General features: G+C 62.8%; 36 protein-coding genes and 1 pseudogene. 21 read left to right on the top strand and 16 right to left on the bottom strand.

The annotated features are described in order from the left end of the window. Positions 1-307 precede the first annotated feature (307 nt). Positions 308-823: pseudogene (locus BT116_RS25605) on the top strand (protein kinase); the annotation flags it as partial. Here BT116_RS25605 and BT116_RS25610 read toward each other — a convergent pair. From BT116_RS25610 to tssI, 5 genes are all read right to left on the bottom strand, one after another. Next, positions 820-1443, bottom strand: a complete 624-nt coding sequence (locus BT116_RS25610) for a hypothetical protein (protein ID WP_072348158.1) — start codon at positions 1441-1443, stop codon at positions 820-822. The pseudogene BT116_RS25605 and the gene BT116_RS25610 overlap by 4 nt on opposite strands. A gap of 5 nt (positions 1444-1448) precedes the next feature. After that, the gene (locus BT116_RS25615; RefSeq protein WP_072348160.1) at positions 1449-5843 is read right to left on the bottom strand and encodes an RHS repeat-associated core domain-containing protein; all 4395 of its coding nucleotides are present in this window, start codon (positions 5841-5843) and stop codon (positions 1449-1451) included. Between the two features lie 84 nt (positions 5844-5927). Next, positions 5928-6275: a hypothetical protein gene (locus BT116_RS25620; protein ID WP_256572617.1), complete on the bottom strand. Its 348-nt coding sequence runs from the start codon at positions 6273-6275 to the stop codon at positions 5928-5930. A gap of 52 nt (positions 6276-6327) precedes the next feature. Then, on the bottom strand, positions 6328-6762 hold the full coding sequence (locus BT116_RS25625) for a DcrB-related protein (RefSeq protein WP_072348162.1): 435 nt from the start codon (positions 6760-6762) through the stop codon (positions 6328-6330). 18 nt (positions 6763-6780) lie between these two features. Beyond that, the gene (gene tssI / locus BT116_RS25630) at positions 6781-8712 is read right to left on the bottom strand and encodes a type VI secretion system Vgr family protein (RefSeq protein ID WP_072348164.1); all 1932 of its coding nucleotides are present in this window, start codon (positions 8710-8712) and stop codon (positions 6781-6783) included. A gap of 248 nt (positions 8713-8960) precedes the next feature. On the opposite strand from tssI, the gene BT116_RS25635 reads away from it, so the two are divergent. The 7 genes from BT116_RS25635 (at position 8961) to BT116_RS25665 (ending at position 13325) form a co-directional block, all read left to right on the top strand. Next, on the top strand, positions 8961-9395 hold the full coding sequence (locus tag BT116_RS25635; RefSeq protein ID WP_072348165.1) for a DcrB-related protein: 435 nt from the start codon (positions 8961-8963) through the stop codon (positions 9393-9395). Positions 9396-9430: 35 nt separating this feature from the next. After that, on the top strand, positions 9431-10696 hold the full coding sequence (locus tag BT116_RS25640) for a PAAR domain-containing protein (protein ID WP_072348167.1): 1266 nt from the start codon (positions 9431-9433) through the stop codon (positions 10694-10696). Between the two features lie 19 nt (positions 10697-10715). Continuing rightward, a complete protein-coding gene (locus BT116_RS25645) occupies positions 10716-10979 on the top strand; it encodes a hypothetical protein (RefSeq protein ID WP_072348168.1) in 264 nt (87 codons plus the stop codon). Positions 10980-11013: 34 nt separating this feature from the next. Continuing rightward, complete coding sequence (locus BT116_RS25650; RefSeq protein WP_256572620.1) at positions 11014-11232, top strand: hypothetical protein; 219 nt, start codon at positions 11014-11016, stop codon at positions 11230-11232. Further along, positions 11229-11651: a GTP pyrophosphokinase gene (locus tag BT116_RS25655; protein ID WP_072348172.1), complete on the top strand. Its 423-nt coding sequence runs from the start codon at positions 11229-11231 to the stop codon at positions 11649-11651. The genes BT116_RS25650 and BT116_RS25655 overlap by 4 nt, the downstream gene beginning before the upstream one ends. 137 nt (positions 11652-11788) lie before the next feature. Next, positions 11789-13000 carry a PAAR domain-containing protein gene (locus BT116_RS31600; protein WP_083569192.1) on the top strand — a complete coding sequence of 404 codons (1212 nt, stop codon included), beginning with the start codon at positions 11789-11791 and terminating at the stop codon, positions 12998-13000. Continuing rightward, positions 12993-13325, top strand: a complete 333-nt coding sequence (locus BT116_RS25665; protein ID WP_072348174.1) for a hypothetical protein — start codon at positions 12993-12995, stop codon at positions 13323-13325. The genes BT116_RS31600 and BT116_RS25665 overlap by 8 nt, the downstream gene beginning before the upstream one ends. 171 nt (positions 13326-13496) lie before the next feature. Here BT116_RS25665 and BT116_RS25670 read toward each other — a convergent pair whose 3' ends face one another. The 11 genes from BT116_RS25670 to tssA form a co-directional block, all read right to left on the bottom strand. Further along, positions 13497-15437, bottom strand: coding sequence for a type VI secretion system Vgr family protein (locus BT116_RS25670; RefSeq protein WP_072348176.1), 1941 nt, complete (start codon positions 15435-15437; stop codon positions 13497-13499). 158 nt (positions 15438-15595) lie between these two features. Further along, entirely contained in the window at positions 15596-18274 is a 2679-nt protein-coding gene (gene tssH, locus BT116_RS25675; protein ID WP_072348178.1) for a type VI secretion system ATPase TssH, read from the bottom strand. Further along, positions 18267-19319, bottom strand: coding sequence for a type VI secretion system baseplate subunit TssG (gene tssG / locus BT116_RS25680; protein ID WP_072348180.1), 1053 nt, complete (start codon positions 19317-19319; stop codon positions 18267-18269). The genes tssH and tssG overlap by 8 nt, the downstream gene beginning before the upstream one ends. Further along, complete coding sequence (tssF, locus tag BT116_RS25685; RefSeq protein WP_063323770.1) at positions 19283-21142, bottom strand: type VI secretion system baseplate subunit TssF; 1860 nt, start codon at positions 21140-21142, stop codon at positions 19283-19285. The genes tssG and tssF overlap by 37 nt, the downstream gene beginning before the upstream one ends. Then, a complete protein-coding gene (gene tssE / locus BT116_RS25690; protein ID WP_003206934.1) occupies positions 21139-21651 on the bottom strand; it encodes a type VI secretion system baseplate subunit TssE in 513 nt (170 codons plus the stop codon). Before tssE ends, tssF begins: the two co-directional genes overlap by 4 nt. Further along, on the bottom strand, positions 21645-22094 hold the full coding sequence (locus BT116_RS25695; protein WP_072348182.1) for a hypothetical protein: 450 nt from the start codon (positions 22092-22094) through the stop codon (positions 21645-21647). Before BT116_RS25695 ends, tssE begins: the two co-directional genes overlap by 7 nt. Further along, a complete protein-coding gene (locus BT116_RS25700) occupies positions 22091-22546 on the bottom strand; it encodes a T6SS effector amidase Tae4 family protein (RefSeq protein WP_063323772.1) in 456 nt (151 codons plus the stop codon). The genes BT116_RS25695 and BT116_RS25700 overlap by 4 nt, the downstream gene beginning before the upstream one ends. Before the next feature lie 79 nt (positions 22547-22625). Further along, positions 22626-23114, bottom strand: coding sequence for an Hcp family type VI secretion system effector (locus BT116_RS25705; RefSeq protein WP_003206927.1), 489 nt, complete (start codon positions 23112-23114; stop codon positions 22626-22628). A gap of 159 nt (positions 23115-23273) precedes the next feature. Next, positions 23274-24770 (bottom strand): type VI secretion system contractile sheath large subunit, encoded by a 1497-nt coding sequence (gene tssC / locus BT116_RS25710; protein ID WP_063323773.1) that lies wholly within the window; start codon positions 24768-24770, stop codon positions 23274-23276. A gap of 2 nt (positions 24771-24772) precedes the next feature. Then, complete coding sequence (gene tssB, locus BT116_RS25715; RefSeq protein ID WP_003206923.1) at positions 24773-25279, bottom strand: type VI secretion system contractile sheath small subunit; 507 nt, start codon at positions 25277-25279, stop codon at positions 24773-24775. Positions 25280-25360: 81 nt separating this feature from the next. Further along, positions 25361-26404 (bottom strand): type VI secretion system protein TssA, encoded by a 1044-nt coding sequence (gene tssA / locus BT116_RS25720; protein WP_072348185.1) that lies wholly within the window; start codon positions 26402-26404, stop codon positions 25361-25363. Positions 26405-26819: 415 nt separating this feature from the next. Between tssA and tagH the strand changes: the two genes are divergently transcribed. From tagH to BT116_RS25785, 13 genes are all read left to right on the top strand, one after another. Beyond that, positions 26820-28328: a type VI secretion system-associated FHA domain protein TagH gene (tagH, locus tag BT116_RS25725; protein ID WP_072348187.1), complete on the top strand. Its 1509-nt coding sequence runs from the start codon at positions 26820-26822 to the stop codon at positions 28326-28328. 68 nt (positions 28329-28396) lie between these two features. Then, positions 28397-28903, top strand: coding sequence for a type VI secretion system lipoprotein TssJ (gene tssJ, locus BT116_RS25730; protein WP_072348189.1), 507 nt, complete (start codon positions 28397-28399; stop codon positions 28901-28903). A 15-nt stretch (positions 28904-28918) separates the two neighbouring features. Continuing rightward, complete coding sequence (tssK, locus tag BT116_RS25735; RefSeq protein WP_072348191.1) at positions 28919-30253, top strand: type VI secretion system baseplate subunit TssK; 1335 nt, start codon at positions 28919-28921, stop codon at positions 30251-30253. A gap of 6 nt (positions 30254-30259) precedes the next feature. Continuing rightward, positions 30260-31573, top strand: a complete 1314-nt coding sequence (locus tag BT116_RS25740; RefSeq protein WP_072348193.1) for a DotU family type VI secretion system protein — start codon at positions 30260-30262, stop codon at positions 31571-31573. Then, positions 31570-35070, top strand: a complete 3501-nt coding sequence (tssM, locus tag BT116_RS25745) for a type VI secretion system membrane subunit TssM (RefSeq protein WP_072348195.1) — start codon at positions 31570-31572, stop codon at positions 35068-35070. Before BT116_RS25740 ends, tssM begins: the two co-directional genes overlap by 4 nt. Then, a complete protein-coding gene (tagF, locus tag BT116_RS25750) occupies positions 35067-35720 on the top strand; it encodes a type VI secretion system-associated protein TagF (protein ID WP_072348197.1) in 654 nt (217 codons plus the stop codon). The genes tssM and tagF overlap by 4 nt, the downstream gene beginning before the upstream one ends. Next, the gene (locus BT116_RS25755; RefSeq protein WP_072348199.1) at positions 35721-36452 is read left to right on the top strand and encodes a PP2C family protein-serine/threonine phosphatase; all 732 of its coding nucleotides are present in this window, start codon (positions 35721-35723) and stop codon (positions 36450-36452) included. After that, entirely contained in the window at positions 36449-39547 is a 3099-nt protein-coding gene (locus BT116_RS25760; protein ID WP_072348200.1) for a serine/threonine-protein kinase, read from the top strand. Before BT116_RS25755 ends, BT116_RS25760 begins: the two co-directional genes overlap by 4 nt. Continuing rightward, positions 39547-40263, top strand: coding sequence for an ABC transporter ATP-binding protein (locus BT116_RS25765; protein WP_072348202.1), 717 nt, complete (start codon positions 39547-39549; stop codon positions 40261-40263). Before BT116_RS25760 ends, BT116_RS25765 begins: the two co-directional genes overlap by 1 nt. Continuing rightward, complete coding sequence (locus BT116_RS25770) at positions 40263-41459, top strand: ABC transporter permease (protein ID WP_072348204.1); 1197 nt, start codon at positions 40263-40265, stop codon at positions 41457-41459. The genes BT116_RS25765 and BT116_RS25770 overlap by 1 nt, the downstream gene beginning before the upstream one ends. Then, positions 41452-43179, top strand: a complete 1728-nt coding sequence (locus BT116_RS25775) for a formylglycine-generating enzyme family protein (RefSeq protein WP_072348206.1) — start codon at positions 41452-41454, stop codon at positions 43177-43179. The genes BT116_RS25770 and BT116_RS25775 overlap by 8 nt, the downstream gene beginning before the upstream one ends. Positions 43180-43264: 85 nt before the next feature. Beyond that, positions 43265-44203: a type VI secretion system-associated lipoprotein TagQ gene (gene tagQ, locus BT116_RS25780; protein WP_072348208.1), complete on the top strand. Its 939-nt coding sequence runs from the start codon at positions 43265-43267 to the stop codon at positions 44201-44203. A 266-nt stretch (positions 44204-44469) separates the two neighbouring features. Beyond that, on the top strand, positions 44470-44711 hold a 242-nt coding region (locus BT116_RS25785; protein ID WP_139271909.1), incomplete at its 3' end, for a helix-turn-helix domain-containing protein.

Consider the following 44711-nt stretch of genomic DNA (forward strand, 5'->3'; position numbering starts at 1 on the left):
GAAATTATTGGTGGCTTGCCTGATCGAGCGGTTGATCGCAGAAGGCGAGCATTTTTCCCCTGAGCCAAAGGAAGAGCTCACAAAAAAACGAACGGGAGCAGGTGGATCTGCGGCGCTCTCGCTGGCGTGAGATGGCGTTTGTCCTTTGGCTGCTTTGTGGCGCAATCGGTCCATGTTTGTCGCTATTCGATTGCCTTGAGCAATGGGATTACTTTAGCAATGCTTTACGTGAGTCCCCGCGAAACACGCGGGGATACCAGCGAGACGGGCTACGGGGCGAGGGGTTTGGTTAGCGCCTATGGGATAAATCCCCTCGCCACAGGTTGATGGTGCGGCGTACGCCCACGGCCGGGGCGTACTGCATGGCGTCATGAAGCCGAGCAACGTCATGTTGAGCGAGGAGGGCCTGCGTCTGTTCGATTTTGGCTTGGGCCTGGCCGAGGGAGGGCCCTCGCAGCATCTGCCGAACCTGAACCGTGAGCGCCTCAACGCCTGGACGCCAGGTTACGCGGCGCCTGAACTGCTTGAAGGTGCGCCCCTGTCAGCGGGTGCCGATGTCTATGGTGTGGCTTGCGTATTGTATGACTGGCGAGCGGCCAACACCCGTTCCGACAGTTACCCGCCACCGAGGCTCGCGATGCCCGGTTGGAGCGCGGGCTCAAGGCACCGCGCAACCTACCCAGGCGTTGCTGGCCAGGCGTTGGCGCTTGATCCGGGGCAATGGCGTATTAGTGCGGCTCAGTTGCGTGATGCATTGGGAGGGGGGCGTCCTGGTGGTGACAGTCTCCTGTGGGAGCGAGTTGTTCACAGGCATTGCGTTTAACCTGCGCCTAGTAATTTGTTCGCAAGCGTCAGGTCGAACTGCTTGTTCCCAAATATTGATTTAGTCGCCAGAGCTTTCTTGAGCACATCCGAATCCAGGCTCAGATTATTTTTATGCGCTACAAAGACAATCGTTAGGAATGGAAACGCATAGTTATCCGGCTCGGCTAACACGTCATCGATTAATGCGGGCGAGCCAAGAACGCTGTGCTCTGCCTTGGGCAGGTAAAACTTCTCAAGCCGTTCGCTTATTTTTTTGACGGTTGCGCCAATGGCTTGAGGGGCGGGAGTTCTGATGATGCCGCCCAACTCGTCACCAAATTGTTTTGCTTCCTCCGACAAGGAGCTCTTGGACAAAAACGATGCGTTCAACAGCCGGCTCTCGTAGGGCGGGGATTGCTCTTTGCAGAAGCTGAAAGCCTCGCAGGTATAGATCTCCATTCCCGCGTAATAGCCATCGGCTTTGGTCAGGTGTTGAACGTAGATTTCCCCAAGCTTTTCCTTGGCAGCGAGCAGGCCAAGTTTGTTTTTGCTGGCCTTCAGGTCCAAGTGGGGTGATGTTGTTTGCTTCAGCAACGCCAGTAGTTCCACTTCCACGCTTTTGCGAATTTCTTGGCTCATGGTAGTCACTTATAAATTAAAAGATTGAAGGTGGCGTTATGCTGGGCGCCTTTGCCGCCTAGCGGTACGCCAGGCTTGCCTTTGGTATCAACCTTGAACGATCCCTTCGTGCCGGCGGAGGGTTTGATCGTGCCTCCGCCCAGATGTTGCGTGGTGTTGGCCGGCTTCGTCATGTCGAAGACTTTGGAGTCGGTCTGGTTGGGAGTGAGTTTCCCTGTGCCATGCTTGACTTCAAAGACGTGCAGTTTTCCGCGTTGGTCTCTGGCGACGAAGTCGGCGCGAATGCGTTTCCCATTGACCTTCATGGTGACTTCCTCCGCGACGATCTTGAATTTGTTGCGCTTGAGATCGTTAAGCGCCTTGGTTCGGCCTTTATTGCCACTGACTGCGCTTTTGCAGGCCCATCCCCATGGATCAATCCAGGTCAGGGGGTTCGGTGCATATTGGTAAAGGTTTAATCCGCCCAGCAACCCAATCGGATCCGGCGTAGTAAACCGCCCCACATCCGGATCATAAAACCTGAACGTATTGAAATGCAGCCCGGTTTCCCGGTCCAGGTATTGCCCCTGGAATCGCAGGTTCTGCTCTTCGATGTAATACGGTTCACGCACTTCTTCCAGCGTGTTGCCCCACACCCGATACGTGGCCTGCCACACGTTGTGGCCGTCGGCCTCGGTGAGTTGTTCCGGCAGGCCGTTGAGGTCGTTGTGGTAGTAGCGGATCCTTTGCAGCGGGCCGCTTCCATCGACGCGGGCCAGGGGTTCGTAGCCGTCGTCTTCGTAGAGGTAGAGGCTGGTTTGCTGGTGGCGGTGTTCCTGCAACAGGCGCAGGCCGTCCCAGGTGAAACGGGTTTCCCCCAGCGGGTAGCCGTGGTTGTCGTGCTCGGTTTTTGCGATGCGCCGGCCCAGCGGGTCGTAGGCCATGTTGACCACGCTGCCGTCGTCGTTGCGCACCTCGATCAAGCGGCTTTCGGCGTCATAGGCGAAGTGTTGCATGCCGCGTTTGGCGCTGCGTTTTTCGATCAGCCGGCCGAAGGCGTCGTAGCGGTAGCGCTTGTCCTGGTAGGTCAGCAATTTGTTGTGCACCACCAGCCCGGCGCCGGGAGCCGGGCCGTCCAGCAGGTTGGCGGCGGCGTCGTAAGTGAAGGTCTCGCGTTGGCCGTGCAGGCTGTCCTGGCTGGCGATGATGCGGCCGGTGGCGTCGTAGTGCAGTAGCTGGCGCTGTTGTGCGGCGGGTTGCTGGTCGAGTTTGCCGATGAGATTGTCGGCGGGGTCGTACTCGAAGTGTTTTTGCACCGCCGCCGGCAGCAGCGAGGGTTGGCCGCTGTGGCGGCGTTGACGCGTGCGCAGGCGGCCGCTGCGGTCGTATTCGCTGCGGGTGCTGATCTGCCCTTGGGTGCGCAGCACTTCGCGGTGCAGGCGGTCGCGTTCGAAGTCGCTGATGACCTGGCCGTCGAGGTTGATCTGGTGCAGGTGGCCGCTGCCGTAGTACAGGCGGTTGACCCCGCGGCCATCGGGCAGTTGGGTCTGGATCAGGTTGCCGAGTTCGTCGTAGTGGTGCTGCAGGCTGCCGGCGGCGCTGTTTTCGGCGAGCAACTGGCCGAGGGCGTCGTAGGCGAAGCTCAGGGTCTGGGCGTTGCCCTGCCGGTCGGTGAAGGTGACGGCGGTGAGTTGGTCCAGCGGGTCGTAGCTGTATTCGGTGCGGCCATCGTCGGTGACCTTGGTGATCAGCCGCCCGACGGCGTCGCGTTCCAGGCGATGGACGATGGGTGCCGGCGGTGTTTCGGGAATGAGCGCCAGGCCTGTGCCGTAGGGCGCGGGCATCGCCGTCACTGCCGCGACGTTGTCGAGGCGGTCGTAGTCGTAGTGCTTGGCGCTGCCGTCCAGGTCTTGTTGTTCGGCCAACCGATCCCCTGCATCCCAGGCAAACCGGTAGCTTTCACCATTCTCGTTGGTCAGCGCTTGCAGCCGGCCGAAGCTGTCGTAGGTGAACTGCACTTGCCGGCCCTGGGCGTCGGTGCGTTGGCGGACCTGGCCGCGGCGGTTGTGTTGGTAGAGCGTGGTGTGCCCGGCCGGGTCGGTGTAGCCAGTGAGCAAGCCTGCGGTGTCGCGCTGGTAGTGTTCGGTGCGGCCGTCCGGTAATTGGCTGCCGAGCAGGCGCCCTTGGGCGTCGTAGCTGAATTGGGTGCGCTCACCGAGGGCGTCGGTGATGGTGTGTAGGTAACCGCGGGCGTCGTAGCTGAAGCGCGTCGGGTAACCCGAGCAATCGACGTGTTCCACCAATTGGCCGAACGGGTTCCAGCGCAGCTTTTTGTTTTTGCCGGTGGCGTCGATGATCTCCACGACCTGGCCGTGGGCGTCGTAGCGGTAGCGGGTGACGTGGCCCAGCGGGTCGATTTCCGTCGTGCAGTTGCCGCGTTGATCGTAACGGTACTTCCAGCTGTGGCCGGCGGCGTTGGTGTCCACCAGCGGCAGGGCCCAGTGTTCGAGCCAGAGGGTGGATTCGCTGCGGCCCAATGGGTCGGTTTCGCCGATCAGGTTACCCGCGTCGTCGTAGTTGAATTGGTACTGGCCGCCCTGTGGATCGGTGGCGCTGAGCAACTGGCGTTCGTCGTTCCATTCGAACAGCCAGGTCTGGCCGAGGTTGTCGGTGTAGTGGGTGATCTGGTGCTGGCTGTTCCACTGCCGGGTGCTGACGCGTTGCAGGCTGTCGCTGATGCGGGTGATGCCGGCCTTGAGGTCATAGTCGAACTGGTAGGCGTCGCCTTCGTCGGTCCAGTGCCGGACCACGCGCCATTCCTGATCGTCTATCAGGGCCCATTCGTAGAAGCAATGCAGGCCGCTGGGCGACTGGTGCTCGACCATCCGTTGCCCGGCGTCGTAGCGGAAGCGCCGTTGCACCTGGCCGCTGGCGTCGCGCACTTCGGCGAGGGTGTTGGCCGCGTCGTAGGCGTAGCTGACCAGCACTTCCCGCGATTGGTCGGGGTAGAGGCGCTCGATGTGGGTGACGCGTTCGCCTGCGCGGATCAGCGCGACGTGCACCAGGTCGAAGGTGTCGCGCAGCCGCACCAGGCGTCCGGCGTCGTCGTAGTCGAGGTGGATGCGGTTGTCGTTGCGGTCGCCCAGTTGGCTCAGGCGCAAGTGTGAGGGGTTGGCTGGCGAAGGTTCGAACAAGCGGTACAGGCCGTCTTCGCTTTCGATCAGCAATTGCCCGTTCACATGGCGGCGCACGGCCAGGCCTTCGCCAGCGCTGAACACCGCGCCGCCCAAGGGGATGGAACCCATGTCGATGGGCCGGCCCTGTTCGTCGGTGTAGATCAGGGTTTCGCCGCCCTCGGGGTGGGGCTGGATTTCCACCTGCACTTCGTAGGCGACGCTCCAGCCAGCGCCGAACAAACTGTCGCGGCGTTCGTCGCGGCTGTTGTAGACGCGCTGCCAGTCAATCGGCAGGATGCCGGGCAAGACGAAATCCAGGTCCTCGTCAGCGCCCAGCACCTTGGCTCCGGTGGCGGCATGCACCGGGTTCGACGAGCCCATGGCCGCATTGGCGGCCGCATTCGCCGCGCTGCTGGCGGCCATGGACACCGCGCCGCCCACCAACATGCACGGCAGCTTGCTGAAAAACTTGCCCTTGCCACCCTTGAGCATCAGCAGTGCGGTGACCGCCAAGCCCACGCCCGGGGTCTTGCCGCTGCGGATCTCGCGCACCACCACCGAGCCGCCGCCAATGGTCACGTTGGGCGAGATCAATCCAGCCGACACCACCGTCGCATCGCAGGTGCTGCGGTCGCCGCTGCGCACGGCGGGCTGGCCGTTGATGGTGACCTTGTCCGAGCCTTCGGCCATGAACTGCGGTGGCATGGGTGGGTGCTTGGTGCAGATCACCAGGTCCTCGGGCTTGGGCACGGCGCCGGGGGCTGGCGTGGCGACGGTCGGGCGCCACATCTGCGAGAAGAAGCTCTCGGCCATGTCCAGGTAGCTGGGTTCGGGCGCTTCGAGTTCGGTGCCGGCCGGGGCGACATGGGACTCGATCGCCCCAGCGGCACGGGCCGAGGGGATGTTGTTGGTGAAGGTGTCCTTGGAACCGGTGAGGATGTTGGCCTGCACCGTAGGCGGAAAGAGGGCGTTGCCGATGCCCTCGCATAAATTGCTCAGGCCTTTGTCGGCCCCGGTCTTGCTCATGGCCAGGCCGACGACGGTGCCCACCACCAGGCCCAGGACGAAGCAGCCCAGGCCGCCAGTGGCGACGGTGATGCCCGTGGCCGCGACCACGGCGGCGGTCGCCAGGGCGGTGATCGCGATGTTGGCCGCCACCTCCAATACACCGCCGAGGATGTCGGCCATCATCGAGGTGTGGTTGAGTGCATCGCCCAGGCGGGCGGCCCAGAGCGCGTCAGACATGCACGTTGCTCAGGCGGGTAGGGGGGCTGATGATCGTGGGTTCAAGCAATTTGGTGCCTTCCATTGCGCCGGTGTCCTTGTGGGTTACGGCATGCCCATTAATGCCATTTTCAGGCGCTTGATCAGCTTTGGTTTCTTGAGACAATCGGTGGGGCGTAGATCACCTAGCGCGGGCACTTTTTGCTCCATCCACCACAACCCTTCTTCGAGCCCTCTTTTACCATAAAGCACGACGGCCAAATCAAGGTGCTCATCCATGGCCTTGGCCAACGTACGCGCGTTGTCATCGAGATAATCCTCTTCATACAAGCGTACAAAACTTCGCCAACCGTCATCGCCCACGTATTCGTCTTCCAGTCCCATGTTGAAACCTGCCAAAGGAATCAGTGTGTTGCCGGTAAGGTTGTACGTCGACAGCTGCCGGGGCTGCATCACCGTTATCCGGCATCCATGCAAGCTGACCCACCGCTATCGCGAGCAAGGGTCAGGGTTGGGTGTCGAACACCAGCGAGCTCTTGATCGTCGCCCAATGCGCCGCCTCGGCATCACCCAGCTTCTCGGCTTTCACGTAGCTCAAGGCAAGCATCTTGCGAGTGCCGGGCAGTACCAGTGCGAGCTGATATTGGAAGACCTTTTCGTTGCCCTTGTTGAACTGGCTGCGCAATTCAATGGCTTCAACTTCCTGGTTGGCGCCCACGCGCACGGTGGCGCCTGGTTGGCAGCGCAGTTGCTGGACCTGTTTTTCCAGGCGCTTGAGCTGGTCGTCGAGGTTGCTTTGCAGGGTCTCGCCGTCGGCCAGCAGGCTGCGACTGACGATCAAGGAGGTGCCCAGTTCGGGGAACTTGAGGATGTTGATCGTCGCGTCCAGCAACTCGCTGGGCGGCAGCTGGAGCTGGAATTCATTGAGGCGGTAAGTCATGGCGCATAAATCTCGAAGTTAGCCCTTGGGGAACGCGGCGCTGATATTGGCGTCGATGCTGCCCTTGACGCCCTGGCCGTCCGGCGTGGCACCGGGGCCGCCGCCGTTGTTCAGGTGCAGCACGCCGCCAGTGTTGAACTCGGCATCGCCGCTGGCGTAGAAGCTGATTTGCACGCCGCTCAGGTTGATCTGGCCGCTGGCGTTGAGCTCCAGGATGCTTTCACCGCACACCAGGCGCAGGTTCTCGCCCACTTCGATGACGTAGCTCTGGCTGATGCTGTCGGTCTTGCGCTGGCCCACCGAGAGGATGTCCTCCTGCTTGACGATGCGCAGGCGGTTGTTGCCGATGGTCACTGTTTCGTTGTGGCCGATGCTCTTGTTGCGGTCATGGCCCACCGAGTGGCTTTCGTCCACCTCGACCACGATGTCCTGGTTGCGCTCGGCATGGATGTACAGCTGCTCGGCGCCTTTCTTGTCTTCCATGCGGATTTCGTTGAAATTCGCTGGCGTGCCACCCTTGCTCGAACGGCTTTTAATGCCGCTCTGAGTCGCATTGGCAGGCAACGCATAGGGCACGGTCTGTTCCGCGTTGTAAACGCGACCGGTGATGATCGGCCGATCCGGGTCGCCCTCGAGAAAGCTCACGATCACTTCCTGGCCGATGCGCGGGATCTGCATCGAGCCCCAGTTTTTCCCGGCCCAGGATTGCGACACCCGAATCCAGCATGAGCTGTTTTCGTTGGATTGGTCGTGCCGGTCCCAGTAGAAATGCACCTTCACCCGGCCAAACTGATCGGTCCAGATTTCCTCGCCCTTGGGGCCCACGACCAACGCAGTCTGCGGGCCTTTGACGATGGGTCGATGGGTGATCGGTAGTGGACGGTAACTTTGCTGGGCGTCGATGCAGGTCAGGCTGCTTTCGAACTGGGCCGACGGCGCGCCACCGCCGGTCTCGCCGCTTTCCTGGGAAATGTAATAGCGGGCACCGACGATCAGGTATTCGCGGTTCTGGTCCTGGCGGCTGAAGCCGGTGAGGCTGAACAGATGCCCCGAGCCCAGGCCCCGGGCGTTGCCGGCCAGTTCCACCTGTTCGTGCAGGCTCTGCAAGGCTTCGATGCGGGTGCGGGCGTAGTGTTCGCCGTCGGTGCTTTGCACGTAAGTGCCGGGGTAGTCGTACAGCGGATAGTCGCCGGCCGTGTGTGGGCGCGGCATGGCCGAGCGCACGTCAATACGTGCGCTGGGGCGTTGGAAGTCGTAATCGTTGAGCTCAAGCGAACCGGGCTGGACTTCCTGGGCCAGGTGCCAGTCGTGGATGTGGTCGCGCTCGCGCTGCTGCTCGTTCTTCGGGTAGTACGGCACCGAACCGTAGCCGGGGGCCGTGGTGTGGGCGCCATAGGCGTCGGCCAGCACCAGCACATGGCGACCCTGCTCGTGGCGGAAGAAGTAGTAGATGCCTTCCTGTTCCATCAAGCGGCTGACAAAGTCGAAACTGGTCTCGCGATACTGCACGCAGTATTCCCACTCGCGATACGTCTGGCTCAAGGCGTCTTCGAAATCGGAAAAGCCCAAATCGCGGAACACCTGCTTGATGATCTGCGGGATGGTCAGATTCTGGAAAATCCGGCAATCGGAGGTGCGGGTCAGCAGCCACAACCACGGTCGCAACGTCGCCTGGTAACTGGCGAACTGGCCTTGGTCGACGTTCTGGCTGCAACGGGCGACGATGCCATGGAAGTAGCGCTCACCACCGCCATCGAGCTGCAGGCTCACGCACATGGGCTTGCCGAGCAGTTGATTCAAGTCGATGGCGTTGTCCAGCGAGTGCAACTGCAACTCGTAGTTGAACAGCCGCCCCAATTCTTCGCCACCGCCCATATCTTTGAGCAACAGCACCTCAGGTCCCAGGGGGCTGGTGACCTTGGCCAGGCGTGAGGCTTGGTTGAATAGCATCGGTTGTCCTTATCGCTGCCGCAGTCCATTTGACGCTGCGCAAGATTGCCGGCTTTTGACGTTGAAGATCAAGCGATCGCGCCCTTTGATAGCTCGTGCACAGGCATGAAATCGCCAGAGTAGTGACGCTGATCGCATAATGTAGTTCGTTGCTTGAGGCAGAGGAACCCGGTTCTTGATTGTTACCAGGCATTACTTGAATATCTGCTCCTTCGCGCGTCACCTCACGTCCATGGAAAGCGATTACTGTGACCTCTTACCGCATTCAAGAAGCCGATCTCGAAATCCCCGATACCTGGCAGGACCAGAGCATCAATATTTTCAAGCTGCCGGCAGTCGGTCCTGCTAAAGAAGCCAGTTTCGTCATCAGCCGCGATACCACTCAGGGCGACGCTCCTTTTGCCGAGTACGTGGACCGCCAACTCAAAAGCGCGGAGCAGCAACTACCGGGCTTCAAGCTGGTGCAGCGCTGGGACACCGTGCTGCATGGGCACACCGCTACATTGCTGGACTACACCTGGCAGCGCGAGGGGCGCGACCTGATGCTGCGCCAGGTGTTCATCGAGCGTAAACCATCCGTGGTGATCACCACTTTGACCACCACACCGAACGATTTCGCCTATCACGAGCCGGCCTGGAAGGTGGCGATGCATTCGTTCAAGCCACAGCCTCCGATCGCCTGAGCATCGATACGTCCCACTGAGTACTCATACACATCATGGATGCGCAGGCTGCAGCACGTCTGGGTGACGAAATAGCCCACGGGTTCGGGTTGGCCGCGATGGTCGCCGGTGCCGTGGCCGGTGCCTTGATCGGCGCTGCGGTCGTTGCCGCGACGGTTGCCACGGGCGGCGTTGCCCTGGCGATCATGGCCGGCTCGATTGCGGCTGGCGGCTTGTCGATGTTCCAGATCGTCAAGGGCCTCTCCACGATCTTCAACCTGCCCGAGCCCACCACGGGGGCGTTGATAATGGGCAGCTTCAACGTCTACATCAACAGCCGCAATGCCATGCGGGCGGGTGAAGACACTTCATCTTCCTGCACCGGGCTGCCGATGAACCATCCGATCTGGCCCTTCCCGGTGCTGATCGCCGAAGGCAGCGCCACGGTGTTCATCAACGGCAAACCCGCCGCACGCTTGCACAGCAAAATGGTGTGCGGCGCGCACATCAAGACCGGCAGCCCCAATACGTTCATCGGTGGGCCGACGGTGTCGGTGGCGTTTGTCCTGGATCTTGAAGGGTGGATGCACACCGGGCTGGAAGTGTTGGGGTTGTTGGCGGCAGGTGCTGCGCTGGTCATGGCCGCCATGGCGGGTATCGCCGTGCTCGTCGAGTTCGTGGTGGTGGGCGGGCTGATCGTAGGGGGGATGGAGCTTCTCGGTGATTTAGGTGACCGCCTGGGGCCTGGCTATCGGGACCTGCTGCAAGGGGTCGCCGGCATGGCCATGCTGGGGCTGAGTCCGAAGATGGCGAAGGCGGCCAAGCCTGCCGAACTGCCGCCGCCCAAGTACAAGCCTGGCGTGACCGAGGCCGATATCCTGGCCATGCCGAAGGGGTCGCGACCTGACGCCGACACGTACCTGTCACCGCAGTATGTGAAAGAACACTTGGCCCAGTTCGAGAACGGTGCCTCGCGCTTCACCACCAAGGCCAACCTGGACAAGTACGGCATCGCCCAGCGCGACGGCACGACGTTCCTGATGCCCAAGGCTGAAGCCGATCAATTGATTGCCAATGCCAAGGGCGACAAGCGCGCATTGGAGAAGGCGCTAGGGCTGCCAGAAAATACCCTGGAAAGTAGTACCCTGGTGCGGGTCGATATCCCCGCGCCTAAAGACATGAACCTGCGGATTCCTTCAGGTAACGAGGCTGGCGCCAACGAATTCTGGATCCCAGGCGGCAAACTGCCGACCGGCGCCAGCGAGGCGGTCATCGATGCCGGGGGCATTTTGCCCAAAGACTTCAGTTGGACGCCATTATGACGGTAGAGGTAGGCAAGTCATGAAATTTCAAGATGTTCTGGTCAGTCGCGAACACATGTTCTGCGTGGGTATCGAACAGGATTCGGGTCGATTCTATGTCTCCATACCGGTGAGCAACGGCATGGTCGACTACGAGGAATATTATGAAATCAATCAGGCGACCTTCGAGCTGTTCAAGCGTGACCCGGATGCGGCGCTGCCTTTTGTGGCGCGTTGCAGGAAGCGTGAGCTGGACGAGCTATTGATTGTCCAACCGGGAACGAACCGCGGCACCGCCATCTGATCGTCGAAGGGCAGGGGGAACGGTGGGAATTGAATTGAGTGCCTTCGCCAGTCGGGATGTGTTCCTGGACTACGACTGCGAAGCGGTCACCTTCCGTTGGCACCCTCGCACCGGGAGCGTATTCAGGAAGTTTTACGGTGCTGCCGAAAGCGAACAATCGGTTCCCGCAGACAATAGGCTGTACAACGACGCCGTCTTGTATGGTCGCGAGATTTCCAAAGAACAATACGAGAAGGGCTTTGATCGCCAATGAGCATTCTGGACGCTGCAATCGCCCTGGCTTCAAGGGTCCACGCGGGCCAGGTGGATAAGGCCGGCAAGTCCTACATCCTCCACCCGTTGCGCCTGATGATGAAGTTCGACGGGCTTGAAGAGCAACTGGTCAGCCTGTTGCATGATGTGGTCGAAGACGGCGATGTCACGCTGGATGAGCTGCGCGGGCTTGGCATTCCCGAGGTTGTGGTGACGGCTATCGACTGCCTGACCAAGCGCAAGGGCGAGTCCTATGAACAATTCATCGCCCGGATTCGTCCCAATCCACTGGCGACCAAAGTGAAAATAGCGGACATCCACGACAATCTTGACCTCACTCGGCTGCCCGTCGTGCGAGACAAGGATCTGGAACGCGCCGCGAAATATCATCGGGCATTGCGTTACCTGCAAGAGCAATGAATCATGTCGCCGCCGTCTGCTCGTTGAAAGACAACGCGGCAAGACCGGCGCTGCGTTCGCTCTGACCGTGCCCAGCGATCTCTGGTCATCGATAACTCTCCTGTGCAGTCATACAACCAGTAAGTTGGATTTTCGCAATGGATGCACAGGCTGCAGCACGTCTGGGGGATGAAATAGCCCACGGGTTCGGGTTGGCCGCGATGGTCGCCGGGGCCGTGGCCGGTGCCTTGATCGGCGCCGCGGTCGTTGCGGCGACGGTTGCCACGGGCGGCGTGGCCCTGGCGATCATGGCCGGCTCGATTGCCGCTGGCGGCTTGTCGATGTTCCAGATCGTCAAGGGCCTCTCGACCATATTCAACCTGCCCGAGCCCACTACGGGGGCGTTGATAATGGGCAGCTTCAACGTCTACATCAACAGCCGCAATGCCATGCGGGCGGGTGAAGACACTTCATCTTCCTGCACCGGGCTGCCGATGAACCATCCGATCTGGCCCTTCCCGGTGCTGATCGCCGAAGGCAGCGCCACGGTCTTCATCAACGGCAAACCGGCGGCGCGCTTGCACAGCAAAATGGTCTGCGGCGCGCACATCAAGAGCGGGAGCCCGAATACATTCATCGGTGGGCCGACGGTGTCGGTGGCGTTTGTCCTGGATCTTGAAGGGTGGATGCACACCGGATTGGAGGCCTTGGGGTTGTTGGCGGCGGGCGGAGCCTTGTTGCTTGCGGCTTTTGCTGGAGCCGCCGCTTTCTTCGGCGCTCTGGCCGTCGGTGGTGCGCTGTATGCCGGCATGGAACTGCTGGGGGATTTGGGCGATCGTCTCGGCCCCGGATATCGGGACTTGTTTCAAGGCGTGGCAGGGATGGCCCTGCTCGGTGCCGGGCCGAAGCTGGCACGCAGGCCCATGACTGCGGCCGAGCGTACGATCTTGGCGCGCCAGCGACAGGAACAGATGCTCAAGGACAATCGAGGGTTCAACATTAGCCCCACGGCATGGGACGCCTACCCGACGATTGGCCGGGCCGGTACTTTTGTTTCCGATAAGAAAGGCATCACCGATGTCATCGGAAATTTCTCGGGGCGTTCCAAGGTGACCATCAGTGGTAAAAAGGCTGCGGAACTGGAACGTGCCTTTGGTTTGGAAAAAGATGCGCTTAAAGGCGGATTCAAGATCAGGCAGGTCGATGATCTCGTGGGGCGGATGCCGAGAAGCCCGATGGAAGGAAACCAGTATTTCCTAGGTCCAGGTAAACACTTGCCGGGTGGCGCCCCGGAGATGGTCGTCGAGTCGATTCCGACAAAGGATGCGAACGGCATTAAAACTTTAACCGAGGTATTTGTCAGTGATTAATGATGTGCTGAAGGCCTACGTGGAAAAAGCGGACGGCGATGTGATTCGTGTCCAGGTCATCGATAGCGCGTTGGATTCGTCCCTGCGTGCTATCGGGTTTTCGAATGCTGCAGAGAAAGATATCTACGTTTTGCAGGTCGCGGACAACACGCAGAAGGCTAAGGTATTCGATGCACTCCGTTCATTGGGCGTGGCCTTTTCGGCGGGCAAGGAGTGGTGTCCCTCCGAAGTTTTTGAATATCTTCGTGACGAGCAATTGCTGAGCGGCAAGTACTTGCGAGTCGCGTGGACGCAGCCCGGTCAATACCGGCTTACGAACGAGTGAAATTTCAAGATGCCTGGGTCCACCGGGCACACAGGTTCTGCCTGGGTGGTAACGATGAACCCGTGGCGAGGGAGCTTGCTCCCGCTTGAGTACGAAGCGCTCACAAAAAGGGGCTGCTACGCAGCCCAGCGGGAGCAAGCTCCCTCGCCACGGTTGTTCCGGCCATGAACCTCAGTGCTTGGCCTTTGCCGGGAACAACGCTTTCACCGCCGCGTCGATCACACCCTTGATGCCCTTGCCCTTGGCATCCACTTCGCCGGCGCCTCCAGAGTTGAGGTCCAAACGGCCGCCGGTGTCGATGTTGCCATTGCCACTGGCGTAGATATTGAACGCGGTGCCCGAGATATTGATCTCGCCACTGGCATTGAACTCCAGCACGCTTTTGCCACAGACCAGTCGAATCTGCGAACCCGCCTCCACGAGGTATTGGGTGCTGATGCTGTCGCTCTTGGCTCCACCGACAAGCAATGCGTCGTTGCGCTGCACGGCCCGCAGTCGGTCTTGGCCAATCCGTACGGTTTCGTTGTGGCCGATGCTTTTGTTGCGGTCGTGGCCCACCGAATGGCTCTCGTCCACCTCGACCACGATGTCCTGGTTGCGCTCGGCATGGATGTACAGCTGCTCGGCGCCTTTCTTGTCTTCCATGCGGATTTCGTTGAAATTCGCCGGCGTGCCACCCTTGCTCGAACGGCTTTTAATGCCGCTCTGAGTCGCATTGGCAGGCAACGCATAGGGCACGGTCTGTTCAGCGTTATAAACGCGACCGGTGACGATCGGCCGATCCGGGTCGCCCTCCAGAAAGCTCACGATCACTTCCTGGCCGATGCGCGGGATCTGCACCGAGCCCCAATTCTTGCCGGCCCAGGCCTGCGACACACGAATCCAGCACGAGCTGTTTTCGTTGGACTGGTCGTGTCGGTCCCAGTAGAAATGCACCTTCACCCGGCCAAACTGATCGGTCCAGATTTCCTCACCCTTGGGGCCCACGACCAACGCGGTCTGCGGGCCTTTGACGATGGGGCGGTGGGTAGTCGCCAGTGGGCGATAACTCTGCTGGGCGTCGATGCAGGTCAAGCTGCTTTCGAACTGCGCGGTCGGCGCGCTGCCGCCGGTCTCACCGCTCTCCTGGGAAATGTAATAGCGGGCACCGACGATCAGGTATTCGCGGTTCTGGTCCTGGCGGCTGAAGCCGGTGAGGCTGAACAGATGCCCCGAGCCCAGGCCACGAGCGTTACCCGATAACTCGACCTGTTCGTGCTGGGTCTGCAAGGCTTCGATGCGGGTACGGGCGTAGTGCTCGCCGTCCTGGCTCTGCACATAGGTGCCGGGGTAGTCGTACAGCGGATAGTCGCCGGCCGCGTGGGGGCGAGGCATGGCCGCACGCACGTCGATGCGTGCACTGGGGCGTTGAAAGTCGTAATCGTTGAGCTCAAGCGAACCGGGCTGGACTTCCTGGGCCAGGTGCCAGTCGTGGATGTGGTCGCGCTCGCGCTGCTGCTCGTTCTTCGGGTAGTAGGGCACCGAGCCGTAGCCGGGCGCCTTGGTGTGGGCACCGTAGGCATCGGCCAGCACCAGCACATGGCGGCCCTGCTCGTGGCGGAAGAAGTAGTAGATGCCTTCTTGCTCCATCAGCCGGCTGACGAAGTCGAAACTGGTCTCGCGATACTGCACGCAGTATTCCCACTCGCGATACGTCTGGCTCAGGGCGTCTTCGAAATCGGAAAAGCCCAAATCACGGAACACCTGCTTGATGATCTGCGGGATGGTCAGGTTCTGGAAAATCCGGCAATCGGAGGTGCGGGTCAGTAGCCACAACCACGGCCGCAACGTCGCCTGGTAACTGGCGAACTGGCCCTGGTCGACGTTCTGGCTGCACCGGGCGACGATGCCATGGAAGTAGCGCTCGCCACCGCCGTCCAGTTGCAGGCTCACGCACATGGGTTTGCCGAGTAGCTGATTCAAGTCGATGGCGTTGTCCAGCGAGTGCAGCTGCAACTCGTAGTTGAACAGCCGCCCCAACTCTTCACCGCCGCCCATGTCCTTGAGCAACAGCACCTCGGGTCCCAGGGGGCTGGTGACTTTGGCCAGGCGTGAGGCTTGGTTGAATAACATCGGTTATCTCATCGTGATAATGGCTGCGCCGCTGATTGGAACAACTGTGGGAGCGAGCTTGCTCGCGATGGCGGTATGTCAGTCAACATGGATGTTGAATGTGACTGCGCTATCGCGAGCAAGCTCGCTCCCACAGGGTTTTGCGGTGTTCCTTACCGTCAGGCCGCGTCGCTGAAATCGTACTGCAATTCGTTATCCACGGCGCTGATCCGCACGCCGGCCAAGGCCTTGCCTTCGAGCATGCGGGTCAGGAACTCGCGGCTCATGTCCGGCAGCAGGCTGTTGGTCAGGATGGTGTCGATCATGCGCCCGCCGCTTTCGGTTTCGGTGCAACGCGAGACGATCAAATCGATCACCGCGTCGTCGTAGTCGAAGGCGACTTTGTGGGTGCTCTCCACGCGCTTCTTGATGCGGTTGAGTTGCAGGCGGGTGATGGCCTTGAGCATCTCGTCGCTGAGCGGATAGTACGGGATCGTCACCAGGCGACCGAGCAGGGCCGGCGGGAAAATCTCCAGCAGCGGTTGGCGCAGGGCCTTGGCGATTTCTTCCGGCTCCGGTACGTTCTGCGGGTCTTTGCAGACGTCGGCAATCAACTCGGTGCCGGCGTTGGTGGTCAGCAGGATCAAGGTGTTCTTGAAGTCGATCACCCGGCCTTCGCCGTCCTCCATCACGCCTTTGTCGAACACTTGGAAGAAGATTTCATGCACGTCCGGATGAGCTTTTTCCACCTCGTCCAGCAGCACCACACTGTACGGTTTGCGCCGCACGGCCTCGGTCAGCACGCCGCCTTCGCCATAACCGATGTAGCCCGGTGGCGCACCCTTGAGGGTGGACACGGTGTGGGCTTCCTGGAACTCGCTCATGTTGATGGTGATGACGTTCTGCTCGCCGCCGTACATGGCTTCGGCCAGGGCCAGGGCGGTTTCGGTCTTGCCCACGCCGGAGGTGCCGGCGAGCATGAACACGCCAATCGGCTTGCTCGGGTTGTCGAGGCCGGCGCGGGAGGTCTGGATGCGCTTGGCGATCATCTGCAAGGCGTGGTCCTGGCCGATGATGCGTTTTTTCAGGTGCTGGTCGAGGTTGAGCACGGTTTCCAGTTCGTTGCGGGCCATGCGGCCCACCGGGATACCGGTCCAATCGGCGACCACCGAGGCTACGGCCTGGTAATCCACCGTCGGCAGGATCAGCGGGGTTTCGCCTTGCAGGGCGGTCAGGCGCTGTTGCAGGTCCACCAGTTTCTCGCGCAAATCGTGGCTGGCTTCGCTACCGTCCTCGCTGTCTACCACGCCGACGCGCTCACGCAAGGTGGCGCGGGTGGCGAGCAGTTCGTCCACCAGGGTTTTCTCTTCGGCCCAGCGGCTTTCCAGCTCGGCCAGGCGTTCGCGCTCGGCGCTCAGCAGGCTTTCGGTCTGGGTCTGGCGAGTGCCGATGACCACGCCGATGGCGTGTTCACGGGCGATGATTTGCAGCTCGGTTTCCAGCGCTTCGATGCGCCGACGGCTGTCGTCCACTTCGGCCGGCACGGCGTGCAGGCTGATGGCGACGCGGGCGCAAGCGGTGTCCAGCAGGCTCACGGATTTGTCCGGCAGCTGGCGCGCGGGAATGTAGCGGTGAGACAGCTTGACCGAGGCTTCCAGGGCTTCGTCGAGGATCTGCACCTGGTGGTGTTTTTCCATGGTCGAAGCCACGCCGCGCATCATCAGCAGGGCCTTGTCTTCCGACGGCTCGGCCACTTGCACCACTTGGAAACGGCGGGTCAGGGCCGGGTCTTTCTCGATGTGCTTCTTGTACTCGGCCCAGGTCGTGGCCGCCACGGTACGCAAGGTGCCACGGGCCAACGCTGGCTTGAGCAGGTTGGCTGCGTCGCCCGTGCCGGCGGCGCCACCGGCACCCACCAGGGTGTGGGCTTCGTCGATGAACAGGATGATCGGCTTGGGCGAGGCCTGGACGTCTTCGATGACCTGGCGCAGGCGCTGTTCGAACTCGCCTTTCATGCTCGCGCCGGCCTGCAACAGGCCCACGTCGAGGCTGCGCAGTTCCACGTCCTTGAGGGCCGGCGGTACGTCGCCGGCGACGATGCGCAGGGCAAAGCCTTCGACCACGGCGGTCTTGCCCACGCCGGCTTCACCGGTAAGGATCGGGTTGTTCTGCCGGCGGCGCATGAGGATGTCCACCAGTTGGCGGATCTCTTCGTCACGGCCGACGATCGGGTCGAGCTTGCCGCTGCGGGCCTGCTCGGTGAGGTCGACGGTGAAGCGCTTGAGGGCTTCCTGTTTGCCCATGGCGCTAGGGGCCATGGCGCCGCTGGCTTCGCCCGGTACGGCACCGGCATTGAAACCGTCGCTGGCGGTCAGGGCGTTTTCCGGCGAGTCGCCGACGTATTCGTCAAAGCGTTCGCTCAGCGCCTCGACCTTGACCTTGTCGAACTCCGACGACAGCCCCAACAGCGCGTGGCGCAGGCTCGGGGTCTTGAGAATGCCCAGTACCAGGTAACCGGTGCGCACCTGGCTTTCGCCGAACATCAGGCTGCCGTAGACCCAGCCGCGTTCCACGGCTTCTTCCACGTGGGACGACAGGTCGGTGATGGACGTCGAACCCCGTGGCAGGCGGTCCAGGGCTTCGGTGAGGTCACGGGCCAGGCGCGCCGGCTCGATGTTGAACTGGCGGATGATGCGGTGCAGGTCCGAGTCCTGCAGTTGCAGCAACTGGTGAAACCAGTGGGCCAGTTCCACATAAGGGTTACCGCGCAACTTGCAGAACACGGTGGCGGCTTCGATGGCTTTGTAGGCCACGCTGTTGAGTTTGCCGAACAACGCGGCGCGACTGATTTCACCCATGCTCATGGCTCCTTGAGGTCTGTGAGGTGTTGGCCTGTTCGGCGTAATGCCGGGCCAGTATTAGATCGTTGGCATCGGTTTCGGGGCGCCCCAGCCAGGTGTTGAAACCCAGGCGGAAGCGACCATTGAGTTGCAGTGCCGGGACTTCGGGTTGTGCCAGGACCAGGTTCAGGTCCCAGTCCAATTCATGGCCCAGGTATTCGGCGACCCAGGCCACCAGCTCGTTGAACGGTTGGCTGCCGGGCAGCATGCCCATGTAGTCGTCGAGCTTGAGTGGCCCCAGGCGAATGCGGAATTTGTGTTGGCGATCCCACACGAAGCGGCCCAGGCAGAAGTCCACGCCCAATTGATGAGCGCTGACCCCGACGCGGCTGCGTTCGGGCAATTCCAGCCATTGGCCGACGTATTCTTCGATCTCCACCGGCAGGCCGAAGTACTCGCTGAGGATGGCCTTCAAGCCGTCCGGGTAGCGGGTTTGCGCCGACAGGTGGCCGCTGTAGTGCAGCTTCGCCGTGTCGGGGATCAGCCCTTGTTTGAGCAGGCTCGGCATGCCCCGACCGCTGAGTGCGGCCAGGCGCGCCGACCAATAGTCATCGTCCGGGCGATCGTGGCTGACCGTCGGCCGCGCTTCGGCCCAGGCCCGATAAAACAGGCTGAGCAGGCGATGGTGGAACACATCGAGAAAGCGCTTGCTGGTGCTGTCGGCGTTGTTGCGCTGGCGTTCGCGCACGTACTCGGTGATGTGCAGCGGCATCGGGCCGTTGGGGCCGCCGAGGCCGAAGAAGAACTGCTCCAGGCGCGCCGGCGTACCGTCGCTGCCCGGTTGCACCGAGGCCAAGGTGGCCGGGGCGAAGGTGCACTCGGCCCGTTGCCCGAGGCGCAGCGGGTCGTCGGCCAGGCGCAGGGAATGACCCAGGCGCGGCAGCTCGGGGAATTCGCACTCGATGCGCCGTAACGCCTGGAAGAAGTCGTATTCCCAGGGTTCCTGGTGCATCGCGTCCAGGGTACTCACAGGGTCGGACGACGTCCGGGCTTGGCTTTCCATCGCATGATCTCGCCGCGTTCGGTGGTACGGATCACCGTCTCGGTAAAACTGTTGATCGACACGTAGCGTGCCAGGAAGCGTTCAAACACGGCGCCGAGCAGGAACACCCCGGTGCCGCGAAACGCGTTTTCATCGAATTCCAGGGTGATCTCCAGGCCCCGACCGAACACGATCGGGCCGGGCATCGGCAAGCGTCGGGTGCAGGCCTTGCTGCTGACTTCGCGCAGGCCTTCGATCTGCAATTGCAGCGCCGCGTCGTTGCTGTCGCCGTACAGGCGCAGCAGTTCGCGCAGGGCGGCCGCGCCTTGGCCTTGTTCGCTCAACGACAAGTAGTTCAGCGAGAGTTGGCTGATCAGCCGCCAGGCCTTGGCATCGTGGGCATGGCTGGCCCGTGGGCGACTGGGACCTGCCACGCAACGCACGGCGCCAACCGGCGCACTGTCGGCCAGGGTGAAGTCGGTCTTGCCGTTGCCCACGCTCATGAACAACGGCAGGTCGCGGTTGGTGCACAGCGCGGTCACGCCCAGCTGGCGCAGGTCGTGGCGATAAGGCGCCTGCTGGCTGTCCACCAGGCTGACGAAGGTTTCGCTGCCGATGTAGGTCGAGCGCGGGCCGTTGCGCCGTTGGTCGCTGGACAGCACGCGCGGTTCGCGCCGCACCGTGTAATAGGCTTGGTCGCGGCCATAACGGGACGGATCGCGCACGGCGTAGAACGGCAGGAACGGCTGCTCCGGCCCGGTGCCGTGGCCGGTGAGGCCGCTGAGCGAATGCACTTCGAAATCCATCGGCCGGGTGCGGTCGGCGATCACGTGGTGTTCGTTGACCCGATCCGACAAGTGAATACGATCCAGGCGCTTGGGGAACAGGTTGATGGCCGGGGTGCAGAACGGCAGGAACTGCGAAGCGCCGACGCTGCCTTCCAGGCTCGGATCGTGCCGGTCGAACAGCACGATCAGTTCCAGTTCCTGACCGTCGCAACGCTTGACCGCGCGGCTCAACTGGGTGAAGTCGACAAACAGGAAACGGTGGGGCAGGGCGAAGTATTCCTGCAACAGGCGATAGCCCTGGAAGGCGCGCGGCACCACCGGCAGCGCGGCGTCGGCATCGTCGAAGCCGCGCGAGCGCAACGCATCCTGTGGCAGCCGCTCCACCCAGTCGCCGCCGGGCTTGCGGGCGAACACCGCGCAGGCATTGCCCAGCAGTTGTTCGTAGAGGCGGAAGGGCTGTTCGTCGGCACCGCTCAAGTACAGCGGCAGGTTGTCCAGGGCCAGGCTGTTGAACGGCAGTTCGGCGCCGGTGCGCAGGGTCAGGCGCAAGCCGGCCTTGGCTTTCGGCTCGCTGGCGGCCAGGCGCCCGAGCACGGCGGAGGGGTTGCCGAAGTACTCGGCCTGGCTGACCTGCAACGGCCACAACGTCACCGCGTGGGCGGTGCGGTACTCGCAGCAGGTCTGGGTTTCACGCCCCAGGGCGGCACGCAGGACGGTATCGCGCGGCAGCGGGAAGCCACTGCTCAGCGAGCCTTCGTCCGGGTCGGCCTGCAATTGCACCACGGTCATCGACGGTGTCGGCGCCAGGTAGTGCGGGTAGGCGATTTCCAGCAGGTTGTGGGTGAAGGTCGGGTACTCGGCGTCGAGCTTGAGCTGCACCCGCGCCGTCAGGTAGGCGAAGCCTTCCAGCAGGCGCTCGACATACGGGTCGGCGCAGTCCATGCCGGACAAGGTCAGCCGACTGGCGATCTTCGGGTATTCCTTGGCGAACTCCGCGGCGCTTTCGCGCACGTGGTGCAGTTCCTGGTTGTACAGCTCCAGCAGGCGCGGGTTCATGAGCGTCTCCGCTGGTCGGCGTTGACCACGCGCACATGACCGGTTTCCAGGTCCAGGTCGGTTTGCAGCATCAGGCGCAGCGGCACCGGCTGGGCCCAGAGATCGCCTTCGATCTCGAAACTCAAGGCGTTGTGGTTCATCTCGGCCGTCGCCCGGGCGCGCACGCGCAGGGTGTGGCGCAGGATGCGCGGCTCGAACGTGGCAATGGCCTGGTGGATCAGCGTTTCCAGGGCCGAGACATCGACGTTCGACGCGCTGTTACCGGCCAGTGCCGGCAGGCCGAAATTCACCACCGACGTGCCCGCCGGGGTGTGCAACGTGGCATCGGCGCTGAGCAATGAGGTGGTGTTGAGCAGCCACGCCAGGTCACGCAGCACCGAGGCTTTCAATTGGGTCAGGGACAGCACGCGTTTGTCGGCGCTTTCCTTGGGATTGGTCGGATCGTCGTCGGTCAACCGGTCCAATAGGGAGGGCTGGAGGCGATCGCGGGTGGCGATTTCGGTTACCAAGTGAAAAGGCCTGTGTAATTCTTCTGGTCACCTGTGCCACCCATGCAGCTGGCGCGGCGAGCGATTATCGAGGGTTCGAGTTGCCCATTGACCAGGCGTATGGCGCGGTACTCGGAGTGACATTGCGGACTGTTCTGAGCCGCGGTCGAGAAATGAAGAACAATGACAATAGGCACCTTGCCAAAGGTCTCGACATGCGATTTGCCTTGTCTGTCTACCGTGAACTGGCAGGGCCATGGCATGTCGAGTGGCATTAGCGTCTGGTCTGGTTTGCGTAGCGCGCAGCGTTGTTGGTCATCGACCAGCGTCAACTGTTGCCCGCCCATCACGACGACTTGATTCACCGCTGCGGTTGAAGTCGCCGATGAGGCTTGCTGTCCGGCACAGGCTGTCAGGCTCGAAAACAGGCAGCCAATCAATACAGCGCAACGAGCCTTGTTCATAAAAGCTCCCAGAACCAGATCGCCCTGGATCGATAGGCCGGATCGTCATACCCGAGGGTCAGGCCACGGTTCCAGAGGTCGATATGGTCGCCGGTGCGACCGTCCGAAGACTCTCCCAATTGCTGGAAGCAATCCTTGAAGAAAATCAGGCCGGTCTTGTCTTGCAGTTTGCGTCGGTCCGCGGCAGTTCCGCCGAGGATCAACGGGCGGCCCAGGTGATGTTTCCACAACCAGTTCGCCAGCGATTCGGCCCCCCTGGCGTGCTCATGTGCACACTTGGGTTCGGTGTAGGTGGACTTGTTGACCTTGATGGTCAGCTCTGTATTGAGCGTGATGCTCATGCGGATAGCGCACTGGTTTGCCCACGGACCATCACAGGGTTTCGCGTCGGGGTAGGTCACCAGCAGATCGGAATAGGCTTTCCACAGATTGATAAACGAAGGCTTGGCCATGACTCACACCGCGCTGTAAAGGATTGGATTCGAGCAAGCACCAAACACCCCCGGCGCGTGGCACCGGGGGCGTGTTCGATTACACCTTGACGTTCTGACGGATGTTCCAGCCGAACTTGACCGGACCGCCTTCCTTGGTGCCGTCGGCTTTCTGTGGCTGGTAATCCACCAGCACCTTGGCGAAGTTCAGGGTGACGTTTTCGGTCAGGCGATCATCGCCGCCCGAGCCGCCGGTGCTCAGGGACGTAACCAGCACTTCTTCCAGGTTGATGATCATGTACTCGACCTGGCTTTCACCGCCGGCCTTGCGCACGGTCAGCTTGACCTTGTCGATGTGCTTGCCGCTGGCGCAGTGCATCATCAGGTTCGGCGACGCCTTGTCGACGTACTTGGTCAGCGACAGGTCCTGGACGTTGACCTTGCCCGCACCACCGCCGCTGCCCACGTGCATGTTGCCGGACTGGGACATGCCCCAGCTCCAGTTCAGGACATCGATCTCGTCCTTGTGGGCCTTGTCCATGGACTCGCCCTTGATGTCGCCGATCTTGATGAAAATATCAACAGCCATGTTTTCTCCCTGTGTGGTTTCTAACCACATTGTGTTTTGTTGATCGTTCCCACGCTCTGCGTGGTAACGCATCGGGTGACGCTCCGCGTCACGGGGACGCAGAGCGTCCCGGGCGGCATTCCCACGCAGAGCGTGGGAGCGATCACATCAAGGTCGGTGTTATGCGCCCTTGGCCGACGGCAGTTTCGATACCAGGCGCAGCGACACGGTCAGCCCTTCGAGCTGGTAATGCGGACGCAGGTAGAACTTGGAGTTGTAGTACCCCGGGTTACCTTCGACTTCTTCGACGATCACTTCGGCGGCAGCCAACGGGTGCTGGGCCTTGGTGGTCTCGGTGGAGTGCGCCGGGTCACCGTCGACGTAGTTGAGGATCCAGTCCTGCAACCAGCGCTGCATCTCGTCCTTCTCTTTGAAGGAACCGATCTTGTCGCGCACGATGCACTTGAGGTAATGGGCGAAACGGCAAGTGGCGAACAGGTACGGCAGGCGCGCGGCCAGGTTGGCGTTGGCGGTGGCGTCCGGGTCGTCGTATTCGGCCGGTTTCTGCAACGACTGGGCGCCGATGAACGCGGCGAAGTCGGTGTTTTTCTTGTGCAGCAGCGGCATGAAGCCGTTCTTCGCCAGTTCCGCTTCACGGCGGTCCGAAATGGCGATTTCGGTCGGGCACTTCATGTCCACGCCACCGTCATCGGTCGGGAACGTGTGGGCCGGCAGGTTTTCCACTTCACCGCCGGACTCCACGCCACGGATGCGCGAGCACCAGCCGAAGTGTTTGAACGAACGGTTGATGTTCACCGCCATCGCGTAAGCGGCGTTGGCCCAGGTGTACTTGGAGCTGTCGGCACCGTCGGTGTTTTCTTCGAAGGCGAAGGCTTCCACCGGGTCGGTCTTGGCGCCGTACGGCAGGCGCGCCAGGAAGCGTGGCATGGTCAGGCCGATGTAGCGCGAGTCTTCCGATTCACGCAGCGAGCGCCAGCCGGCGTATTCCGGGGTGGTGAAGATCTTGGTCAGGTCGCGCGGGTTCGACAGTTCCTGCCACGAGCCCATGCCCATCACGGTCGGCGATGCCGCCGCGATGAACGGGGAGTGCATGGCCGCGCAGACTTTCGACAGTTCGCCCAGCAGCTCGACATCCGGTGGCGACTGGTCGAAGTAGTAGTCGCCGACCAGGCAGCCGTAAGGTTCGCCGCCGAACTGGCCGTATTCTTCTTCGTACATCTTCTTGAAGATCGGGCTCTGGTCCCACGCGGTGCCCTTGAATTTCTTCAGGGTCTTGTGCAGGTCGGTCTTGGAGATGTTGAGTACGCGGATCTTGAGCTGCTCATCGGTCTCGGTGTTGTTGACCAGGTAGTGCAGGCCACGCCAGGCGCTTTCCAGTTGCTGGAAGTCGGGGTGGTGGATGACCTGGTTGACCTGGGCGGTGAGCTTGGCGTCGATGGCGGCGATGATCGATTCGATCGACTTGATGGCGTCGTTGGATACCAGGTCGGTCTGCGCCAGGGCCTGTTCGGCCAGGGTACGCACAGCGGTCTCGACGGCTTCGCGGGCGCGCTCGGTCTTGGGTTTGAATTCTTGCAGCAGCAGGGACGCGAACTCGCTGGTTTCTTCTGTCGCGCCGAGGTTCTGCACGCCTTCGCGGGCTGTATTGTCAGTCATGATCATTGGTCCTGTGCTGGCTTCGGCGCGCTCGCCAGGGCCTGCAACAGCGCTGGGTCCTTGATCGCCTTCATGATGATTTCTTCGGCGCCGGTCTTGCCGTCCATGTAGGTCAGCAGGTTGGCCAACTGGGTGCGCGCTTCGAGCAGCTTGTTCAGCGAGTCGACCTTGCGGGCCACGGCCGCCGGGCTGAAGTCGTCCATGCTTTCGAAGGTCAGGTCCAGGCTCAGGTTGCCTTCGCCGGTCAGTTCGTTGGGCACATGGAACGCCACGCGCGGCTGCATGGCCTTGAGGCGCGAGTCGAAGTTGTCGACGTCGATCTCGAGGAACTTGCGATCAGCCACCGCTGCCAGAGGCTCGGCGGGCTTGCCGGCGAGGTCGGCCATTACCCCCATGACGAAGGGCAACTGGACCTTTTTCTCGGCGCCGTAGAGCTCGACGTCGTACTCGATCTGCACTCGAGGCGCGCGGTTGCGCGCGATGAATTTCTGAGAACTTTGCTTCGCCACGTTGCTGCTCCTGGTCGCTTGAGCGACGGTGTTGGCGTCATCGGGGGTACCGGTGACGTGACTGCGTGATCCGTTCGCTTTTTATTCGCTGTCTGGGCCGCGCAGGTTTTCAAATTGACTCATGCCGTCGGGAATCAGGTTGCGCACGATGGCCGCGAAGTCGGCGTGCACCAGATTCTTGGCCCGGTTCAACAGCACCGGCAGCGGGCTGGAGGGCTCATGACGGGTGTAGTAAGCGAGAATCCGGTCCAGGCTGCGCAGCACGTCGTCGCGGTTGTTGATGTCGCCGCTGACGGTGCTGGTGCTGTTATTGGTGTTGCGCGGTGAGCTTGTGACATTTGCATGCTCGATGGGCGCTGCGCTGTTGTCGCTGACGGAATCGGCCTGGGCGCTGTCGCCACTCTGCGGGGCGAACTGGCCGAGAATCTGCAGGGCCATCTTCAACGGTTGCTTCAACGGGCCGAGGTCCACGCCTTGGGCGGAACCGACCTGGTCGCTGACCTGCTGTTCGATGGTTTCGGCGGCGCTGCGGGCTTCCTGCAGGGCGGCACGGATGATTTCCAACTGTTCGGGATCGCTGTCGAGCAAGGCCCCGGCGAGCTGTTCGGCACCGAGGTTCTCATCCGGGAAACTTTGCAGGCCGCTGGCGTTGGCGGCGGCGCGCAGGCTGACGGCGCCGAAGGTCCGCGAGCGGACCAGGATGCTTTCGCGCAGCAAGCGAATGGTGACGTCGGACGTCAGGCCGGCGAGGGCATTGATGCGCACAGTGGGGTCGTTGTCGTCATCGGCGTCCAGGCGCGGATGCAACTCGGCCCAGTATTGCTTGAGCAGTTCGCTGATCAGCGTCAGCACACGGGCCATGCCCGGCAGGCCTTCGAGGGCCAGGGAGCTTTGCAACAGGAAATGGGTGATACGCAGGTCTTTGCTGCGTTGCAGCAAGTCCAGGCTCTGCTGCTGGATGCTGCGCCATTCAGGAGGCTCGGCAGGCAAGATCGAATCGCCCATGCTGCGCTCGGGCTGGCCCCGGGAGTCGCGTTCCAGGCGCAAGAAATCCGCGTCATATTCCAGATCTTCACCGCACGGCGAAGTCGCGGAAACGGCGGCGAGCAACAAAGGCACATCCACTTGGATCGATCTCCCTATCACCCGCTGAAGAAGTCGGGCAGTTCACACGCAAGTTTCGGATGAAACTCGCATGTTCCTTGACGGTAATGGCCTTTTAAATCCTAAGTGATTTTAAAGTGCCATCATCTATATTCAAGAAGTTGTGCATTTTTGGTGTAGTACTTATCGCTTGTCAAGGTAAGCTATTTCACCAGTGTAGCCCCTCTGTAACAGTTGTGATGCGCTTAACAGCCTGCTCGACCCATCGGTCGAAGCGGCAACTGACGTGGGGTTTTTGTCATGCAAGCCGGTTATGATCAGCAATCATGCTGGCAAAAAGCCGTTTCGCGGTGGTTGGCAAGGTTGTTGGTGGGTAGTCGGGGCTTCAATCCTCACTTCACCCGCCCGCGCGCGAAGTATTCAGCAAGGAGGCAAGATGCCGCTGTGTTTGACTATCACTAGTTATCACAAGATTACCCCGGGCCAGTGTTCTGAAAAGTCTATGGATCAGGGGGTGATGGCAATTGGCCGTAATTCCGATAATGACTGGGTATTGCCGGACCCTGAGCGTCTGGTTTCCGGCAAACATTGCGTTATCCAATACAAAGATGGGCGTTATTACTTAACCGATAACAGCACTAATGGTGTGGAATTGGTCAAGGCCGGTGTTCGCCTGCGCAAGGGCAACAGCGAACCCCTGCAAGACGGCGAAGTGATCCGCATCGGTGATTATGAAATCCAGGCGCGCGTCGATTTCAGCCTGCCAGTCACCGACAGCAATCCGTTCGCCGAATCGCCCAGCACTTTCGAGGCCTTGATGGGGCGCCAGGGCGCCGCGGTGCATGCGCCATCGCCGATTCCAGTGGCTGCGCCTGCGCATTTCCAGGGCGGGTCGGCCATGGACACCCTGCCGGACCTGTTCGATTTCTTGAGCCCGAGCAGTGTCCCGCCGGCCACCCAGCCTGACCATGTGCCGGCCGAGCAGCACAACTTCCGCCCGCCGACGCCGATTCCCCAGCCGAGCCCGCCGCCCGTGGTGGCGCCGGTGATACCGCCGTCTGCCTCGATGATTCCGGACGACTGGGACCCCTTTAGCGACAAGCCGGTGGCGGTGGCCCCCCAGCCCGTGACCCCGCCGCCTGTGCCGCTGCCGCCAGTGGTTGAGCCGGTCGCGACGCCTGCCCCGCAGGCTCCGCTCGCCGACATCTTTGCTGAAATCAGTGCACTGCCGCCGGCCCCCGTGCCTGAAGCACCGGTGACCCGCGTCGAGCCCCCGGTCGCACCTCCGGTTGCTCCGGTTGCTCCGGTTGCTCCGGTTGCTCCGGCTGTCCCGGCTGTCCCGGCCGAGGCCGCCCAACCCGACTTGCTGCAAGCCTTCCTGCGCGGTGCCGGGCTGGACCAGTTGCGCCTGGACAAGGCCAACGCCGAAGCACAGATGGAAAGCATCGGGCGCAGTTATCGGTTGATGGTCGAAGGCCTGATCGATGTCTTGCGCGCCCGCAGCAGCCTCAAGGGTGAGTTCCGCATCCAGCAGACGATGATCCAGCCGGTGGAAAACAACCCGCTGAAATTCGCCCCCAACGTCGATGAGGCCCTGTTGTTGCTGTTGCGCCACGGCAATCAGGCGTTCATGGCCCCGGACGCGGCGGTGCGTGACAGTTTCGATGATTTGCGGGCCCACCAACTGGCGGTGATGGCCGGTGTCGAAGCGGCCATCAAGCATTTGCTGGGGCGCTTCGAGCCGGCGCAACTGGAAGAACGCATGGCCAAGCCCGGTGGGCTCTCGGGTATTTTCAGCGGCTCGCGGCAGGCCCAGTACTGGCAGCAATTCACCGAGCTCTACAGCAACATTTCCCGGGAAGCCCAGGAGGATTTCCAGGACCTGTTCGGTCGCGAGTTCAGTCGCGCCTACGAAGAACACAGCACACGACAGCGACGCCGTTGAGCGGCGCCGTCCTATAACAATATTGATCAGCCAACAACGGATAGCTCAAACGTCATTGAGGACGCAGGATGATTCCCAGGTTTTTACTCGCAGTCGCCACCGCGCTTCTGCTGACGGCGTGCGCCAAGGATGCGGCCAATCCCCAGCCCGAAGAAGCTGAGGCCGACACCGCCGCCATCGAGTTGCATTTCCATGCCATTGCCGGCCTCAACCCCGGTGCCACCGGCCAGCCGGCCCCGGTCCGGGTGCGCATTTTCGAACTGAAAAATGCCGCGACCTTCGGTCGTGCCGATTATTTCGCCTTGGCCGAACGGGCCCAGGCAACGCTGGGCGCCGACCTGCTCGACCAGGACGAGGTGCTGGTCCAGCCCGGCCAGCAATTGAGCCTGCAACGCGACCTCGATCCGGCCACGCGGCATATCGGAATACTGGTGGGCTATCGCGAACTGGACCAGTCGCTGTGGCGCACGGTGATGAATGTCCCGGCGCGCGAATACACCGAATACCAGATCAGCCTCGATGTGCGCGCCGTGCGCAGCGCCGTCGTCGTCCCCCCATCCAGCCCTGCCCAATAAGCAATCGGAGCCCCCATGTCCTGGAACAATCGCGTGGTCTGGTCGGAAGGCATGTTCATTGGAACGCAGCACTTCCAACAGCATGACCGTTACCTGGAAAACCTCATCGACGCACGCAGCCGCCCGTTGTCGGCCGGCGCCTGGGGTTTTTCCGAATTGCTGATCGACCAGGGCCTGCTGGCCCAGGGCAAGCTGGCGATCATCTCGGCGCGCGGCCTGTTGCCGGACGGTACGCCCTTCAACATTCCCCAGGATGACCTGGCGCCCACCCCGCTGAACGTCGATGACAACCTGCGCGATGGCCTGGTGTACCTGGCCCTGCCGCTCAAACGCGCCGGCGCCCGGGACACCGTGGACGAAGGCGAAGACCTCGGCGCTGCGCGTTATGTAAGCCAGGTGTGCGAAGTGCGTGACGACAACGCACCGTTCGAAAACCGCGCACCGGTGGCCCTCGGCTCGCGGGCGCTGCGGTTGCTGACCGAACAGGATGGCATCGGCGACTACGCCGCCATCGGCGTGGTGCGCATCAAGGAAAAACGCGCCGACCGTGCGTTGGTGCTCGACGACGCCTACATCCCGCCGCTCCTGGATGTCATCGCCTCCAAGCCGCTGGCGGCGTTTCGCAGCGAACTGCTGGGCCTGCTGCATCAACGCGGCGAAGCCTTGGCCGGGCGGGTGGTGGCGTCCGGTGCCGGTGGCGCCTCAGAAATTGCCGATTTCATGCTGTTGCAACTGGTCAACCGCGCCCAACCGCTGATCCAGCACCTGAGCCAGTTGAGCCCACTGCATCCCGAGCGCTTCTACAGCGAACTGGTGAGCCTGGCCGGGGAGTTCTCCACGTTCACCGCGTCCGGGCGACGACCGCAGCCATACCCGCCTTACCAGCACGATGACCTGGCGCTCAGCTACGCGCCGGTGATGCAGGCCCTGCGCGAAGCCCTGTCGATGCTGATCGACAGCAAGGCGACGCCGATTCCGATTGTCGAGAAAGCCTACGGCATCCACGTGGCGATGCTGGCCGACAAGACCCTGCTCGATAGTGCCAGCTTCATCCTGGTGGTGCGCGCCGACGTGCCGGCCGAGACCCTGCGCGGCCGCTTCGGCCAGCAGAGCAAGGTCGGTTCGGTGGAGCACATCCGCGATCTGGTCAACCTGCAACTACCGGGCATCGGCCTGCTGCCGTTGCCGGTGGCGCCACGGCAGTTGCCGTACCACGCCGGCTCCACTTACTACGAGCTCGACCGGGGCAGCGATCACTGGCAGCAGCTGAGCAACTCTGGCGGCTTTGCGTTTCACATCGCCGGCCAGTTCCCAGGGCTGAACCTGGCCTTCTGGGCGATCCGAGGATAAACCGCGATGAGCAACGACGATCGTACCCAGTTCATGCCGACGCCCGGTGGCCGTGGCGCCGATCCATTCCGCCCGGACCCCGGCCGTCCGGATCCGGGTCGTCCACAGCCTGCGCCACTGTCGATGCCGGCCGCGCCGGTCCTGACCGGCAAGGCCGAGGGACTCAACCCGTTGGAAAGCGCCGCCGGCCCGCTGTTGGCCCTGCTGACGCGCCTGCGCAACACCATCGCCCACCCGGCGCCGGCCAGTTTGCGCGCACAACTGCTGGCTTACCTGCGCCAGTTCGAAGAGCGCGCCGAGGCCGCCGGTGTGGTGCGCAACGATGTGTTGCTGGCCCGCTACGCCTTGTGCACCGCGCTGGACGAAGCGGTGTTGAGCACGCCGTGGGGCGGCACCAGCGATTGGGGCAAGCAAAGCCTGTTGATCACCGTGCACAACGAAGCCTGGGGCGGCGAGAAGGTGTTCCAGTTGCTGGAGCATTGCCTGCAAAGCCCCCGCGAGCGCCTGTATCTGCTGGAGCTTTTGTACCTGTGCATGTGCCTGGGTTTCGAAGGGCGCTACCGGGTGATGAACGACGGCCGCAGTCAACTGGAAGCGTTGCGTGAGCGCACCGCCGCCGTCATCCGCAGTGCCCGTGGCGATTACGAGCGCGAGCTGTCGCCGCACTGGCGCGGTGTCACCGTGGCCCGGGATCGACTGGCGCAATTCATGCCACCGTGGATCGCCGTGGCCATCGGCGCGGCCTTGCTGCTGGCGCTGCTGTTCGGCCTGCGCATGAAACTGGCCTCCGATGCCGAGCCAGTGTTCAAGAACATTCACTTCCTCGGTGAAATCCCGGTACAGACCATCGACCGCCCCGTGGTGCAGCCGAAAGTGGTCGAGCGCCCACGCCTGGCCGGCTTCCTCGCCGATGAGATCCGCGCCAACCGGATTGCCGTGGAAGACGCCGTCGACCGCTCGGTGGTGACCATCCGCGGCGACGAACTGTTCGCCTCGGGCAGCGCCAGCATCAAGGACGATTTCCAGCCGCTGATGCTGCGCATCGCCGATGCGGTGCGCAAGGTCAAGGGCCAGGTCCTGGTCACCGGCCACAGCGACAATCGGCCGATCGCCACCCTGCGGTTCCCGTCCAACTGGGCGTTGTCCGAAGCGCGGGCCCAATCGGTGCTGCAAATTCTTTCGGCCAAGACCGGCCAGCCCGAGCGCTTCAGCGCCGAAGGCCGCAGCGACACCGAGCCGTTGGCGTCCAACGCCACCCCAGAGGGGCGTGCGCGCAACCGTCGGGTTGAAATCACAGTATTGGCGGAGGGAGTCGAGTGAAGGCGTTTTTCAGTTTTATGACCCGCTGGGTCATCCCATTGCTGGGGCTGATCGCCCTGAGCCTGATCATCTGGTTCGTCGGCCCGCTGCTCGATTGGCTGGTGCCTGAAGGCCGCCGCTGGGCCTTGATCATCCTGGTGTTCGCGGTGTGGATCGCCTACCGGGTGTTTCGCATCATCCAGGCGCGCCGTCAGGCCGCCGAAGTGATGCGCAGCCTGGCCGCGCAAACCCCACCGGACCCGACCAGCATCGCCACTGCCGAAGAGCTCGAAACCCTGCGCCAGCGCATGGACGAAGCCTTGGCCCTGCTCAAGAAAGCCAAGCTGGGCGGTGACGAGCGTCGTAATCTTTACGAGCTACCGTGGTACGTGATCATCGGCCCGCCGGGTTCGGGCAAGACCACCGCGCTGGTCAACTCCGGGCTGCATTTCCCCCTGGCCGCGCAACTGGGCGCCGGTGCCGTGCGCGGTGTCGGCGGTACGCGCAATTGCGATTGGTGGTTCACCGACCAGGCGGTCCTGCTCGACACCGCCGGCCGCTACACCACCCAGGACAGCGACGCGACCATCGACAAGGCCGCCTGGCTGGGCTTCCTGGGCCTGTTGAAAAAACAACGGGCCCGGCGCCCGATTGACGGGGCGTTCATCGCCATCAGCCTGTCCGACCTGCTGTTGGGCAGCGACGCCGAGCGTGCCGCCCATGCCGCCGCGATTCGCTTGCGGATCCAGGAGCTGTACACCCAATTGGGCGTGCGCTTCCCGATCTACCTGATGCTGACCAAGCTCGACCTCGTGCCCGGGTTCATGGAGTATTTCGACACCCTGAGCAAGGAAGAACGCGCCCAGGTCTGGGGCATGACCTTCGCCCTGGACGATGGCAAGAGCAGCGACAGCCCACTGGCGCACCTGCAAAGCGAATTCACCGGCCTTGAGCAGCGCCTCAATGACCGCTTGGTGGAACGCCTGCAACAAGAGCGCGACCCGGCGCGGCGCGATCTGATCTACGGCTTCCCGCAGCAGTTCGGCGCGCTGAAAGATTGCCTGCAGAGCTTCCTCGAAGGCGTGTTCAAACCCAACGCCTTCGAAGAGCGCGTGTTGCTGCGCGGTGTGTATTTCACCAGCGGCACCCAGGAAGGCAGCCCGATCGATCGCCTGATCGGCTCCATGGCCCAGAGCATGAACCTGGACCGTCAGCACCTGGCGCGCCAGACCGGCACCGGGCGCAGCTACTTCATCGAAAAACTCTTCACCGCCGTGGCCTTCGCCGAGCGCGGGCTGGTGGGCGTCGATCCGAAAGTCGAGCGGCGGCGCAAGTGGATCGCCCGCGGCGTCCTGGCCTCCACCGTGGTGTTGGTGCTGGTGGTCAGCACCTTGTGGTGGGTCAGCTACCGCGCCAACCAGGCCTACATTGCCCAGGTCGATCAGAAGGTCGCGCCGTTGGGCCAAACCGTGCAGAACCTCAGCCCGGCGCAACGCGACGTCCTCGCCGTGTTGCCATTGCTCAACGCCGTGAAACACCTGGCCGACGACGCTCCGAGCTGGGCCGAAGGCCTGGGCCTGTACCAGGGCGACATGCTCGAAGCCGAGTCCGGCAGCGTCTACCGCAAGCTGCTGATCGCGGTGTTCGCGCCACGCCTGCTGACGCGCATCGAAGAGCAGCTGCACAGCGGCGGCAACTCGGATTTCCTCTACGAAGGCTTGAAGGCCTACCTGATGCTCGCCGACACCGAGCATTACGATGCCGACTTCATCAAGGCCTGGATCGCCCTCGATTCGGACCGCAGCCTGCCGCGAGACTTGCCAGCCGAGCAGCGCCAGGCCCTGACCGCGCATTTGCAGGCACTGTTCGAACGCCGTCCGCCCCTCGCGCGCCTGGACCAGCGTCTGGTCGAAGACCTGCGTCGCCAGTTGCAGCAATTGCCGGTGGCCCAGCGGGTCTATGACCGGATCAAGCGCCAGAAACTGCCCGACGGCATCCCGGACTTCCGCATCAACGAAGCCGCCGGCCGTGACGCGGCGCTGGTGTTCAGCCGCAAGAGCGGCAAGCCGTTGGGCGAGCCGCTGAGCGGGTTCTTCACCGTCAAGGGCTACCGCCAGGGCTTCTTGCTCACCAGCCTGAGCCAGACCGGCACCCTGGCCGAAGAGCAGTGGGTGCTGGGCTTCGAGCAGGCCGATCAGCAGAACGTCGCCAGCCTGGCCGCCGATGTTCGCCGCCTGTACTTCCAGGACTACCTGCGCCAATGGGACGCCTTACTGGCCGACATCGACTTCGTGCCGATCACCAGCGTGGCCCAGGCCGCCGATGTGCTGCGGGTGATTTCCGGTCCGACCTCGCCGTTGAAAAAACTGTTGGTGGCGGTGGCGAAGGAAACCGACCTGCAACAGGATGAACGCCTGCTGGCTGCCCAGGGTGCGCCGGTAGAAGGCGGCGTGGACAAACTCAAGGAGCGCCTGGGCAGCTTGCTCGGCCAGGAGCAGTCGACGCCAAACGCACCGGCGCAAAGCGATGACCCGATCACCGCGCACTTCGCCGAGCTCAACAGCATCGTCAGCAAAAGCGAAGGCGAGCCGGCGGCCATCGATGGCTTGCTGGCCGACATGAACGCTTTGTACGTGCAGGTCAGTGCCATGGTCGGTGCCAGCGGCGACGCCTTGCTCGGCGAAGCCAAGAACCAGGCCACGGCCGCCGCTACGCGCGTCAGCCTCAACGCCGAACGCCAGCCGCCGCTGGTGCAGGGCCTGGTCAAGTCGGTGGTCAACTCCACCACCAACAGCATGATGGGCGGGGTGCGCAACCAATTGAACGCCGCCTGGACCAGCGAAGTGGTGAACATCTATCGCCAGTCCCTGGCCGGGCGCTATCCGATGTCGCCAGGCAGTGCGCGGGACGCCACCCTGGATGATTTCGGCCAGTTCTTCGGCGTCGGCGGGGTGATGGACAACTACTTCCGCAAGTACCTGCAACCCTACGTCGACACTTCGACGCCGACCTGGCGCTGGCAGCCGGGCGCGGCGCAGAAGCTCGGCATCGCCCCTGGCGTGCTGCAGACCTTCCAGCGCGCGGCGACCATCCGCGATGCGTTCTTCCGTTCCGGTGGCACCCAGCCGATGGTGCGCTTCGAACTCAAGCCGGTGGCGATGGACTCGACCATCACCCAGTTCCTGCTCGACCTCGACGGCCAACAGTTGAGCTACGACCACGGCCCGAGCCGTCCGACCGCCATGCAGTGGCCGAACCCGGGCAGCATCGGCGTGGTGCGGATCTCGATCATGCCGCCGTCGTCCAGCGGTCGCTCCGGCATCACCCTGGACGGGCCATGGGCCTGGTTCCGGCTGCTGGAACAATCGGACCTGACCGCCGGCAACTCGCCGGACCGCTTCAACCTGCGGTTGCGGGTCGATGGTGCCAGCGCCTCTTATGAGCTGCGGGCCAACAGCGCCTTCAACCCATTCAAGGGCCGGGTGCTCAGCGGCTTCAACCTGCCGGAGCGGCTATGAGTACACCGGGCTTCTATGGAAAGTTGGCCAGCCGCGGGGATTTCGTCAGCCGTGGCTTGCCCCAGAGTTTTATCGGCCCGTGGGATTCGTGGTTGGCGGCGGGTTTGCTCGCCAGCCAGACCAGCCTCGGCGAGCGCTGGCTGGATGCTTATCTGGTCAGCCCGCTGTGGCGTTTCATGGTCGCGCCGGGCGTGTGTGGTCCGGAGGCCGCGGTCGGGGTGGTGATGCCAAGTATTGACCGGGTCGGCCGTTATTTCCCGCTGACTGTCGCGATGTTGCTGGAACCCGACGCGGACCCGGCGTCCGTGGTGGGCGGTGCGGACGAGTGGTTCGAGCGGGTCGAGAACCTGTTGCTGAGCACGTTGAGCGTGGAGGCCAGTTTCGAGGCGTTCAACGAACAGCTGGAGAGCCTGGGCAGCCCGATGTACCTGCCGCGCACGCCGAGCGGCCGCTTTGCCAGCCTGCATCGCTTCGATGCCACCGACCCGCAGCGGCGCACGAGCGCCCTGGCCGAGGCGGCTTGCGAAGGTGTGAGCCTGTGGTGGGGCCAGGGATCGGAGCGTATTGCCCCGGGTTTGATGCGCTGCCAGGGAATGCCGGCGGCGGCTGATTTTGCGCAATTTTTGCTCGGCCAAGAAGGTGTTGTGTAGATGCGTCCAAGTGCCGGAAAAGCAATCAAGTCTGCAAGCAAGAGTCATGTCGGGATGGTCCGCCAGGTCAACGAAGACGCCTGCCTGGACCTGCCGGAAAACGGCCTCTGGGTGGTGGCCGACGGCATGGGCGGGCACGCGGCGGGCGACTACGTCAGCAGCCTGATCGTCGACAGCCTGCGCGGCATTGCCGTCGGGCGTTCGCTGGACGAATACGTCGCGGCGCTGCAAAGCGACCTGCTGCGGGTCAACGCCGCCGTGCGGGAAGAAACCGCCAACCGTGGCGTGACGATGATGGGCAGCACCGTGGTGGTGTTGGTCGCCCGCGACCTGCGCGGCATGTGCCTGTGGGCCGGTGACAGTCGTTTGTACCGCTTGCGCGACGGTGTGCTCGAAGGCATCTCCCGGGACCACAGCTACGTCCAGGATCTGCAGGACAGCGGCCTGCTCAGCGAAGCCGAGGCGCGGGTGCACCCGCGGGCCAACATTGTCACCCGGGCCATTGGTGTCGAGGCGCAACTGAACCTGGCGCTGACCGAGCTGCTGCTGGTGCCCGGCGACAGCTACCTGTTGTGCAGCGACGGGCTGACCAAGACCGTCGAAGACGATGAGATCCGCGAAGTATTGAGCCACGACGAGCCCGGCGAAATCGTCAGCAGCCTGGTGTCCCTGGGCCTGATGCGCGGCGCGCCGGACAACATCACCGTGGTGGTCGTGAAGGTGCCGTCATGAGCTTGACCCTGAACATTGTCATCCCCGGCTACGACATCGAAGGGCCGATCGGTGAAGGCGCGATGGCCAGCGTGTACCTGGCGACCCAGCGTTCGCTGGAACGCAAGGTGGCGTTGAAAGTGATGGCCGCCGCGCTGGCCGCCGACCCGACGTTCTGCGAGCGTTTCCTGCGCGAAGGCAAGACCCTGGCGCGTCTGTCGCACCCGCACACCGTCACCATCCATGACATCGGCAACGTCGGTGAGCTGTATTACATGGCGATGGAGTACCTGCCCAACGGCACGCTCAAGGAACGCATCGCCGCGGGCCTGACGCCGGAGCAGGGCCTGACCTACATCCGCCAGATCGCCTCGGCCCTGGGTTATGCCCACGGCTTGGGCCTGGTCCACCGTGACGTCAAGCCGGCCAACATCCTGTTCCGCGCCGATGGCACGGCGGTGCTTTCGGACTTCGGCATCGCCAAGTCCCTGGACGACCGCACCCAGTTCACCCAGGCCGGTTTTGCCGTCGGTACGCCCAGCTACATGAGCCCGGAACAGGCCCGTGGGCAGGACATCGACGGTCGCGCCGACCTGTACGCCCTGGGCGTGGTGCTCTACGAAATCCTCGTCGGCAAACTGCCGTATACCGGCAACGATGCACTGTCCACGGCCCTGGCGCACCTGACTGAACCGTTGCCGGAGCTGCCGGTGCACCATGGCCGTTATCAGGAGGTGTTGCGCAAACTGTTGGCGAAGGACCCGGCGGAGCGTTTCCCGGACGCGGCGGCGTTGCTGCGGGCGCTGGATAACCTGCCTGAAGAGTCGTCGGAAGCGACGCTGATCCGGCCATTGTCGTTGCAACTGCCGACCACGTCGCCTGCGGTGGACGACTTGGCGGGTTTGACGCCCATGTCCATCGACATTCCCAGCGGCCCGGCTCACTCACCACCGCCGTCACAATCGCAGCCCAAGCCCGTTGCGCCGCCGATAAAACCGACGGTTCAATCCTCGGTGTCGGAGCAACGCAAGGGCCCGGTGTTCGCCCTGGCCGCCGTTGCGGTCGCCGTGGCGCTGGCGTTGGGTGGCGCGGGTTATTGGTGGTTGTCCGGTGATGACGGCAAAGCAGTGAAGACGCCAGTGGCCACCACCACCTCGGTCAAGCCACCGGAAGCGAAACCGCCGAAAGCCCCGGAAGTACCAGCGGTCAAACCACCCGTTGTCCCCGCGGCTCAGCCACCCGTGGCGACCGAGGCCGATGGCGGCCAGCGTCCGCTGTTGATGGCGGGCAAGAAAACCCTGTTCCAGCGCGTGCTCAGCAAACCGGGGGCGAAGCTCGCCGACGCGCCGGGCGCGGCACCGGGCAAGGCACTGCCGGCGTTTTCCGTGCTGTACGTGTATCAGCGCAAGGACGTCGACGGCGGTTCGTGGGTCCGGGTCGGTGCGGCCACTGACGGGCGCAGCGACGGCTGGTTGCCCGCCGCCCAGGTCAGCGACTGGAAGCAGAGCCTGGTGCTCAAGTTCACCGAACGTTCTGGCCGTGCGCCCGTGATGTTCCTGCGTCAGCCAGGCGACGTGGAAAAGCTCCTGGCTAACCCATCGGCGGCCAAGAACGTGTTGCTCAAGGCCCAGCAGAGCCCCCAGGACGACCAGCAAGTACTGGCCCTGGAGCCGGCCGCCAGCGCCGTGCCGCAAAGCCAGTTCTACCTGTTGCCGATCTTCGATTCCCGCGAGAGCCTCGATGAGAACGGCCAGCCGGTGCAGTTGCTGAATGTGGCGTCGATCGATCCGGGCAACACCCCCAAGGCGTCGAGCAACGCGCCGATCACCACCGCCAACGCCGACGCGTTCCGCACCGCCGTGGTGCTGGTAGTGGACACTACGGTGTCGATGCAGCCTTACATCGACCAGGTTCGCGACGTGGTCCACGAGCTGCAGACCCGCATCGCCGAGCGTGGCGAGTTGGACAGCGTCAGCTTCGGCATGGTGGGTTTCCGCAGCAGCATCAAGAAAACCCCCGGCCTGGAATACGTCGCCAAGACCCTGATCACCCTGGAACAGGGCCGCGACCCGCAACGCTTCATGGAGTTGGCGCGGCAGGTCAAGGCGTCCACGGTCTCGAGCCATTCGTTCAACGAAGATGCGTTTGCCGGGGTCATGGAAGCCGTCGAAGGCATGGACTGGTCCGGTTACGGCGGGCGCTTGATCCTGTTGGTCACCGACGCCGGTGCCCTGCGCAAGAACGATCCGTTTGCCGCCACGCAAATGAACGAGGCCGAAGTGCGCCAGGCGGCGCTGGGCAAGCAGATCAAGATCTACGCGTTGCACCTGCTCAGCGACGCCGGCAAGAAAACCCACGCCGGTGCCCAGAGCCAATACCGCACCCTGACCGCCGACGCCAACCCGCAGATCGGTGACCTGTACATTCCGGTGCCGGGCGCCGATGTGCGCAAGTTCGGCGAGCGTGTCGACGAGATCGGCTCGGTGTTCGCCAACCTGGTGCACCAGGTGCGCAGCAACAAGGCGCAAAGCGTGCCGCTGTTGAGCGCCGCGCCGAGCCTGGCGGATAAATCGGCGGCGGTCGGCTACGCGATGCACATGGACTTTTTGGGGCGTAAATCCGCCAGCCAGGCGCCGCAACTGGTCAGCGCCTGGACCGCCGACCGCGACCTGACCAACCCGGCGCTGCCGGCGTTCCAGGTGTGCGTGATGCTGACCAAGCTGCAACTCAACGACCTGCAGCAATCGCTGAAGCTGATCGTCGACGCGGCCCGCAAGACCCAGAGTTCGCCCAAGGATTTCTTCCAGGAAATCGCCAGCGCCAGCGCCTACATGAGCCGCGACCCGTCGGCCCTGCGCAAGGGCGGCAACCTGGCCGACGGCGGGATTCTCGGCGAGTACCTGGAAGGGCTGCCGTACCGCAGCAAGTCGCTGAACATGACCCAGGACTTGTGGCTGTCCTTGAGCGTGGCCGAGCAGGAAGATTTCATCGACGAGCTGGATTCGAAAATCCGTCTCTACGAAACCTTCCACAACGACCTGGCGAACTGGGTGCGCTTCGGCGATGCCGAGCCGGGTGATGCCTTGTACCGCGTTCCGTTGTCGACGCTGCCGTGATGCTGAACATGAGCGCCGTGCACAAAAGCCGAGGCGCCGGCAGCCAGCGCTACAGCCTGGTGATTCCACGGCTGCACTTGCGCGGCGGTGAACAACTGGCGGTGGTCGGCCCCAGCGGCTGCGGCAAAAGCACCTTGCTCGATCTGCTGGCGCTGGTGCTGGCGCCGGATCAGGCCGGGCGCTTCGACTTCACGCCCGCCAACACACCGCTGGACATCGCCAAATTGTGGCGTGGGTCGCAACAAGGCACCTTGGCCGAGCTGCGCAGTCGGCACCTGGGTTATGTTCTGCAAACCGGCGGCCTGTTGGGCTTCCTGGACGTGCGCGGCAACATCGAGTTGTCGCGAAAACTGTTGGGCTTGAAGGATGACGGCAGCGTGACGCGCCTGGCTGGGCAGTTGGATATTGCCGATCAACTGGACAAAAAACCGGCGGACTTATCCGTCGGCCAGCGCCAGCGGGTCAGTTGCGCCCGCGCCCTGGCCCATGGTCCGCGCCTGCTGCTGGCGGATGAACCGACTGCCGCCCTCGACCCGCTGAACGCCGAGCGTGTCATGCAGTTGCTGGTGGCCCAGGCGCGCGAGCACGGTGTGTGTTGTGTGGTCGCGACCCACGACGAGGCCCTGGCCCGTGCCAGCGGTTTGCAGGTGCGGCGCATCAGTTGCCGTCGCGATGTCGACGGCGGTGTCACCGCTACCCTTGGGGAGGCTTGCTGATGCGTGGCGCGCTGGTGGCTTCCCTGGCCTGGCAGGATTACCGCAACGATGCCTGGCTGTCGGCCTGCTCGGTGTTGGCGCTGGTGGCGGTGGTGGCGCCGCTGTTGGTGTTGTTCGGCCTGAAGTTCGGCCTGGTCAGCAGCCTGACCGAGCGCTTGCAGAACGACCCGGCCACCCGGGAAATCATCCCCTTGGGCGGCGGTCGCTTCAGTGCCGAATTCATCGAACAATTGAGCCAGCGCGGCGACGTGGCCTTTGCCTTGCCGCGCACCCGGCAAATCGCGGCCACGGCGGATTTGAGCAGCGATGCTTCGGTTGTCACGGTCGAGATGATTCCCACCGCGGCCAACGATCCCTTGTTCGAGCATTTGCCGGTGCCGCAAGGCCTGGATCAAGTGGTGCTCAGCCAGACCGCCGCCGAAAAGCTCGGCGCCAAGGCCGGCGATTGGGTGCAGGCCAGTTTCGGTCGGCAGGTGGCCGGTCGCAGCGAGGCGCAGCGCACGCGGGTTCAGGTGTCGCACGTGCTGCCGCTGGAAGCCTTTGCCCGGGACGGTTTGTTCGCGCCACTGGCCTTGCTGGAGGCGGCGGAGGATTACCGCGATGGCCGTGCCGTGTCTGCGTTCGGCTGGCCGGGCGATGCGGTGAGTGTGGCCGGGCAACGGGTCTACCCGGCGTTTCGTTTGTATGCCCGCAGCCTCGGCGACGTCGAGCCGCTGCGTCAGTATTTTGCTGGGCAGAACCTATTGGTCTCGACCCAGGCCCAGACCATCGCACAAGTGCAATCGCTGAGCCGCAATCTGTCGATCGTGTTCTGGATCATCGCCGGGTTGGCCTTGGCCGGCGCGTTCGCGGCGATCTTTGCTGGTGCCCTGGCGGCGGTCGAGCGCAAGCGCCGGGAACTGTCGGTGTTGCGCCTGCTGGGGGTTTCCACGGCGGCGCTGTTGTTGTTTGTGGTGTTACAGGCGCTCTACAGCGCCACTTTTGCTGCCCTGCTGAGTGCCGGGCTGTATGGCCTGGCGCAGTCGGGCCTGAATTATTTATTTGCACAGATGCCCGGCGAATACGCCAGTCATCTGTTGGTGCGTCACTACACCTTGGCCCTGGTGGCCGTGCTCGGCGTCAGCGCTGTCGCGGCGGCTTGTGGTGGCTGGCGGGTGGCGCGCATCCAGGCGTGTGAAGGAATTCGCGATGTATAAGTTATTGGGCGCCGCCGTGGCGCTGAGCCTGGCCGGTCTGGTCTGGGCTGATGAAAGCACGGACAAGCTGGACAACCCCAAGCCATTGCCCGACGACGTCAGCCTGCCGCTGCCGTGTGAAGGCCAGATGGTGTTCCGCTACGTCTACATCCTCGCCCAGGGCACCTTGGATGACCGTGAGATCAGCCTTGGCTATCCGTTCAGCGAAGGCGAGGCCGGCTATCAACAGTCGTTCATTTCTGGCTACCGGCGCGACTTCATCAACGGCCAGTTCACCCTCAAGGACCTGCCCAAGGACTGGAACAAGACCATCACGCCGTTGATGCCCAAGACCGACGCCAAGACGCCGCTCAAGCCGATGCTGTACTTCATTGGCAAGTACGAGGTCACGGCCCGGCAATACGCCCAGGTCATGGCCCAGGCGCAATCGCTTGCCAGTGGCGAAGCGGCGCCGGCCTGCGAAACCCTGCAAGCCGATTTGCCCCAAGGCGTGGCCGGGCGTTTGCCCAAGGTGAAACTGTCGAAGTTCGAGGCTGAGCGTTTCTCGGCGGTGTACAGCGCCTGGCTGATGAAGTACCACAAGGACCTGCTGCCGGTGAGCGGTCGCGGCACCTCCGCCGAAGACGGCGGGCTGGGTTTCGTGCGCTTGCCGACGGAAGTCGAATGGGAATTCGCCGCCCGGGGCGGGCAAGCCGTGAGCCGTCAGGACTTGGAAGGGCGCCTGTTCCCCCGGCGCCTGGAAGGCAGTGAAAGCGACGGGCCGCTGGCCGATTGGGCGGTGTTCAACCAGGTCGCCGGCGGCACTGGCCAGGCAGCGCGGCTGATGCCCATCGGCACCAAGCTGCCGAACCCGATTGGCCTGTTCGACGTGGTCGGCAACGCCGCCGAGATGGTCCAGGAATCCTTCCAGTTGGTGCACGCCGGTCGCCGCCAGGGCGCCTATGGCGGCTTCGTGGTCAAGGGCGGCAACTACCTCGAAGGCGAGGGCACGCTGTTCACCGGCATGCGCCGCGAATACCCGTTGTTCGCCGCCGACGGCACCGAACAAAGCAACGAAACCACCGGCTTCCGCGTGGCCGTCGGTGCCTTGTCGGCGCCACGTTCGCGCTACAAGGAATTGTTTGCCCAGTGGCAAAAAGAAGGCCGGCTCGCGTCGCTGACCGATGCCATCGACGACGCCGACGACCCGACCAAGCGCCTGGACAGCATCATCGCCGCCAGCGTCGATCCGCGCCTGCAAGCCGAACTGGGCCTGGTCAACGAAGAACTCAAGCGCAACGTCTCGCTCATCGCCCAGCAGCGCGAGGAAGCGGCGGGCAACCTGATCCAGTCGTCAGCCTTGGTGGCCGAGACCGTCAACAACTACAACATTCGCCTGACCAATCTGCAGAACAGCCGGCAAGCCGCCCTGGACGCCAAGGATGAGGCCAGCGCCACGCTGTTCGCCACGGCCATCGACAACGGCCGCAGTGCACTGGATGGCGCGGTGGCGATTTACATCGACAACCTGGCCACCGGCACGCGCTACACCGATGCCGTGATCCAGGCGCAGTTCCAACGCGTCAAGGAAGAGTTGGAGCGCAAGCCGGTACTGGGCAAGAGCCTGGTGGCGCGCGCAACGTTATTCGTTCGTCATGTCGGGGATTATCGTCAGCAAAAACGCGCCGACCCGGCGGCGATATTGAAGGAATTGCTCGCATCGAACGCTCAGCGGTCTTGAGTGTTCGTTGTCAGCGAGCTTGGAAGGGACTCAGGCGGCAATGGGGCTGCGCTGAGCTGGTCAACACTTAAACGAGAACACCACTATGCTTTTCTCCCGTAAACCTTTTGCTTCGGTTTCCAAGCGTCACTTGCTGATGGTCGCTGTCGGCTTCAGCACCGTACTGACCGGCTGCGCCACGTCGCCGACTTCCAAAGTCGCCTCGAGCACCAAGGTCGAGTACTACCCGAACTGCTACGAGCCGGTGCAGCACCTGCGCTCCACCGAAGGCAACATGACCAAGTCTGTGGTCACTGGTGCGGCCGTCGGCGCGGTCGGTGGTGCACTGCTGGGCGTTTTGACCGCCGATAAGGAAGACCGTGGCCGCAACGCCGCCATCGGTGCCGCGGGCGGCGCCCTGGCCGGTGGTGCAGCCGGTTACTACACCGAGCGCCAGAAGCAGATCGCCGATGACAACCAGCGCATCGCCTCCTACGCCGCCGACGTCAACAAAAGCGTCTCCGACATCGACCGCAGCACCGCCTACGCCAAGACGTCGCAGCAGTGCTACCAGAACGCGTTCAGCAAACTGGTTGCCGACCGCAAGGCCAAGACCGTCAACGATACCGAAGGCCGCAAGCGCCTGGCGGAAATCGTCGCTGGCCTGAAAGAGTCGAACGACCTGATTGTCGCGGTCAACGGCAAGGCCTCGGAAGATCTGAACAACTACACCCAGGCCTATGAGAAAGACCTGCAGCAGGTGGGTGTGCAGCGTACTGACGTGGTGACTGTGGCCACTGCTGATACTGCACCGGTCGTGGCGCCAACCAAGACAAAGAGCAAGACCAAGGTCGTCGCGGCGAAGAAGAAAGAGCTGCCGACCGTGCCGAAAGAAGCAGTGACCACTGAGAAAACCCTGCAGGCCGCCAAGGCCAAGCAGGATGAGAGCAAGCAGGTTGCCAGTGCGGGTACCACTCAGGTCAATAGCATGTGCAAGAATCCGGACCTGGGTGACTGGGCGCCGGTTCCTTGCCCGAATGTTTGATTGAGTGAGGGCTGCTGATCATTGGTCAGCAGCCAAAACTTGTGGGAGCCGGCTTGCTCCCACTTTTTTTGGGGCGGTGTACATATCCATTGCTGCGGTAACGGCGGCTGGCGGTTCCGCCCTTACGGCGTGTCACTTTTGGCAAACGCCCCAAAAGTAACCAAAAGGTCTTGCCGGGTATGACTCACCCACATGGGTTACAAATCAGTTCACGCACATAGGTAACAGTTTTTAACTGGCAGGGTCGATTTCGCGAGGATCTGACCATGCCCTGGAGAGAGCTGAAACCTATGGACCTCAAAGTGATGTTCATCGCTGAGTATCTATCCGAAAAGCACAGCTTTAGCCGGCTGTGCCAGGACTATCAGATCAGCCGAAAGACTGGCTACAAGTGGGTCGAGCGCTATGAGCTGGAGGGACCCAGTGGGCTCGACGAACGTAGCCGCCGACGGCACAACCAAACCTATGTGGTACCGCTGGTTGTGAGGCAGGCCATCATTGAGCTTCG

Source organism: Pseudomonas sp. NFACC16-2 (assembly GCF_900119205.1).
GTDB classification, from domain to species: domain Bacteria; phylum Pseudomonadota; class Gammaproteobacteria; order Pseudomonadales; family Pseudomonadaceae; genus Aquipseudomonas; species Aquipseudomonas fluorescens_Q.

Coding starts and splice junctions, on each gene's coding strand:
- tssI (WP_072348164.1), bottom strand. CDS start 8,712: ATGCTATTCAACCAAGCCTCACGCCTGGCCAAGGTCACCAGCCCCCTG.
- BT116_RS25775 (WP_072348206.1), top strand. CDS start 41,452: ATGTATAAGTTATTGGGCGCCGCCGTGGCGCTGAGCCTGGCCGGTCTG.
- BT116_RS25615 (WP_072348160.1), bottom strand. CDS start 5,843: ATGTCTGACGCGCTCTGGGCCGCCCGCCTGGGCGATGCACTCAACCAC.
- BT116_RS25695 (WP_072348182.1), bottom strand. CDS start 22,094: ATGAACAAGGCTCGTTGCGCTGTATTGATTGGCTGCCTGTTTTCGAGC.
- BT116_RS25760 (WP_072348200.1), top strand. CDS start 36,449: ATGAGCTTGACCCTGAACATTGTCATCCCCGGCTACGACATCGAAGGG.
- tagH (WP_072348187.1), top strand. CDS start 26,820: ATGCCGCTGTGTTTGACTATCACTAGTTATCACAAGATTACCCCGGGC.
- BT116_RS25670 (WP_072348176.1), bottom strand. CDS start 15,437: ATGTTATTCAACCAAGCCTCACGCCTGGCCAAAGTCACCAGCCCCCTG.
- tssJ (WP_072348189.1), top strand. CDS start 28,397: ATGATTCCCAGGTTTTTACTCGCAGTCGCCACCGCGCTTCTGCTGACG.
- tssH (WP_072348178.1), bottom strand. CDS start 18,274: ATGGGTGAAATCAGTCGCGCCGCGTTGTTCGGCAAACTCAACAGCGTG.
- BT116_RS25770 (WP_072348204.1), top strand. CDS start 40,263: ATGCGTGGCGCGCTGGTGGCTTCCCTGGCCTGGCAGGATTACCGCAAC.
- BT116_RS25610 (WP_072348158.1), bottom strand. CDS start 1,443: ATGAGCCAAGAAATTCGCAAAAGCGTGGAAGTGGAACTACTGGCGTTG.
- BT116_RS25620 (WP_256572617.1), bottom strand. CDS start 6,275: ATGCAGCCCCGGCAGCTGTCGACGTACAACCTTACCGGCAACACACTG.
- BT116_RS25655 (WP_072348172.1), top strand. CDS start 11,229: ATGAGCATTCTGGACGCTGCAATCGCCCTGGCTTCAAGGGTCCACGCG.
- tagF (WP_072348197.1), top strand. CDS start 35,067: ATGAGTACACCGGGCTTCTATGGAAAGTTGGCCAGCCGCGGGGATTTC.
- BT116_RS25645 (WP_072348168.1), top strand. CDS start 10,716: ATGAAATTTCAAGATGTTCTGGTCAGTCGCGAACACATGTTCTGCGTG.
- tssK (WP_072348191.1), top strand. CDS start 28,919: ATGTCCTGGAACAATCGCGTGGTCTGGTCGGAAGGCATGTTCATTGGA.
- tagQ (WP_072348208.1), top strand. CDS start 43,265: ATGCTTTTCTCCCGTAAACCTTTTGCTTCGGTTTCCAAGCGTCACTTG.
- BT116_RS25705 (WP_003206927.1), bottom strand. CDS start 23,114: ATGGCTGTTGATATTTTCATCAAGATCGGCGACATCAAGGGCGAGTCC.
- tssG (WP_072348180.1), bottom strand. CDS start 19,319: ATGGAAAGCCAAGCCCGGACGTCGTCCGACCCTGTGAGTACCCTGGAC.
- tssF (WP_063323770.1), bottom strand. CDS start 21,142: ATGAACCCGCGCCTGCTGGAGCTGTACAACCAGGAACTGCACCACGTG.
- BT116_RS25765 (WP_072348202.1), top strand. CDS start 39,547: ATGCTGAACATGAGCGCCGTGCACAAAAGCCGAGGCGCCGGCAGCCAG.
- BT116_RS25625 (WP_072348162.1), bottom strand. CDS start 6,762: ATGACTTACCGCCTCAATGAATTCCAGCTCCAGCTGCCGCCCAGCGAG.
- BT116_RS25640 (WP_072348167.1), top strand. CDS start 9,431: ATGGATGCGCAGGCTGCAGCACGTCTGGGTGACGAAATAGCCCACGGG.
- tssC (WP_063323773.1), bottom strand. CDS start 24,770: ATGACTGACAATACAGCCCGCGAAGGCGTGCAGAACCTCGGCGCGACA.
- BT116_RS25755 (WP_072348199.1), top strand. CDS start 35,721: ATGCGTCCAAGTGCCGGAAAAGCAATCAAGTCTGCAAGCAAGAGTCAT.
- BT116_RS25740 (WP_072348193.1), top strand. CDS start 30,260: ATGAGCAACGACGATCGTACCCAGTTCATGCCGACGCCCGGTGGCCGT.
- BT116_RS25700 (WP_063323772.1), bottom strand. CDS start 22,546: ATGGCCAAGCCTTCGTTTATCAATCTGTGGAAAGCCTATTCCGATCTG.
- BT116_RS31600 (WP_083569192.1), top strand. CDS start 11,789: ATGGATGCACAGGCTGCAGCACGTCTGGGGGATGAAATAGCCCACGGG.